The 54,435-nt window shown below is 71.3% G+C and carries 63 protein-coding genes (2 of these 63 cut by a window edge); 24 read left to right on the top strand and 39 right to left on the bottom strand.

What is annotated here, in order from left to right:
• From AB0J40_RS22670 to AB0J40_RS22650, 5 genes are all read right to left on the bottom strand, one after another.
• Positions 1-663, bottom strand: partial view of an ABC transporter ATP-binding protein gene (locus AB0J40_RS22670; RefSeq protein WP_364456131.1) — the 5' portion only. 270 nt of this gene lie to the left of the window's left edge; 663 of the gene's 933 nt are visible here — the first part of the coding sequence; its start codon is at positions 661-663; its stop codon lies beyond the left edge, outside the window.
• A gap of 196 nt (positions 664-859) precedes the next feature.
• Positions 860-2,248, bottom strand: coding sequence for a glycine--tRNA ligase (locus AB0J40_RS22665; RefSeq protein ID WP_364456129.1), 1,389 nt, complete (start codon positions 2,246-2,248; stop codon positions 860-862).
• Between the two features lie 84 nt (positions 2,249-2,332).
• Entirely contained in the window at positions 2,333-2,971 is a 639-nt protein-coding gene (locus AB0J40_RS22660; protein ID WP_364456127.1) for a class F sortase, read from the bottom strand.
• A gap of 76 nt (positions 2,972-3,047) precedes the next feature.
• Positions 3,048-3,686, bottom strand: coding sequence for a class F sortase (locus tag AB0J40_RS22655; protein ID WP_364456125.1), 639 nt, complete (start codon positions 3,684-3,686; stop codon positions 3,048-3,050).
• Entirely contained in the window at positions 3,687-4,775 is a 1,089-nt protein-coding gene (locus AB0J40_RS22650) for a hypothetical protein (RefSeq protein ID WP_364456123.1), read from the bottom strand.
• A gap of 266 nt (positions 4,776-5,041) precedes the next feature.
• Here AB0J40_RS22650 and AB0J40_RS22645 point away from each other — a divergent pair, with 266 nt between their 5' ends.
• Both AB0J40_RS22645 and AB0J40_RS22640 read left to right on the top strand, forming a co-directional pair.
• A complete protein-coding gene (locus AB0J40_RS22645; RefSeq protein ID WP_364456121.1) occupies positions 5,042-5,404 on the top strand; it encodes a metalloregulator ArsR/SmtB family transcription factor in 363 nt (120 codons plus the stop codon).
• Complete coding sequence (locus tag AB0J40_RS22640; RefSeq protein WP_364456119.1) at positions 5,404-5,817, top strand: Fur family transcriptional regulator; 414 nt, start codon at positions 5,404-5,406, stop codon at positions 5,815-5,817. The genes AB0J40_RS22645 and AB0J40_RS22640 overlap by 1 nt, the downstream gene beginning before the upstream one ends.
• Here AB0J40_RS22640 and AB0J40_RS22635 read toward each other — a convergent pair.
• The 19 genes from AB0J40_RS22635 to hrcA all read right to left on the bottom strand — a co-directional run bounded on the left by AB0J40_RS22635 (position 5,814) and on the right by hrcA (position 20,720).
• On the bottom strand, positions 5,814-6,653 hold the full coding sequence (locus AB0J40_RS22635) for a TIGR03943 family protein (protein ID WP_364456118.1): 840 nt from the start codon (positions 6,651-6,653) through the stop codon (positions 5,814-5,816). The two genes, AB0J40_RS22640 and AB0J40_RS22635, sit on opposite strands and share 4 nt — an antisense overlap.
• The gene (locus tag AB0J40_RS22630) at positions 6,650-7,651 is read right to left on the bottom strand and encodes a permease (protein ID WP_364456116.1); all 1,002 of its coding nucleotides are present in this window, start codon (positions 7,649-7,651) and stop codon (positions 6,650-6,652) included. The genes AB0J40_RS22635 and AB0J40_RS22630 overlap by 4 nt, the downstream gene beginning before the upstream one ends.
• Before the next feature lie 118 nt (positions 7,652-7,769).
• A complete protein-coding gene (locus AB0J40_RS22625; RefSeq protein ID WP_364456114.1) occupies positions 7,770-8,195 on the bottom strand; it encodes a YbjN domain-containing protein in 426 nt (141 codons plus the stop codon).
• Positions 8,192-9,007 (bottom strand): isoprenyl transferase, encoded by an 816-nt coding sequence (locus AB0J40_RS22620; RefSeq protein ID WP_364456112.1) that lies wholly within the window; start codon positions 9,005-9,007, stop codon positions 8,192-8,194. Before AB0J40_RS22620 ends, AB0J40_RS22625 begins: the two co-directional genes overlap by 4 nt.
• Before the next feature lie 41 nt (positions 9,008-9,048).
• On the bottom strand, positions 9,049-9,810 hold the full coding sequence (gene recO, locus AB0J40_RS22615) for a DNA repair protein RecO (RefSeq protein ID WP_364456110.1): 762 nt from the start codon (positions 9,808-9,810) through the stop codon (positions 9,049-9,051).
• A 51-nt stretch (positions 9,811-9,861) separates the two neighbouring features.
• The gene (locus AB0J40_RS22610) at positions 9,862-10,302 is read right to left on the bottom strand and encodes a CD225/dispanin family protein (RefSeq protein WP_364456108.1); all 441 of its coding nucleotides are present in this window, start codon (positions 10,300-10,302) and stop codon (positions 9,862-9,864) included.
• Between the two features lie 69 nt (positions 10,303-10,371).
• Positions 10,372-11,409 carry an RDD family protein gene (locus AB0J40_RS22605; RefSeq protein WP_364456107.1) on the bottom strand — a complete coding sequence of 346 codons (1,038 nt, stop codon included), beginning with the start codon at positions 11,407-11,409 and terminating at the stop codon, positions 10,372-10,374.
• Between the two features lie 184 nt (positions 11,410-11,593).
• Positions 11,594-12,043, bottom strand: coding sequence for a DUF2752 domain-containing protein (locus AB0J40_RS22600; protein ID WP_364456105.1), 450 nt, complete (start codon positions 12,041-12,043; stop codon positions 11,594-11,596).
• Entirely contained in the window at positions 12,040-12,363 is a 324-nt protein-coding gene (locus AB0J40_RS22595; protein ID WP_364456104.1) for a CD225/dispanin family protein, read from the bottom strand. Before AB0J40_RS22595 ends, AB0J40_RS22600 begins: the two co-directional genes overlap by 4 nt.
• A gap of 28 nt (positions 12,364-12,391) precedes the next feature.
• The gene (locus AB0J40_RS22590) at positions 12,392-12,697 is read right to left on the bottom strand and encodes a CD225/dispanin family protein (protein ID WP_364456102.1); all 306 of its coding nucleotides are present in this window, start codon (positions 12,695-12,697) and stop codon (positions 12,392-12,394) included.
• A 1-nt stretch (position 12,698) separates the two neighbouring features.
• Positions 12,699-13,595 (bottom strand): GTPase Era, encoded by an 897-nt coding sequence (era, locus tag AB0J40_RS22585; protein WP_364456100.1) that lies wholly within the window; start codon positions 13,593-13,595, stop codon positions 12,699-12,701.
• Positions 13,592-13,930 carry a cytidine deaminase gene (locus AB0J40_RS22580; protein WP_086679058.1) on the bottom strand — a complete coding sequence of 113 codons (339 nt, stop codon included), beginning with the start codon at positions 13,928-13,930 and terminating at the stop codon, positions 13,592-13,594. The genes era and AB0J40_RS22580 overlap by 4 nt, the downstream gene beginning before the upstream one ends.
• Positions 13,923-15,269, bottom strand: a complete 1,347-nt coding sequence (locus tag AB0J40_RS22575) for a hemolysin family protein (RefSeq protein ID WP_364456098.1) — start codon at positions 15,267-15,269, stop codon at positions 13,923-13,925. The genes AB0J40_RS22580 and AB0J40_RS22575 overlap by 8 nt, the downstream gene beginning before the upstream one ends.
• Positions 15,270-15,278: 9 nt before the next feature.
• The gene (gene ybeY / locus AB0J40_RS22570) at positions 15,279-15,839 is read right to left on the bottom strand and encodes an rRNA maturation RNase YbeY (protein WP_364456096.1); all 561 of its coding nucleotides are present in this window, start codon (positions 15,837-15,839) and stop codon (positions 15,279-15,281) included.
• Complete coding sequence (locus tag AB0J40_RS22565) at positions 15,836-16,909, bottom strand: PhoH family protein (protein ID WP_364456094.1); 1,074 nt, start codon at positions 16,907-16,909, stop codon at positions 15,836-15,838. The genes ybeY and AB0J40_RS22565 overlap by 4 nt, the downstream gene beginning before the upstream one ends.
• 86 nt (positions 16,910-16,995) lie before the next feature.
• A complete protein-coding gene (locus AB0J40_RS22560) occupies positions 16,996-17,364 on the bottom strand; it encodes a histidine triad nucleotide-binding protein (RefSeq protein ID WP_364456093.1) in 369 nt (122 codons plus the stop codon).
• 376 nt (positions 17,365-17,740) lie between these two features.
• The gene (locus AB0J40_RS22555) at positions 17,741-18,493 is read right to left on the bottom strand and encodes a 16S rRNA (uracil(1498)-N(3))-methyltransferase (protein WP_364456092.1); all 753 of its coding nucleotides are present in this window, start codon (positions 18,491-18,493) and stop codon (positions 17,741-17,743) included.
• A gap of 3 nt (positions 18,494-18,496) precedes the next feature.
• Positions 18,497-19,663 (bottom strand): molecular chaperone DnaJ, encoded by a 1,167-nt coding sequence (dnaJ, locus tag AB0J40_RS22550; RefSeq protein ID WP_364456091.1) that lies wholly within the window; start codon positions 19,661-19,663, stop codon positions 18,497-18,499.
• A 31-nt stretch (positions 19,664-19,694) separates the two neighbouring features.
• Entirely contained in the window at positions 19,695-20,720 is a 1,026-nt protein-coding gene (gene hrcA, locus AB0J40_RS22545; protein WP_364456089.1) for a heat-inducible transcriptional repressor HrcA, read from the bottom strand.
• Between the two features lie 240 nt (positions 20,721-20,960).
• On the opposite strand from hrcA, the gene AB0J40_RS22540 reads away from it, so the two are divergent.
• From AB0J40_RS22540 to AB0J40_RS22525, 4 genes are read left to right on the top strand one after another with little or no spacing between them, the layout of a single operon-like run.
• Positions 20,961-21,353 (top strand): YbaB/EbfC family nucleoid-associated protein, encoded by a 393-nt coding sequence (locus AB0J40_RS22540; RefSeq protein ID WP_364456087.1) that lies wholly within the window; start codon positions 20,961-20,963, stop codon positions 21,351-21,353.
• The gene (locus AB0J40_RS22535) at positions 21,353-21,670 is read left to right on the top strand and encodes a type VII secretion target (protein WP_364456085.1); all 318 of its coding nucleotides are present in this window, start codon (positions 21,353-21,355) and stop codon (positions 21,668-21,670) included. Before AB0J40_RS22540 ends, AB0J40_RS22535 begins: the two co-directional genes overlap by 1 nt.
• Entirely contained in the window at positions 21,667-22,863 is a 1,197-nt protein-coding gene (locus AB0J40_RS22530; protein ID WP_364456084.1) for a hypothetical protein, read from the top strand. Before AB0J40_RS22535 ends, AB0J40_RS22530 begins: the two co-directional genes overlap by 4 nt.
• Complete coding sequence (locus AB0J40_RS22525) at positions 22,860-23,351, top strand: hypothetical protein (RefSeq protein ID WP_364456083.1); 492 nt, start codon at positions 22,860-22,862, stop codon at positions 23,349-23,351. The genes AB0J40_RS22530 and AB0J40_RS22525 overlap by 4 nt, the downstream gene beginning before the upstream one ends.
• On the opposite strand, the gene AB0J40_RS22520 is transcribed toward AB0J40_RS22525, so the two are convergent.
• Both AB0J40_RS22520 and AB0J40_RS22515 read right to left on the bottom strand, forming a co-directional pair.
• Complete coding sequence (locus AB0J40_RS22520; RefSeq protein ID WP_364456082.1) at positions 23,348-24,199, bottom strand: aldo/keto reductase; 852 nt, start codon at positions 24,197-24,199, stop codon at positions 23,348-23,350. The two genes, AB0J40_RS22525 and AB0J40_RS22520, sit on opposite strands and share 4 nt — an antisense overlap.
• A gap of 75 nt (positions 24,200-24,274) precedes the next feature.
• Positions 24,275-25,765, bottom strand: coding sequence for a CoA-acylating methylmalonate-semialdehyde dehydrogenase (locus AB0J40_RS22515; RefSeq protein ID WP_364456080.1), 1,491 nt, complete (start codon positions 25,763-25,765; stop codon positions 24,275-24,277).
• 134 nt (positions 25,766-25,899) lie between these two features.
• Between AB0J40_RS22515 and AB0J40_RS22510 the strand changes: the two genes are divergently transcribed.
• Positions 25,900-27,534: a PucR family transcriptional regulator ligand-binding domain-containing protein gene (locus tag AB0J40_RS22510; RefSeq protein ID WP_364456078.1), complete on the top strand. Its 1,635-nt coding sequence runs from the start codon at positions 25,900-25,902 to the stop codon at positions 27,532-27,534.
• A gap of 58 nt (positions 27,535-27,592) precedes the next feature.
• Complete coding sequence (locus tag AB0J40_RS22505; protein WP_364456077.1) at positions 27,593-27,925, top strand: SSI family serine proteinase inhibitor; 333 nt, start codon at positions 27,593-27,595, stop codon at positions 27,923-27,925.
• A gap of 130 nt (positions 27,926-28,055) precedes the next feature.
• Here AB0J40_RS22505 and AB0J40_RS22500 read toward each other — a convergent pair whose 3' ends face one another.
• From AB0J40_RS22500 to AB0J40_RS22490, 3 genes are all read right to left on the bottom strand, one after another.
• Positions 28,056-29,570, bottom strand: coding sequence for a DUF4173 domain-containing protein (locus AB0J40_RS22500; RefSeq protein WP_364456294.1), 1,515 nt, complete (start codon positions 29,568-29,570; stop codon positions 28,056-28,058).
• Between the two features lie 246 nt (positions 29,571-29,816).
• A complete protein-coding gene (locus AB0J40_RS22495; RefSeq protein ID WP_364456075.1) occupies positions 29,817-30,797 on the bottom strand; it encodes an ATP-binding protein in 981 nt (326 codons plus the stop codon).
• The gene (locus AB0J40_RS22490) at positions 30,794-31,486 is read right to left on the bottom strand and encodes a response regulator transcription factor (protein WP_364456073.1); all 693 of its coding nucleotides are present in this window, start codon (positions 31,484-31,486) and stop codon (positions 30,794-30,796) included. Before AB0J40_RS22490 ends, AB0J40_RS22495 begins: the two co-directional genes overlap by 4 nt.
• A gap of 220 nt (positions 31,487-31,706) precedes the next feature.
• On the opposite strand from AB0J40_RS22490, the gene AB0J40_RS22485 reads away from it, so the two are divergent.
• From AB0J40_RS22485 to AB0J40_RS22465, 5 genes are all read left to right on the top strand, one after another.
• Positions 31,707-33,266: an NCS1 family nucleobase:cation symporter-1 gene (locus AB0J40_RS22485; protein WP_364456072.1), complete on the top strand. Its 1,560-nt coding sequence runs from the start codon at positions 31,707-31,709 to the stop codon at positions 33,264-33,266.
• Positions 33,267-33,276: 10 nt separating this feature from the next.
• The gene (locus AB0J40_RS22480; protein WP_364456293.1) at positions 33,277-34,059 is read left to right on the top strand and encodes a nitrilase-related carbon-nitrogen hydrolase; all 783 of its coding nucleotides are present in this window, start codon (positions 33,277-33,279) and stop codon (positions 34,057-34,059) included.
• Entirely contained in the window at positions 34,059-35,441 is a 1,383-nt protein-coding gene (gene hydA, locus AB0J40_RS22475) for a dihydropyrimidinase (RefSeq protein WP_364456071.1), read from the top strand. The genes AB0J40_RS22480 and hydA overlap by 1 nt, the downstream gene beginning before the upstream one ends.
• A 9-nt stretch (positions 35,442-35,450) precedes the next feature.
• Positions 35,451-36,449 carry a TIGR03842 family LLM class F420-dependent oxidoreductase gene (locus tag AB0J40_RS22470; RefSeq protein WP_364456070.1) on the top strand — a complete coding sequence of 333 codons (999 nt, stop codon included), beginning with the start codon at positions 35,451-35,453 and terminating at the stop codon, positions 36,447-36,449.
• Between the two features lie 71 nt (positions 36,450-36,520).
• Positions 36,521-37,966: an alpha/beta hydrolase gene (locus AB0J40_RS22465; RefSeq protein WP_364456068.1), complete on the top strand. Its 1,446-nt coding sequence runs from the start codon at positions 36,521-36,523 to the stop codon at positions 37,964-37,966.
• 40 nt (positions 37,967-38,006) lie between these two features.
• Here AB0J40_RS22465 and AB0J40_RS22460 read toward each other — a convergent pair whose 3' ends face one another.
• The 3 genes from AB0J40_RS22460 to AB0J40_RS22450 are packed head-to-tail and all read right to left on the bottom strand — an operon-like array spanning position 38,007 to position 40,953.
• Positions 38,007-38,297, bottom strand: a complete 291-nt coding sequence (locus AB0J40_RS22460; protein ID WP_364456066.1) for a DUF4342 domain-containing protein — start codon at positions 38,295-38,297, stop codon at positions 38,007-38,009.
• Between the two features lie 52 nt (positions 38,298-38,349).
• A complete protein-coding gene (locus AB0J40_RS22455) occupies positions 38,350-39,570 on the bottom strand; it encodes a styrene monooxygenase/indole monooxygenase family protein (protein WP_364456064.1) in 1,221 nt (406 codons plus the stop codon).
• 51 nt (positions 39,571-39,621) lie between these two features.
• Positions 39,622-40,953 (bottom strand): PLP-dependent aminotransferase family protein, encoded by a 1,332-nt coding sequence (locus AB0J40_RS22450; RefSeq protein ID WP_364456062.1) that lies wholly within the window; start codon positions 40,951-40,953, stop codon positions 39,622-39,624.
• Positions 40,954-41,019: 66 nt separating this feature from the next.
• On the opposite strand from AB0J40_RS22450, the gene AB0J40_RS22445 reads away from it, so the two are divergent.
• The 3 genes from AB0J40_RS22445 to AB0J40_RS22435 all read left to right on the top strand — a co-directional run bounded on the left by AB0J40_RS22445 (position 41,020) and on the right by AB0J40_RS22435 (position 43,419).
• On the top strand, positions 41,020-41,634 hold the full coding sequence (locus AB0J40_RS22445; RefSeq protein ID WP_364456060.1) for a DJ-1/PfpI family protein: 615 nt from the start codon (positions 41,020-41,022) through the stop codon (positions 41,632-41,634).
• Positions 41,635-41,638: 4 nt separating this feature from the next.
• Positions 41,639-42,217 (top strand): GNAT family N-acetyltransferase, encoded by a 579-nt coding sequence (locus AB0J40_RS22440; protein ID WP_364456058.1) that lies wholly within the window; start codon positions 41,639-41,641, stop codon positions 42,215-42,217.
• Positions 42,218-42,279: 62 nt separating this feature from the next.
• A complete protein-coding gene (locus AB0J40_RS22435) occupies positions 42,280-43,419 on the top strand; it encodes a type I restriction endonuclease (RefSeq protein WP_364456056.1) in 1,140 nt (379 codons plus the stop codon).
• Here AB0J40_RS22435 and AB0J40_RS22430 read toward each other — a convergent pair.
• The 4 genes from AB0J40_RS22430 to AB0J40_RS22415 form a co-directional block, all read right to left on the bottom strand.
• On the bottom strand, positions 43,398-44,621 hold the full coding sequence (locus AB0J40_RS22430) for a serine hydrolase domain-containing protein (protein WP_364456054.1): 1,224 nt from the start codon (positions 44,619-44,621) through the stop codon (positions 43,398-43,400). The two genes, AB0J40_RS22435 and AB0J40_RS22430, sit on opposite strands and share 22 nt — an antisense overlap.
• Positions 44,622-44,630: 9 nt before the next feature.
• Complete coding sequence (locus tag AB0J40_RS22425) at positions 44,631-45,443, bottom strand: siderophore-interacting protein (protein WP_364456052.1); 813 nt, start codon at positions 45,441-45,443, stop codon at positions 44,631-44,633.
• A gap of 64 nt (positions 45,444-45,507) precedes the next feature.
• On the bottom strand, positions 45,508-45,843 hold the full coding sequence (locus tag AB0J40_RS22420; protein WP_364456050.1) for a hypothetical protein: 336 nt from the start codon (positions 45,841-45,843) through the stop codon (positions 45,508-45,510).
• Entirely contained in the window at positions 45,840-46,250 is a 411-nt protein-coding gene (locus AB0J40_RS22415; protein WP_364456048.1) for an SgcJ/EcaC family oxidoreductase, read from the bottom strand. Before AB0J40_RS22415 ends, AB0J40_RS22420 begins: the two co-directional genes overlap by 4 nt.
• A gap of 81 nt (positions 46,251-46,331) precedes the next feature.
• On the opposite strand from AB0J40_RS22415, the gene AB0J40_RS22410 reads away from it, so the two are divergent.
• Positions 46,332-47,036 (top strand): TetR/AcrR family transcriptional regulator, encoded by a 705-nt coding sequence (locus tag AB0J40_RS22410; RefSeq protein ID WP_364456047.1) that lies wholly within the window; start codon positions 46,332-46,334, stop codon positions 47,034-47,036.
• Here AB0J40_RS22410 and AB0J40_RS22405 read toward each other — a convergent pair.
• The 3 genes from AB0J40_RS22405 to AB0J40_RS22395 are packed head-to-tail and all read right to left on the bottom strand — an operon-like array spanning position 47,033 to position 49,644.
• Positions 47,033-47,953 (bottom strand): NADP-dependent oxidoreductase, encoded by a 921-nt coding sequence (locus AB0J40_RS22405; RefSeq protein ID WP_364456045.1) that lies wholly within the window; start codon positions 47,951-47,953, stop codon positions 47,033-47,035. The two genes, AB0J40_RS22410 and AB0J40_RS22405, sit on opposite strands and share 4 nt — an antisense overlap.
• 60 nt (positions 47,954-48,013) lie before the next feature.
• Entirely contained in the window at positions 48,014-49,213 is a 1,200-nt protein-coding gene (hemW, locus tag AB0J40_RS22400; RefSeq protein WP_364456043.1) for a radical SAM family heme chaperone HemW, read from the bottom strand.
• Between the two features lie 14 nt (positions 49,214-49,227).
• A complete protein-coding gene (locus tag AB0J40_RS22395; RefSeq protein WP_364456041.1) occupies positions 49,228-49,644 on the bottom strand; it encodes a VOC family protein in 417 nt (138 codons plus the stop codon).
• A gap of 78 nt (positions 49,645-49,722) precedes the next feature.
• Between AB0J40_RS22395 and AB0J40_RS22390 the strand changes: the two genes are divergently transcribed.
• The 7 genes from AB0J40_RS22390 to AB0J40_RS22360 all read left to right on the top strand — a co-directional run.
• Complete coding sequence (locus tag AB0J40_RS22390; protein WP_364456039.1) at positions 49,723-50,298, top strand: TetR family transcriptional regulator; 576 nt, start codon at positions 49,723-49,725, stop codon at positions 50,296-50,298.
• Between the two features lie 37 nt (positions 50,299-50,335).
• The gene (locus AB0J40_RS22385; RefSeq protein WP_352252756.1) at positions 50,336-50,446 is read left to right on the top strand and encodes a putative leader peptide; all 111 of its coding nucleotides are present in this window, start codon (positions 50,336-50,338) and stop codon (positions 50,444-50,446) included.
• A 107-nt stretch (positions 50,447-50,553) separates the two neighbouring features.
• A complete protein-coding gene (locus tag AB0J40_RS22380) occupies positions 50,554-52,242 on the top strand; it encodes a nitrite/sulfite reductase (protein ID WP_364456037.1) in 1,689 nt (562 codons plus the stop codon).
• 34 nt (positions 52,243-52,276) lie between these two features.
• Positions 52,277-52,426 carry an Insertion element protein gene (locus AB0J40_RS22375; protein WP_103348823.1) on the top strand — a complete coding sequence of 50 codons (150 nt, stop codon included), beginning with the start codon at positions 52,277-52,279 and terminating at the stop codon, positions 52,424-52,426.
• Positions 52,423-53,118, top strand: a complete 696-nt coding sequence (locus AB0J40_RS22370; protein ID WP_364456036.1) for a phosphoadenylyl-sulfate reductase — start codon at positions 52,423-52,425, stop codon at positions 53,116-53,118. The genes AB0J40_RS22375 and AB0J40_RS22370 overlap by 4 nt, the downstream gene beginning before the upstream one ends.
• Before the next feature lie 11 nt (positions 53,119-53,129).
• On the top strand, positions 53,130-54,050 hold the full coding sequence (gene cysD, locus AB0J40_RS22365; protein ID WP_364456034.1) for a sulfate adenylyltransferase subunit CysD: 921 nt from the start codon (positions 53,130-53,132) through the stop codon (positions 54,048-54,050).
• Positions 54,050-54,435, top strand: the beginning of a protein-coding gene (locus tag AB0J40_RS22360; RefSeq protein ID WP_364456032.1) for a GTP-binding protein. The gene runs 877 nt beyond the window's last position; only the first 386 of its 1,263 coding nucleotides appear in the window; its start codon is at positions 54,050-54,052; the stop codon falls past the right edge of the window. The genes cysD and AB0J40_RS22360 overlap by 1 nt, the downstream gene beginning before the upstream one ends.

Below are 54,435 nucleotides of genomic sequence, written 5' to 3'. Positions count from 1 at the left end.
GCTCCCGTCGGCGACGACCCGGCCGCGGCGCATCAGCACGACCCGGTCGGCGAACTCCTCGGCCTCTTCCAGGTAGTGCGTGGCGAACAGGACCGTGCGGCCGGACTCGGTGAACGCGTACATCGACTGCCAGAACTCGCGGCGCGTGCCGACGTCCATCGCGGCGGTCGGCTCGTCGAGGATCAGCAGGTCGGGGTCGCTGACCAGGGCGACGGCGAAGCGCACGCGCTGCTTCTGCCCGCCGGAGAGCTTGTTCGCGCGGCGGCCGGCCAGCTCCTCGATCCCGGCGGCGCGCAGGGCCTCGGCGACCGGCAGCGGCTTGCGGTGCAGTGCCGCGACCATGCCGACCGTCTCGGCGACGGTCAGGTCGTCCATCAGGGCGCCGCCCTGCAGCATCGCGCCGATCAGGCCGGCGCGGACGGCGTCGATCGGCTTGCGCCCGAACACGCGGACGACGCCGGCGTCGGGCTCGGTCAGCCCGAGGATCATGTCGACGGTGGTGGACTTGCCGGCGCCGTTCGGGCCGAGCAGGGCGACCACCTCGCCCGGGGCGATCGTGAGGTCGACGCCGTCGACCGCGTGCACGTCGCCGTAGTGCTTGCGCAGGCCGGTGAGGTGGACCGCGGCCCCCGCCGCCACCGCCTGGGAGTCTGTTTCTCGCATGCCCCCAGGCTGCCGCGCACGAAGCCCGGGTCCCCAGACCGTGCGTCACGAACTGACCGTGACAGGTGTCAGGGGTACTGCGCCGATCATTGCTGATCCGACCGGCAGCCACGGCGGAAACGGGTCGTTGCAGCGAATCAGCTGCGGTCCGTATCCGCCTGCTTTCGGTCGGATCAGCAAGCCGGCTCCGGGTGGCTCAGCAGCCGATCAGGCGCCCGGCGAGGTACGACTCGAGCTTGTCGATCGCGACGCGCTCCTGCGCCATGCTGTCGCGGTCGCGGACCGTGACGGCGTTGTCCTCGAGGCTGTCGAAGTCGACCGTCACGCAGTACGGCGTGCCGATCTCCTCGTGGCGGCGGTAGCGCTTGCCGATCGAGCCGGCGTCGTCGAAGTCGACGTTCCAGTGCTTGCGCAGCAGCTCGGCGACGGCCTTCGCCTTCGGCGTGAGGTCGGCGTTGCGCGACAGCGGCAGCACCGCGGCCTTGAACGGCGCCAGCCGCGGGTCGAGCTTCAGCACCACGCGCTTGTCGGTGCCGCCCTTGGCGTTCGGCACCTCTTCCTCGTAGTAGGCGTCGATCAGGAACGCCATCATCGACCGCCCGACACCGGCCGCCGGCTCGATGACGAACGGGCGGTACCGCTGCTTCGACGTCGGGTCGAAGTACGACAGGTCCTGACCCGAGTGGTTCGAGTGCGTGGTCAGGTCGAAGTCGGTGCGGTTGGCGATGCCTTCCAGCTCGCCCCACTCCTGGCCCGCGTTGAACGCGAAGCGGTACTCGATGTCGACGGTGCGCTTCGCGTAGTGCGAGAGCTTTTCCTTCGGGTGCTCGAAGTGGCGCAGGTTCTCGGCCTTGATGCCGAGGTCGGTGTACCACTTCGTGCGCTCGTCGATCCAGTACTGGTGCCAGGTCTCGTCCTCGCCCGGCTCGACGAAGAACTCCATCTCCATCTGCTCGAACTCGCGCGTCCGGAAGATGAAGTTGCCCGGTGTGATCTCGTTGCGGAACGACTTGCCGATCTGGCCGATGCCGAACGGCGGCTTCATCCGCGACGTCGTCTGGACGTTCGAGAAGTTCACGAAGATGCCCTGCGCGGTCTCCGGGCGGAGGTAGTGCAGGCCCTCTTCGGACTCCACCGGGCCGAGGTAGGTCTTCAGCATCATGTTGAAGTCCCGCGGCGCGGTGTACTCGCCGCGCGTGCCGCAGTTCGGGCACGGCACGTCGGACAGGTCGTCCTCGGACGTCTGCTTGCCGCTGCGCGCCTCGTACTCCTCGGCGAGCTGGTCGGCGCGGAACCGCTTGTGGCACGAGAGGCACTCGATCAGCGGGTCGGTGAACACGTTGACGTGCCCCGAAGCCACCCACACCTGGCGCGGCAGGATGACCGAGGAGTCGAGGCCGACGACGTCGTCGCGGCCCTGGACCACGGTCTTCCACCACTGGCGCTTGATGTTGTCCTTGAGCTCGACCCCGAGCGGTCCGTAGTCCCAGGCCGAGCGGGTACCGCCGTAGATCTCCCCGCTCGGGAAGACGAAACCACGGCGCTTGCACAGGCTGACTACGGTATCGATGGTGTTCGTGGGCACTCCACGCTCCGGAAAGCTTGCGGGGACGGTTATCGGACTAGAACGTCCAGGGTATCCGCCGGGGCCGAGCCCTTTTCGCGCAGGCTAGGGCCGCGACACCAGCGACGCCGTCACGACCCGGTTGTCCTCGTAGCCCTCGGTGCCGCCGACGTACTCGCCACCGCAGGTGACCAGGAGCAGCTTGTGCGGGCCGTCGGGGTCGAACAGCTGCTCCGAGCGGCCGGCGAGCTCCGACTTGTGGATGGTCTCGGTGGTGTCGACCCGGTACACCCAGGCCCCGCCGACGGCGTCGGTCAGCTTGACCTCCTGCCCCCGTTCGACCTGCCAAAGCTCCATGAAGGGGCCCTTCTTGCCCTTCCAGTTGACGTGCCCGGAGAGCAGGGCGACGCCGTGGTCGGCACCGAGCTTCGCGCCCCACCAGGCAGCTTCGTCGAGCCCTTCGGGGATCTTGAGGGCACCGTTCGCGTCGAGGTCTTCCTGGACGAGCTTCGCGGTGCCGCCGCCGGGGAGGGCGAGGGTCGCGGGCGCGCGGCCGGCGTCCCGGGCGACGGGCTGCTCGGCGGCCGTGGTGGGCGCCGGGGTGCCGTTCGCACCGGCGGGTTCATCCTTTCCGGTGAAGATGAGCAGGGTGGCGACGAGCGCCGCGACGACGAACGCGCCGGTGACCCCCACGATCCACCAGCGGCCGGAGCCGTTCTTCTCCGCCGGGTTCCGCTCCTGCATGCTGCTCCTTCGCTGGTCGTGCCGTTGCGAAGGTGCACATGCGGTGACGGGTGCGGGAGGTTGCACCGGACTCGGCTCAGCCCGCCGGGCGCGTCACCAGCGTGGCCGTGACCAGGCGGTTCTCGTCGTAGCCCTCGGTGCCGCCCACGTAGTCGCCGCCGCAGGTGACCAGGACCAGCCGGTGCGGCCCGGTCTGGCCGAACCACTTCGCGGCCTGCTCCGGCAGCGCCTCCTTCGGCAGCGTCACCACGTCGTCGACCCGGTACACCCAGCGGCCGCCGCGGGCGTCGACCACGCTCACCTCGTCGCCGTCGCGCATGCGCCACAGCTCGTCGAACGGGCCGCGCCGCCCCTCCCAGTTCACGTGCCCGGACAGCAGCGCCGCCCCCTGCGCCGCGCCCAGCTTCGCGCCCCACCAGGCCGCGTCGCCCAGGCCGCGCGGGATCGGCAGGACGCCGCGGTCGGTGAGCTCCGTGCGGACCAGGCGGGCGGTCGCGCCGTCGGGCAGCCGGACCGTGCCCGGGCGCTGCTGCGCGGCCGACTCGCTGTCGGCCGGCAGCACGGCCGGAGCCGCGTTCTCCCCCGGCAGCGAGCCGGGCGGCGGCGCGGCGGCCTGCGTGGTCGTGGGCGGAAGCCAGGTCAGCACGATGACCCCGGCCGCGAACGCCGCCACGGCCAGCGCCGCCGAGACGGCGGCCAGCCCGGTGCGCAGCACCTAGTCCGTCCCGGTCCTGCGCCGCCTGCCGAGCAGCAGCGCGACGGCCGCGAAGAACACCCCGCCGAACAGCAGGCCGATGCCGAGCGGGACGCGCGAGCCGTCACCGCCGGTGTCGGGCGCGGCCGCGCCCAGGTACCCGGCCGGGACCTGCGTCGGCACCGGGGCCTGCGTGGCGCCCGTGCCGCCGCCGGTGCTGCCCGCCGCCTTCGCGACGAAGCCCTTCGGCACCGAGCAGCTGACCCCGCCGAGCACGATGTTCGTCTGCACGTCCTGCAGCGCGGCGCCGGCGGCGTCCTTGACGTGCGTGGTGATCTCGACGCGCCAGCCGGCGACGGCCGTGTAGTCGCCCCCGCGCCAGCCGTCCTGGCGGATCAGCTGGTCGAACGCGGCGACGCGGGTCAGCCGCAGGTCGGAGACGGTCGTGTCCTTGCTGGCGTTCGTGATGTCGCCGGGCGGCCCGAGCCGCAGGTTCTTCAGCTCGAGCCCCGCGTTGCCGCCGGGCATCGGGACGATGCCGAGCCCGCCGCCCTGGCGCACCCACAGCCGGTTCACCACCGACGTGCCGGTGAGCTTGCCCGGCGCGGTGCAGTCCACCGACGTCTTCGCGCCTTCGAGCACCAGCACGGTGTTGTCGGACGCCTTCGCACCGCCCTGCCAGTTGTCGCGCAGGGCATAGTTCGTCTCGGCGACGGCGGTCGGCACGGTGGTCGCCTGCAGCGCGGCGACGACGTTGTGGTCCCGGCTCGCGACGCCCGCCGGGTACGGGTTGCCGCCGGTGTAGCGGCCGAGGTCGATCTGGTAGTGCCCGCCGAAGGTGGCGCGCTCGCCGTCGTCCTTGGGCACCGTGACCCGGTCGGTGCCGAGCTTGGACTGGCCGGGCAGCAGCGGGGAGCGCTGGGTCTCGGTGATCAGGGCGCCGCCGCGCTGGCCCTCGCCGCCGATCCGGACCGACGCGATGTTGGCGAAGGAGACCGGGCCGGTCTTCTCGTCGACGGCCTGGCTCTGCGCCCCGGCGACCCCGGTGCCGGCCAGCGGGAAGAGGACGGCCGCCGCCAGGACGGCTGCTTTCGTCACGAAACGGGTCATGTCTCCCCACTGCGTCTGCTCGGGCGGGTCGCCAGCGTACGAGAAGCGACGAAACGCTCCGCGACCACCTTGCACCGTCGGCCACGACATGCGAAGCCGAAGAGCCAATATCCCACGAACTCACCCGAACGGGGTAGTACAAACCGCCGTAGTCCGCAGGCGAGGTGACGGAACGGGGCCACGTCCGGGGGAACACTAGGATGGGCCGTGCCGTTATCGGCAATGACTACGGAATTCATGTCGTGGCGACGAGGGTGGAGGCGGGTATGGCGACGGTGACCGGGAGTGACGCCGAGCCGGGACTCGCGGAGTGCGCCCCGGCGGCCGCGGCGCCGGCGCACCCCGCCGCGTCGGTCCTGACGGACGCGGGCGACCTGCTGCGCGCGCTGGCGGCGCCGGTCCGGATCGCGATCGTGCTGCAGCTGCGCGCGGCCGACCGGTGCGTGCACGAGCTGGTGGACGCCCTCGACGTCGCCCAGCCGCTGATCAGCCAGCACCTGCGGGTGCTGAAGACGGCCGGCGTGGTCCAGGGCGAGCGTCGCGGCCGCGAGGTCGTCTACCGGCTCGCCGACGACCACCTCGCCCACATCGTCGTCGACGCCGTCGCGCACGTGCAGGAAGGAAAGTGATGAACGCCGCCGCACCGCGCAGCCAGGCCCCCGTGCCCGGCCGCCGATCGACCCGCCAGCGGGCGGCGGTCGTCGAGCTGCTGAGCAGGATCGACGACTTCCGTTCGGCCCAGGAACTGCACGACGAGCTGCGCAAACGCGGCGACGGCATCGGGCTGACGACGGTGTACCGCACGCTGCAGTCGCTGTCGGAGGCCGGCGAGATCGACGTGCTGCGCACGGACTCGGGCGAGGCGATCTACCGCCGCTGCTCGGCGCACCACCACCATCACCTGGTGTGCCGCCTGTGCGGCCGCACGGTGGAGGTCGAGGGGCCGGCGGTGGAGCGCTGGGCGGAGAAGATCGCGGCCGAGCACGGCTTTTCGCAGATCTCCCACACGGTCGAGATCACCGGCACCTGCGCGGAGCACTAGTACTCATACGGGTCCTTCGGCGCCGGGACGGTCGCGATCGACGCCAAGGTGAAGTCCGGCGTGTAGCTGTTGTCCTTCGTGGCCGTGCCCGGGACGACCTGGCCCGTCACCTGGATCCAGGCGTCGCTGGCCAGGTGATCGGCCTCGCCGCCGCGGAGGTGGACCGTCACCGGGAACGCGTCCGCCGCGCAGCAGCTGATCACCAGGCGGGCCAGCAGCGTGGTGCCGCCGGTGTGCACGACGAAGCCGGTCAGCGAGATCGTGCGGCGGTCGAGGGTGCCGGAGGCGTCCCAGCCCGCGCGGCTGACGAACTCGTTGACGCTCAGCGGCACGACGTTCCCGGCCGGCAGGGGCGGGAACGCGGCCGCGTTGGCGGCGGCCGCGCTCGACGGGACCCGCGCTTCGGTGCGGATGACCGAGTCGGCACCCAGTGCCGGCGGGGCGACGAGGAAGACCGCCAGCACCGGCACCAGCAGCAGCCAGGCCGACCGCGCCGAGTGGGAGTGGCCGGCGTGGTCGTGCCCGGCCGCGGCGAGGGCGCCGCGCTCGAGGCCGGCCGACTCTGCGCCGGCGGTGCCGGCCCCGCCGCGATCAAGCGCGGCCGGACCATGGTCGAGGTGCCCGCCCGGCTCCGCGATGGCCGCCGCTTTTGCCCGTGCCGCAAGCAGATCACGCACGATCGCCACCGCGCCGAGCAGGACCATGACCGCTCCGCCCGCGATGACCCACGGCTGCTGCGCCGGCTTCACGTACCGCAGGTAGTCGCCGTTGAGGGCGATCTTCACCAGCGCGCCGCCCAGCAGCACCAGCAGGATGTTCTGCGTCTCGCGCTTCACGCCACCCCCACCACCAGCCCGGCCACCACGGCGCACGCCGCCGCCACCACGAACGTCACCGGGGCGAACCGGACCGCGAACGACTTCCCGAACGTCCCCGCCTGCAACGCGAACAGCTTCACGTCCACCGCCGGCCCCACCACCAGGAACACCAGCTTCGGCAGCAGCGGCAACGCCGTCAGCGAAGCCGCCACGAACGCGTCCGCCTCGCTGCACAGCGCGAGGACCACCGCGAGCACCGCCATCACCACGATGCCCAGCACCAGCTGGTCGCCCAGCACCCCGAACCACCGGGCCGGCACCAGCACGTTCAGCGCCGACGAGATCAGCGCGCCCAGCACCAGGAAGCCGCCCGCCTCGACCAGGTCCGTGCGGGCCGTCTCCGCGAACACCCGCCAGCGCTGCCCGCCGGCGACGTCGGGCAGGCGCCGCAACGCCCGTTCGGTGATCCACTCCAGCTTGCCCCAGCGGGCCCACAGCCAGCCCATCACCATCGCCGTCGCCAGCGAACCGGCGAAGCGCGCCAGCACCATCTCCGGCTTGCCCGGGAACGCCACCGCCGTCGCCACCAGGACCACCGGGTTCACCGCCGGCGCCGCCAGCAGGAACGTCAACGCCGCCGCCGGGGCCACGCCCTGGCCCATCAGCCGGCGCGCCACCGGCACCGACGCGCATTCACACCCCGGCAGCGCGACACCGGCCAGCCCCGCCACGCCGACCGCCGCCCCGGCCCGCCGGGGCAGCACCTTCTCCAGCACCCGGGCCGGCACGAACGCGGCGATGGCCCCGCTGATCAGCACACCCAGCACGAGGAACGGCAGCGCCTGCACGCAGACGGCGACGAACACGGTCGAACCCGTGCGCAGCGCGGGCACGTCGAAGGCCTGCTGCAGCCAGCCCTGGCCGAGGATCGCGACCAGCAGGACCGCACACAGCACCTCGACCGAGCTGATCCGGAACCGGCGGGTGCGCCGGGGCGAATCGGAAACGATGTTCACGACGGCGATGATGCCAGCCGGGTCCGACAGCGAGAGCACCGCACATCCGCGAACGGTGGGAAAAGGCCGGTTTCCGACCGAGATTTACCGTTCGCGGGCCCGAAAAAGCCCGTGTGGGTTACTCGCCGGGCACGATCCCCGGCAGCTCGGTCCTCAGCTGCGAGGCCGTCGACACCACCAACATCAGCAACGTCCCGAGCGCCACCGCGTCGAGGCCCGCCGCCGGGAACGCGTACCGCAGCGTCACGTCGAGCCCGCTGTCCGAATGCCCGACCCCGAGCGTGCCGAAGAGCCCTTGGCCGGCCCGCTCGGCGACCGCGACCGACAGGTCGGGCCGGTCCGGCAGGTCCCAGCCGACCACGCAGGTCAGCGACAGCACGGTGAGCCCCTCGCCGAGTCGGGTCGCCTGGATCACGCAGGGGACGTCGCCGTGGGAGAACGTCAGCGCGCCGTCGTCGTCGACCCGCACCTCGAGGTACCGCTCGAGCGCGTCCTTCGCCTGCGTCAGCAGTTCCGCGGTCTCCGCCGCCTCGGTCGCGCTCACGACGAGGCCGCCTGGTCGACCGCCCCGCCGAAGCGGCGGTCCCGTTTCGCGAACTCCAGGCACGCGCGCCACAGGTGCGTCCGGTCGAAGTCCGGGAACAGCGTGTCCTGGTAGACCATCTCGGCGTAGGCCGACTGCCAGAGCAGGAAGTTCGACGTCCGCTGCTCGCCCGAGGGCCGCAGGAACAGGTCCACGTCCGGCATGTCCGGCTGGTACAGGTACTTGCCGATGGTCTTCTCGCTGATCTTGGCCGGGTCCAGCTTCCCGTCCGCGACGTCCTGCCCGATCCGCCGCATCGCGTCGGCCAGCTCCGCGCGGCCGCCGTAGTTGACGCACATCGTCATGTTCAGCGCCGTGTTGTGCTTGGTCTTCTCCTCGGCCGCCTGCAGCTCCTTGATCACCGACGCCCACAGCTTCGGCCGCCGCCCGGCCCACCGGATGCGCACGCCGATCGAGCCGAGGTAGTCGACCTGGCGGCGGATGGTGTCGCGGTTGAAGCCCATCAGGAACCGCACCTCTTCGGGGCTGCGCTTCCAGTTCTCCGTCGAGAACGCGTACACCGACAGCCACTTGACGCCGATCTCGACCGCGCCGGCGGCGACGTCGATCATCACCGCTTCGCCGCGCTTGTGGCCTTCGATCCGCGGCAGGCCGCGCTGGTTGGCCCAGCGGCCGTTGCCGTCCATGACCAGCGCGACGTGCTTCGGGACCAGCTCGCGCGGGATCTCCGGCGGCTTCGCGCCGGACGGGTGCGGATCCGGGGCCCGCAGCTCGTATCGCGACGCCTTGCTCTCGCGTCCCCTGCGCAGCACTGCGAGCCTCCCTGGATGGGTGAAACCGATCAGGCCCGACCCTACTGCCCGGGCACCACACTCTCCCGGGCGCGTCGCTCGACGAGGGGCAGGGAGCGGAGCTGCCGCTCCAGATGCCACTGCAGGTGCGCCGCGACCAGGCCGCTCGCGTCGCGGCGGGTGCCGGGCAGGGTCGCCTCGGCCATCGTCCACTCGCCGTGCAGCAGGGCCGTGAGCAGGTCCAGGACCTCGGGCGCGGGGTGCACGGAACCCGGGACGCGGCAGTCCTGGCACATCGAGCCGCCGGCGGGGACGCTGAACGCGACGTGCGGGCCGGGCAGGCCGCAGCGGGCACACTCGGTGAGCGCGGGCGCCCAGCCTTCGTAGGACATCGCGCGGAGAAAGAAGGCGTCGAGCACGAGCGACGGGTCGCGTTCCCCGGCGGCGAGCGACCGCAGCGCGCCGCAGACGAGGAGGTAGAGCTTGAGCACCGGCTCGCCCTCTTCGGCCGAGAGCCGGTCCGCGGTTTCGGCGATCGCGCTGGCCGCGGTGTAGCGCTGGTAGTCGGCGACCAGCGGCAGCTGGAACGCGTCCACGGTCTCGACCTGGGTGATGACGTCGAGCGTGCGTCCGGTGTAGAACTGCACGTCCACGTGGCCGAACGGCTCCAGCCGGGCCCCGAACCGCGACGAGGTCCGCCGCACGCCCTTCGCGACGGCGCGGACCTTGCCGTGCCGCCGGGTCAGCAGGGTGACGATCCGGTCGGCCTCACCCAGCTTGTGCGTGCGCAACACCACGCCGGTGTCGCGGTAGAGGTTCACCACCCCGACATCGTCCCACTTCGGGGTGATGCCGGGGTGGAGCGCCCCGCGGAATCAGCAGTAGTAGCCGTAGCAGGTGCTGACGGCCACCGCCGAGATGATGATGGCGACGATCGCCACGACGCAGCCGATGCTGCCCAGGATGGTGGAGATCAGGCAGAGCGTCTTGGTGGTGCGCGACGCCTGCTCCGCCATCATGTAGTTGCCCTGCATCTTGTACGTGCCGACCTCGTTCGACTTCATGATCGCGAAGATGCCGAGGATCAGGCCGCCCAGGAAGAGCGAGGCGATCGCCCAGCCCTTGTAGTCCTTGATGGCGTTGATGTCGCCGCCGCCGGGCATGCCGTAGCCGGGCTGGCCGAAGCCACCCGACGGCGGCTGGCCGTACGGCGCGGGCTGGCCGTAGGGCGCGGGCATCCCGCCCGACGGCGGGCCGTAACCGGGCTGCTGCGGCTGCTGGCCGTAGGGCTGCTGCTGGCCGTAGGGATTGGTCATGAACTGGTACCCCAACTATTCGTGAACGTCCGCCGGGTCACCCCGGCGGTGGTGCGGGAAAGGCGTGCTTCAGTGGTGCGGCGGCTGGTCGGCAGGCGGCTGGCCGAACTGGCCCGGCTGGATCTTCTGGGTCTCCCCGGCGTCGCCCTGGCCTTCCGGGCGCAGCATCTGCGTCCGCTCGGCCTGCTCGTCGAACGCGGATCCGCCGCCCCCGGCGGAATCCGGGCGGAGCATCTGGGTGCGCTCGACCTCGTCGAAAGCGGACCCGCCGCCCGGCGGCGGGGCGAGCGGCTGGCCCGGCTGCTGCCCGAACCCGCCCGGCTGGGGCGGCTGGCCGAACCCGCCGGAAGCCGGCTGCTGCTGCGGGAAACCGCCCGGCGCGGGCTGGCCGAAGCCCCCGGACTGCGGCTGCTGCGGGAACCCGCCGGACGGCGGCTGGCCGAACTGGCCGGGCTGCTGTCCCGCCGGCGGGTACCCGCCGGCGAAGGGCTGCTGCGCGCCGGGCTGCTGCCCGAACGGGGACTGGCCGGGCGCGGCGTCGGCCTGCACCACGACCGTGCTGACGATCTTGTCCGCGAAGGTCTGGCTCTTGTCGTCCCACAGGGGCCACAGGAAGCCGATGTAGCAGGCCGCGCCGTCGGCGATGTGGCACAGGTCGCGCAGGAACGCGGACCCGGCGCCGACCGGCTGCCCGGTCTGCTCGCTGATCAGCTTGATGCCGAGGATCCGCTTGCCCAGCGACTGGCCGGTGTTGCCCTGCTGGATCCAGCGGTTGTAGACGGCCCAGCCGATCCCGGCGAGCGCACCCAGCCCGTACAGGGTTCCGCCGAGCCCGTATGCGCCGGAGACGAAGAGGATGATCGCGAGGAGGTAGATGACGATGACCGGCGCCTGGTCGATCAGCAGGGCACCCGCGCGCTGGCCCCAGTTCGCGTAGTTTTGCGGCGCGCCGAAGGGGGTACCCGGCTGGCCGAACGGCGCCGGCTGCCCGAAGGGCGCGGGCTGCCCGTACGGCGGCGGCGCCTGACCGGGCTGCGGTTGTCCGAACGGTTGCTGGCCGCCGGGCTGCTGCTGCCCGAAGGACGGCTGACCGTAGGGATCGGTCATTGGGTCTCCCCCTCGCTGGTCACTCCACCGCACACTCCGTGCGGAACCGCGCCGGACGTACGGCACTGGTCCGCGGGAGCGTACTCGGTTCACCTGCGGCCGCGCTGCCCAGGCATCCACTGTCCGGGTGAACCCGACCTGCCTCCGACGCGCAGCGTGGCGAAGCGGTTCCCGTCCGTCCGAATCAGACGTGCAGGCTGGTGAACGGGGCGAACGGGAGGTTGCGAATGACGAACCAGACGGCGAACACGACACCGGCGGTCAACGGGGTCCAGCGCCAGTGCAGCCAGCTGTTGACCCAGCGGCCGCGCAGCCGCCCGGCCGTCCAGGCGATGGTGCTCCACACGAAGAGGAGGACGAAGACGAGCGACACCGCGTTGTAGTGCAGGGCCGCGGGAAGGTCGCCGTGCATCAGGCTGTAGGCCATCCGCATGCCGCCGCAGCCGGGGCAGTCGATGCCGAACAGCGCCTTGGTCGGGCAGATCGGGAGCCAGCCGCCGGGGGTGGTGGGGTCGCCGAGCCAGACCGCCACGCAGCACGCGCCGAGCCCGCCCACGACGGCCATCGGGGCGCCGAGGGCGCGCAGCTTCGCTTTGGCGCCGCGGGCCGGGTATCCCGTGTAGACGGTCGTCATGGCAGCAGGCTCCAGAAGGAAACGCCGACGAAGGCGAACATGACCACGATGAACACCAGGTAGAGCGCGATCAGGATGCCGAAGGAGATCGCCGACCACATCGCCCACTTGCGGGCTTCGTCGGCGGCCCGATGCGCTTCGGCGTGGAAGCCCTGGAACCACAGCGTGTTGACCTGGTTCGCCTTCACGATGGCGACGATACCCAACGGCATGCAGCACATCAGCGTCGAGAGGATCGCCCAGACCAGGTTGTTCTCCGGTGGCGGCCCGTAGTTGGGCTGCCAGCCGTAGTGGGGGTACTGCGGGTGGGGGTGGGTCACCGGATCGCCTCCTGCCGCCGAGCCTGCGTCAGTTCGACGCGGTGTCGTCGGTGAGCGTTCCGAAGAGGAGCACGACCGTCACGATCGCCGCGACCCACAGGACGGCGCCGGCGACGGCGGCGACGATCGCCCACCGCCGGGCGTCGCGGGCCGCCTCGTGCGCGGCCTCCGGGTTGCCCTGCGCCCACAGCTTTTCGACCTTCGCGGCCTGGTAGATCGACAGCGCGCCGAACGGCAGGCAGCACAGGATCGCGCTGACGATCCCCCAGACCAGGTGGCTCGCGGGCGGGGGTCCCGGGTTGTAGTCGGCGGGCGGCCGGGGTTGCTCGCTCACGTCAGAACCCGAGCCGGCGCAGCTGGCGGGGGTCGCGCTGCCAGTCCTTGGCCACCTTGACGTGCAGGTCGAGGTAGACCTTCGAACCGAGCAGCCGCTCGATGTGCTTGCGGGCGGTGGCGCCGACCTCGCGCAGCCGCTCCCCCTTGTGCCCGAGGATGATGCCCTTCTGGCTGGGCCGCTCCACGTAGAGGAACGCGTGCACGTCGATGAGGTCGTCGCGGCCTTCGCGGGGCAGCATCTCCTCGACGGTGACGGCGATCGAGTGCGGCAGCTCGTCGCGGACGCCTTCCAGCGCCGCCTCGCGGATCAGCTCGGCGACCAGCGTCTGCTCCGGTTCGTCGGTGAGCTCGCCGCCGGGGTAGAGCTGCGGGCCTTCCGGCAGCCGCTCGACCAGCAGCTTCGCCAGCGTGTCGACCTGGAACCCGTCCACCGCGGACACCGGGACCAGCTCGGCGAAGTCCATCACCTGCTGCAGCGCGAGGAGCTGCTCGGCGACCTGCTGCGGCTGGACGAGGTCGGTCTTGGTGACGATCCCGACGACCGGGGTCCGCTTGGCGATCTTCTGCAGCTCGGCGGCGATGAACTTGTCGCCGGGCCCGATCTTCTCGTTCGCCGGCACGCAGAAGCCGACGACGTCCACTTCGGACCACGTCGTGTGCACGATGTCGTTGAGCCGCTCGCCGAGCAGGGTGCGCGGGCGGTGCAGGCCGGGGGTGTCGATGAGGACGAGCTGGGCGTCCTCGCGGTGCACGATGCCGCGGATCGCGTGGCGCGTGGTCTGCGGCTTGCTCGAGGTGATCGCGACCTTGGTGCCGACGAGGGCGTTGGTGAGCGTCGACTTGCCCGCGTTGGGGCGGCCGACGAAGCAGGCGAAGCCGGAGCGGTGTTCGGTCATCGCTCGAGCACCTCGAGAACCGTGCCGTCCGGGGCGGCGAGGATGATCGGCGCGTACTTCGCGATGTCGCGGACCGCGTGCACGGAAGCGCCCTTGAGCAGGCCTTCTTCGCTGACGACGGCGGCGGCTTCGATGCCTTCGGCGCCGCTGGAGAGCGCGGCGGCGACCGCGGCCTGCAGGGCGGTGAGCTTGAACGACGGCTGGTCGACCGTGCCCGCGGCGTAGGTGCGGCCGTCGGTGTCGCGGACCGCGGCGCCCTCGGGGGCCTGGATGCGGGCGCGCGAGGACCGGGCGAGGACGACCAGCTTCTGGTCCTCCGCCTCGAGGTCAGGCATGTTCGACGCTCCTGTCGCGTTCGTCGGGGTGGGGCAGGCGCGTGCGCCGCCGGCTCGTGCGGTCGGCCGGGTCGGTCATCGCCTCGGCGTCGGCCGGGTGGACGACCACGGTGGTGATCCGCATGCGGCCGCGGCGGTCCTTGCCCCCTTCGGCGAACAGCCGAAGGCCGGCGACCTCGGCTTCGGCCCCCGGCAGCGGGACCCTACCCAGTCGTTCCGCGAGCAGGCCGCCCACGGTCTCCACGTCGTGGTCTTCGAGGTCGATGCCGAAGAGCTCGCCGAGGTCGTCGACGCTCATCCGGGACGAGACGCGGACGGCGCCGTCGGACAGCTCCTCGACCTCGGGGCGCTCGTCGGCGTCGGACTCGTCGGTGATCTCGCCGACGATCTCCTCGAGGACGTCTTCGATGGTGAGCAGGCCGGCGGTGCCGCCGTACTCGTCGACGGCGATCGCCATGTGGTTGTGCGAGCGCTGCATTTCCTTGAGCAGCTCGTCGAGCCGTTTCGAGTCGGGGACGAAGGAGGCTTCGTTCATCAGCGTGCTGACGACGGTGCTCGCGCCGTCCGGGTCCAGGTACCCGGCCATGAGGTCCTTGATGTTGACGACACCGACGATGTCGTCGACGGATTCGTCGATCACCGGGAGCCGGGTGAAGCCGGTGCGCAGGGCCAGCGCCAAGGCCTGGCGGACCGTCTTCGTGCGCTCGATCCAGACGATCTCGGTGCGCGGGACCATGACCTCGCGGGCGACGGTGTCGCCGAGCTCGAACACCGAGTGGATCATCTCGCGCTCGGAGTCCTCGACGACGCCGCGTTCCTGGGCGATGTCGACCAGTTCGCGCAGCTCGACTTCGGAGGTGAACGGGCCTTCGCGGAAGCCCTGGCCGGGGGTGATGGCGTTACCGACGAGGATGAGCAGGCGGGACAGCGGGCCGAGGATCGAGCCGAGGACGCGGACGGGCCCGGCGACGTAGCGGCCGATGCGGTAGGGGTGCTGGCGGCCGAGGGTGCGCGGGCCGACGCCGATGAGGACGTAGCTGACGACGACCATCACGACGGCGGCGACGAGCACGGCGACGCCGAGCGGGGCCAGGCGGGTGCCGACGAACACCGTGACGAGGACGGTGGCGGTGAGTTCGCAGCCGAGGCGCAGCAGGAGGAGCAGGTTGATGTGGCGGCGGCGTTCGGCGACGACGGCGGAGAGCTGGCGGGCGCCGGGCAGCCCGAGCCGGGCGAGGCCGTCGGCCCGGGCTTGCGACACGGTGCTGATGGCGGCGTCGGCCGCGGCGAACACGCCCGCGAGGAGCACGAGCGCGATCGCGAAGAGGAGCTGGACCATGGCCGGCGGCTAGGGCGTTTCCCCGGCGGCTGGTTCGGCCGTGGCGTCCAGCCCGGCGATGCCGAGGACGCGGTCGTCGGTGTTGCGCTGGGCGTTCTGTTTCTCCAGCGCCGCGACGGCGTCCTGGTACTCGCCGAGGATGCGCTTCTGGAGGGCGAACATCTCGCGTTCCTCGGCGGGTTCGGCGTGGTCGTAGCCGAGGAGGTGGAGGCAGCCGTGCACGGTGAGCAGGTGCAGCTCGTCGATCAGGGCGTGGCCCGCGGTCTTGGCCTGGTCCTTGGCGAACGCCGGGCAGAGCACGATGTCGCCGAGCAGCGCCGGGGACGCGTCGGGGGCGTCGGGGCGGCGGCTGGAGTCGAGCTCGTCCATGGGGAAGGCCATGACGTCGGTGGGGCCGGGGAGGTCCATCCAGCGTTCGTGGAGGTCTTCCATGACGTCGAGGGTGACCAGGAGGATGGACAGCTCGGCGAGCGGGCTGACCTCCATCTTGTCGAGGGCGTAGCGGGCGGCCGAGACGATGGAGGTCTCGTCGACGTCGACGCCGGACTCGTTGGCGATCTCGATGCTCACCGCCGGGTGCCCTTCCAGCCGTTGCCCTGCTGTTGCTGCGCGTCCTGCACGGCCTGCCACTTCTCGTAGGCGTCGACGATGTCGCCGACGAGCTTGTGCCGGACGACGTCCTGGCTGGTGAGTTCGGCGAAGTGGAGATCGTCGACGCCGTGGAGGATGTCGCGGACGACGCGGAGGCCGCTGCGCTGGCCGCTGGGCAGGTCGACCTGGGTGATGTCGCCGGTGACGACGATCTTGGAGCCGAAGCCGAGCCGGGTGAGGAACATCTTCATCTGCTCGGGCGTGGTGTTCTGGGCCTCGTCGAGGATGATGAAGGCGTCGTTGAGGGTGCGACCGCGCATGTAGGCCAGCGGCGCGATCTCGATGGTGCCGGCCTGCATGAGCCGCGGGATGGACTCGGGTTCGACCATGTCGTGCAGCGCGTCGTAGAGGGGCCGCAGGTAGGGGTCGATCTTCTCGTTGAGGGTGCCGGGCAGGTAGCCGAGGCGCTCGCCGGCTTCGACGGCGGGGCGGGTCAGCACGATGCGGGTGACCTGCTTGGCCTGGAGGGCCTGGACGGCCTTGGCCATGGCGAGGTAGGTCTTGCCGGTGCCGGCGGGGCCGATGCCGAAGACGACGGTGTGCTTGTCGATGGCGTCGACGTAGCGCTTCTGGTTGAGCGTCTTGGGCCGGATGGTCTTGCCGCGCCGGGAGACGATGTTGAGGCTGAGCACCTCGGCGGGCGAGGCGTCGCCGGTGGACAGCATGCCGACGGTGCGCCGGACGGTGTCGGGGCCGACCTGCTGGCCGCCGCCGGCGAGCTGGACGAGCTCGGCGAAGACGCGTTCGGCGAAGGCGACGTCGGCGGGGGTGCCCGTCAGCGTGACCTCGTTGCCGCGGACGTGCACGTCGGCGGCGAGGAGTTCCTCGGCGACGCGCAGGTTCTCGTCGCGGGAACCGAGCAGGCTGAGCGCGGCGGCGTCGGGAATGGGGAACCGGGACTGCGCAGCCTGGACGGAGGCATCCTCGGTCTTGGCGACGTCCCCGGGGACGTCGGGTCGGGCGGCACCACCCGGTACGGTTCCGGCCACGTGGCCTCAGGCCTGCTTTCTCGGTGAGGGAGAACGGACCCCACCGATGCTACTGGCACCCACCGACAGAACGCAGGCCGGTTTCCCTAGTCCTCGTCCGGAGCCCCGAAGAGCCCCAGCGGCTCCCCACCCAGGACATGGGCGTGAACGTGGAAGACGGTCTGCCCGGCATCGGAGTCGGTGTTGAAGACCACGCGGTACCCGCTCTCGGCGATGCCCTCGAGCTCGGCGACCTTCCGGGCGGTGAGGGCGACATCGGCGAGGAGCTGCGGGTCCCCGGCGGCCAGCTCCCCGAGGTTCCGGTACCGCTTCTTGGGCACGACGAGCACGTGCACCTTCGCCTGAGGCCGGATGTCGCGGAAGGCGAAGGTGGTGTCGTCCTGGTAGACGACGTCAGCGGGGATCTCCCCGGCAATGATCCGCTCGAAGAGAGTTTCAGCCTCACTGTCGCTCATGAGGAGAGACCCTATCGACGAAGGCAAGACGCGGCACACACGGACACCGAGCAAAAGCCGCGGGGGGTCCGGGGGCGAAGCCCCCGGCTGGGGGTCTGGGGGTTTGACCCCCAGAAGACACAACGAACGCGAAGCGGCCCAGGACCGAAGCGAAGCGAGGGAGGGGGCCGCGGAGCGGTAGACCCTGGGGGTCGATCTACCGCGTCCGCGGCGGCCGCCGGACCGAGGGGGGAGGTGCCCGGCGGAGCTTGAAACTTCCCAGTGGCGCGCCAGCCCGGAACGGTGCGTGGTGCGTTAGTAAACGAGAGTAACGGGTCGGAGTGTGATCGCGCCATAACTGGGCGCAAAATCGGGCTTCTTTTTTCCGGTGATCTTTTCACCGCCACCGGGTGGTCAGGGCGCCGAGCGCTCCGAGCGCGACCGCCGCGGCGGTGGACGTGCGCAGCACCGTCGTGCCGAGCCGGACGGCTCTGGCTCCGGCTTCGCGCAGGTTGTGGAGCTCGTCGTCGGTGATGCCGCCTTCGGGGCCGACGACGAGGAGGATGTCGCCGGTGTCGGGGAGGTCGAGGTCGGTGAGGCGGTCGGGGACGTCGGATTCGAGCACGATCGCCAGGGACATGGTGGCGACGAGCCCGGCGAGCTCGCCGGTGCTCACGGGCTCGGTGACGTCGGGGACGTGGGCGCGGCGGGCCTGTTTGGCGGCGGACCGGGCCGTGGCGCGCCAGCGGGCGAGGGCTTTGTCGCCGCGGCCGCCGTCTTCCCACTTGGCGACGCTGCGGGCGGCGCGCCAGGGGACGATCGCGTCGACGCCCGCCTCGGTGGCCAGTTCGACGGCGAGTTCGCCGCGGTCGCCCTTCGCGAGGGCCTGGGCGACGACGACGCGCAGGGCGGGCGGGTCTTCGGTCCAGCTTTCCTCGACCGACAGCGTCAGCGCGGCGTCCCGGCCGGGCTGGACGGTTTCGACGACGCAGCGGGCCATCGCGCCAGCGCCGTCGGACAGGACGAGCCGCTCCCCCGCGCGCAGGCGGCGGACGGTGGCCGCGTGCCGGGCTTCCTCGCCGTCGAGCACCGCGCGCCCGGAGGCGGGCACCGAGGCGGCGAGGAAGACCGGCAGGGTGGTGTCGGGCACGGGTCAGCGGTGGTTCTTGGCGCGCAGCTTGCCGAACAGGCCGCCGTGCTTGGAGCCGTTGGACGACAGTGTCGGGGCTTCCTCGCCGCGTTGCTGGGCCAGCTCGACCAGCAGCTCGCGCTGGGCTTCGTCGAGCTTGGTCGGCACCTGGACGTCGATGTGGACGTGCAGGTCGCCGCGACCGTCGACGCGGCCGGAGGACCGCAGCCGCGGCATGCCCTTGCCGGTGAGGACGAGCTCGGCGTTGGGCTGGGTGCCGGGTTCGATGTCGAGTTCGTAGTCGCCGTCGACGAGCGTCGCGATGGGCACCGTGGCGCCGAGGGCGGCGGTGGTCATCGGGATGCGGAAGTTGCAGTGCAGGTCGTGGCCCTGCCGGACGAAGACCTCGTGCGGGGTCTCGTCGATCTCGACGTAGAGGTCGCCCGCCGGGCCGCCGCCGGGGCCGACCTCGCCCTGGCCGGAGAGGCGGATGCGCATGCCGTCGCCGACGCCCGGCGGGATCTTGGCGGTGACGTTGCGGCGGGCGCGGATGCGGCCGTCGCCGCCGCACTGGCGGCACGGGTCGGGGATGACCTCGCCGAAGCCGCGGCAAACCGGGCACGGGCGGGCGGTGACGACCTGGCCGAGGAACGACCGCTGGACGGACTGGACCTCGCCGGCGCCGCCGCAGGTGTCGCAGGTCTTGACCGAGGTGCCCTCGGCGGTGCCGGCGCCGCGGCAGAGGTCGCAGACGATCGCCGTGTCGACGGCGATCTCCTTGTCGACGCCGGTCGCGCACTCTTCGAGGGTCAGGCCGAGCCGGATCAGCGCGTCGGAGCCGGGCTGGACGCGGCTGCGGGGCCCGCGCCCGCGCCCGCCGCCGCCACCGGCCGCGCCGAAGAAGGCGTCCATGATGTCGCCGAGGCCGCCGAACCCGGCGAACGGGTCGCCGCCGCCACCGCCGCGCGCCCCGTTGTCCATGGGGTCGCCGCCGAGGTCGACGATCTTGCGCTTCTGCGGGTCGGACAGCACCTCGTAGGCCGTCGTGACCTCGGCGAACTTGTGCTGGGCGTCGTCCGACGGGTTGACGTCGGGGTGCAGCTCCCGGGCCAGCTTCCGGTACGCGCGCTTGATCTCCTGATCGCTCGCGTTCTTGGCCACCCCGAGGATGCCGTAGTAGTCCCTCGCCACCGTCTCTGCTTCTCCTTCTGCTCTGCCCGGCTCAGCGGCCGGCCAGGATCTGCCCCACGTAGTTGGCGACCGCGCGCACCGCGGCGATCGTGCCGGGGTAGTCCATCCGGGTCGGGCCGACCACCCCCATGCCGCCGAGCACCACGTCGTCGCGGCCGTAGCCGATCGAGACGACCGAGGTGCTGCGCATCTGCTCGTCCTCATTTTCCTCACCGATGCGCACCGTGATCGCACCGGGGTTGCGCGCGGCGGCCAGCAGCTTGAGCACGACCACCTGCTCCTCGAGAGCTTCGAGGACCTGGCGCAGCGAGCCCGGGAAGTCGGCGACGTTGCGCGTGAGGTTCGCGGTCCCGCCGAGGACCAGGCGTTCTTCCGGGTGCTCGGCCAGCGACTCGACCAGCACGGTCGTGACGCGGATGAGCGCGTCCCGCAGCTCGCCCGGCGCCTGGTCCGGCAGTTCCGCCACGCGCGCGGCGGCGTCGTTGAGCCGCCGTCCGGACATGGCCGTGTTGAGCACGGTCCGCAGCCGGGCGACGTCCTCTTCGGTGACGACGTCGCCGAGGTCGACCGTGCGCTGGTCGACGCGGCCGTTGTCGGTGATCAGCACCAGCATGAGCCGCGCCGGGGTGAGCGGCACCACTTCGAGGTGGCGCACCTTGGCGTTGGTCAGCATCGGGTACTGCACGACGGCGACCTGCCGGGTCAGCTGCGCGAGCAGCCGGACCGACCGGCGCAGGACGTCGTCGAGGTCGGTGCCGCTGTCGAGGAAGGTGGTGATGGCCCGGCGCTCGGCGGCGGAAAGCGGCTTGATCTCCGAGAGCCGGTCGACGAAGAGGCGGTAGCCCTTGTCGGTCGGCACGCGGCCGGCGCTGGTGTGCGGCTGGGTGATGTAGCCCTCTTCTTCGAGGGTGGCCATGTCGTTGCGCACGGTGGCGCTGGACACGCCGAGGTTGTGCCGTTCGACGATCGCCTTGGACCCGACGGGCTCCTGGTTGGACACGTAGTCGGCGACGATCGCGCGCAGGACTTCGAAGCGGCGCTCATCCGCGTTGGCCACCGGTTCCTCACCTACCTCGCTCGCTGCTCACCCCGAGTTTACGGAAGCCTGAGCCGGTCGTGCTCAACCCGGGCCGTCCGCGCCGGGTAAAGGACGGACAAAAGAATTCCCATGCATTGTTCTTTTCCCGAATTCCCGGCTTGTGAGGGGAACCGGAAAGCGGTTTGCTGCCTCTCATCCGCATGCCTTCCCCCGACTTCCGAGGTCGCCGTGAACCGAATTGAACCCGCTTCGGCCGGAATGCCCGAAATCGCCCGGCGCGCGGCCGAGGCCAAAGCGCGGCTCGAGCGCGTCTCGGCGTCCGCCACGAGTGCCGACGGTGCCGTCACGGTGACCGTCGGCACCAGCGGTGCGCTGCAGGAACTCAGCTTCGGCCCACGCGCGGACGAGCTGCCGCGCGCCCGGCTCGCCCAGGCCGTCCTGGCCACCGCCAAACGCGCCCAGCTCGACGCCGCCCGGCAGCTGACCGCCGTCATGGCGCCGGTCATCGGCGCCGACAGCGACGCGATGCAATTCCTGCGGGAACAGATTCCGGAACCCGATGTCCCGGCCGAAGAACCGCACCGGGAACCACGCCGGAATCCACCCGCCGACGACGACTTCGGCGGCCCGATCCTGCGCCGGGACCGGTGATGGCCATGAAGGTCGACTTCGACGTCCTGGGCGGCCACGAGGACGAGATCCGCGAGATCGCCGGCAAGGTGCAGCAGGCCGTCGACGCCGCCGGCAGCGCGCAGGCGCTGGACTTCGACGCCTTCGGGCTGGTCGGGCAGGTGTTCGCGGTGCCGATCCAGGCCTGGGTGGACAGTGCCGACAGCTTCCTGAACGACGCCGTCGCGGCCGGTCACGAGGTCGCCGACCGGGTGAAGACCGCGCACACGGCGTTCCGCGAGCACGAAGACAAGACGAAGTGCCTGATCGAGGGCATCGGCAAGGAGCTGCCGGCATGACGGAGAACTCGCTGGTCGCGACGGCAGAGTCGCCGGGCGGCTTCTGGAGCGGCATGGGCGACGGTTCGAAGGGCGAGCTGGCGAACCTCAACGCCCAGACCGGCGGCGCGGGCATCTTCAGCGACGCCGCGTCGACGCTCACCGACGCCCGCGACGGCGACTGGGGCAACCTCGCCATGGACGTCGGCACCGACGCGCTCGACCTGCTCGGCGCGGCGATGGACCCGCTCGGCACCCTCGCCAGTGCCGGGGTCGGCTGGCTGATCGAGCACATCAGCTTCCTCAAGGACGGCCTCGACAAGCTCGCCGGCAAGCCCGAGGCCGTCACCGCCAAGGCCGTGACCTGGACGAACATCGCCAAATCGCTCACCGATACGGCCGAGAGCTACGAGCGGCAGGCGAAGAAGGTCCAGCAGTCCTTCAGCGACTGCGGCTCGGCGGAGGCCTACCAGCGGACGGCGGAGAGCTACGTCGGCGTCCTGCGCGGTGCGGCGGCGCACGCCGGGGACGCGTCGACGGCGATGAACGTCGGGGCGGCGCTGGTCGGCACGGAGCGCGGGCTGATCCGCGACATGATCTCGTCGTTCGTGGGCGAGCTGATCGTCAAGGCCGTGGCCGCGCTGGCGGCGTCGTGGTGCACCTTCGGCGGCACGGTCGCGGCGTTCATCGCGGACACGGTCGTCGAGGGCGGGGTGCTCGCGGAGAAGATCAGCACGCGCATCGCGAAGGTCGTGGAGAAGCTGGAGAGCCTGGCGAAGGGCGCGGGCAAGTCGAAGGCGGCCCTCGAAGGCGCGGCGAACGCGTTGAAGAAGGCCGGCAAGGGCCTCGACAAGATCGTGGACAAGAGCGTCGACACGGCCGCGGGCATCGAGCGGAAGGCCACCGAGCTGAAGCAGGCCGGCAAGGAAGCGAAGTCGGCGGAGGAGACGGCGAAGGGCTGGAGCGACGCCGCCGAGTCCCATGTCCCGGGCCGCGAGAAGGTCGAAGGCCTCGGCGACAAGTACTCGGAAGACGGCCGCAGCGCGCTCAAGCCGGCGGAGTGGCAGAAGGCCGGCGGCTACCCGGGGTGGAGCACCGCGGACACCGTCGGTGTCGTGACCGAGGGCCGTCGTCAGGAGAACGAACAGATCGACCGCTATCACGAGGCCCGCGAGGCCTACGAGAAGGAACACCCCGAAGGCGAGGCCGAGTGATCGAGCAGGCCGAGGTGGAGCTGGCCAACCGCAACGGCCGGCTCCACCCGTCGCAACGGGGAAAGCTGCTCGACCTCAACTTCTGGGTCGCGGCCGTCCTGGCCGTCGCCGGCCTCGTGGTGGCGGTGCTGCTCGCCGCCGTGGCGGAGACCGCCGCCGAAGTCCTCGGCACCCTCGTCCCGATCCTCGCGATCGCCGCCTGGTTCGCGTTCGTCTGCTGGCGCCGGCTGGCGGACGTGCGAAGCGGTCAGCTGGTCGCGACCACGGGCTGGACCCACGACTTCGGCAGGCAACGGCCCGGCGGCGACGCTCCGATCGCGCTCTCCACCCGGCTCAGCCAGGGGTACAACGAGCACTACTACCTCAAGGCGGGGGGCCGGACCTACCCGCTGGAGCGGAAGCTCCGCGAGCGGATCCGGCCGGACCGGGTCAACACCGTCCTGATCGCGCCGCGGTCCAAGCTGCTGATCAACGTCCTGCCGGCCTAGACCGCCTTGCCGAGGGCGTCGAACTCGGCGTCGGTCAGCTCGATGTCCGCGGCGGCCACGTTGTCCTCGAGGTGCGCCACCGACGAGGTCCCCGGGATCGGCAGCACGACGGGCGAACGCTTGAGCAGCCACGCGAGCGCGAGCTGCGAGGGCGAGGCGTCGTGTTCCTTCGCGAGCACGGTCAGCGGGCTGTCCGGCCCGGCCAGCGCACCGGTGGCCAGCGGGAACCAGGGGATGAACGCGATGCCGTGCTCGGTGGCGTGCTCCAGCAGCGGCTCGGCGTCGCGCTTGGCCAGGTTGAACAGGTTCTGCACCGACACGATCTCGGCCGTCTTCTGCGCTTCCCGCAGCTCGCCGACGCCGACCTCGGACAGGCCGATGTGCCGGATCTTGCCCTCTTCCTGCAGCTTCTTCAGTTCACCGACCTGCTCGGCCACGGGCACCTTCGGGTCGATGCGGTGCAGCTGCAGCAGGTCGATCCGCTCGACGCCGAGGTGGCGCAGGCTCAGCTCGACCTGCTGGCGCAGGTACTCGGGCCGGCCGACGGGAATCCACTGGTTCGGCCCCTGCCGGGTGAAGCCGGCCTTGGTCGCGATGACCAGGTCGTCGGCGTACGGGTGCAACGCCTTCTTGATGAGCAGGTCGGCGACGAAGGGCCCGTAGGCGTCCGCGGTGTCGATCAGGTTGACGCCCAGCTCGACCGCGCGCCGCAGCACGCGGACGGCTTCGTCCGGATCCTTCGGGTCGCCCCACACACCGGGACCGGTGAGCTGCATGGCGCCGTAGCCGAGGCGGGTGACCGGGAGGTCGCCGCCGATGGTGAAAGTGCCGGAGTTCTTCGCGCTCATGTTTCGTCCCATCTTCGTCCGGGGTGCTCCACGGGGATGAACCCGCGGGATACCCCGGACGATTCCCGGGAAGCGTCAGGAGTTGCGCGGGAAGCCCAGGTTCACGCCCGCGTGCGACCGGTCCGGCCACCGCGACGTCACGACCTTCGTCCGGGTGAAGAAGTGGAACCCCTCCGGCCCGTAGGCGTGGCTGTCCCCGAACAGCGAGTCCTTCCAGCCGCCGAACGAGTAGTACCCCACCGGCACCGGGATCGGCACGTTCACCCCGACCATCCCGACCTCGACCTCGTTCTGGAACCGCCGCGCCGACGACCCGTCGCCGGTGAAGATCGCCACGCCGTTGCCGTACGGGTTCGCGTTGATCAGTTCCAAAGCGTCGTCGTAGGAAGCCGTGCGCGCGACCGACAGCACCGGGCCGAAGATCTCGTCGGTGTAGATCGACATGTCCGTGCGGACGTGGTCGAACAGCGTCGGGCCCAGCCAGAAGCCGTCACCCGGCACGTCGATCCCCCGGCCGTCCACGACCAGGGACGCGCCCTCGGAAACCCCCGCGTCCACATAGGACGCCACCCGCGCGTGGTGCGCCTTCGTGACCAGCGGCCCCATCTCGGATTCGGGGTCGCGGCCGTCGCCGACGCGCAGGCGGGACATCCGCTCGGTGATCTTCTGCACGAGCGCGTCGCCGATCGGGTCGACCGCGACGACCACCGACACCGCCATGCAGCGCTCCCCCGCCGAGCCGAAACCCGCCGACACCGCGGCGTCGGCGGCCAGGTCGAGGTCCGCGTCCGGCAGCACGACCATGTGGTTCTTCGCCCCGCCGAGAGCCTGGACGCGCTTGCCGTGCCGGGTCCCGGTTTCGTAGACGTACCGCGCGATCGGCGTCGACCCGACGAACGAGATCGCCTTGACGTCGTCGTGTTCGAGGAGCCCGTCGACCGCCGCCTTGTCGCCGTGCAGCACGTTGAGCGCGCCCGCGGGCAGCCCGGCCTCGGCGAACAGCTCGGCGATGAACACCGCCGCCGACGGGTCCTTCTCACTCGGCTTGAGCACGACGGTGTTCCCGCAGGCCAGCGCGTTCGGGACGAACCACAGCGGCACCATGGCCGGGAAGTTGAACGGCGAGATCACGCCGACCACGCCGAGCGGCTGCGCGATCGAGTAGACGTCGACCCCGGTCGAGGCGTTCTCGCTGAACCCACCCTTGAGCAGCTGGGCCGCACCGCACGCGTACTCGACGTTCTCGATCGCCCGCGCGACCTCGCCCGCGGCGTCGGACTCGACCTTGCCGTGCTCGCTCGTGACGATCTTCGCCAGCTCGTGCTTGCGGGCCGACAGCAGCTCGCGGAAGGCGAACAGCACCCGCGTCCGGCCGGCCAGGGACGTCCCGCGCCAGCCCGGCAGCGCCGCCTTGGCCGCGGCGACGGCGGCTTCGACCTCGGCGTCGCCCGCGAAGTCGACGTGGGCCCTGACCTGCCCGGTGGCGGGGTCGAACACCTCGCCCGAGCGCTCGGCGGTCCCGGTGAACGGCTTGCCGTCGATCCAGTGGGTGATGCGGTCGGTCACGGCGGGCGCTCCTTCGCTCGGGGACGTCTCCTGCGAGTCTCCGGGCGGGCGCCACACCGACGCCATCGACAACGTGTACGGACTCACCGTCCCGGCCGTACAGTCTGTCCCTGCCGATCAGACCGCGAGGAGCCATGTACCCGACCGTCGCCGAGGTGCTCGCGCTGCCGGTGCTGCGCCAGGGCCGCCCGCACGTCGTCGCCGGCACGGCCGGGCTCGACGCCCCGGTGCGCTGGGCGCACGTCGCCGAGGTCGCCGACATCGCGCACCTGCTGCGCGGCGGCGAGCTGGTGCTGACGACCGGCGTCGCGCTGCCCGACGACGGCCCGTCGCTCGCCCGCTACGTCGCCGACCTGGCCGGGGTCGGCGCCGCCGGCCTGGTGATCGAGCTGGTCCGGCACTGGAGCGACAAGCTGCCCGCGGCGCTGGTCGAGGCGGCCGAGAAGCACGGCCTGCCGCTGGTGACGCTCTCGCGCGAGACGCGGTACGTGAGCGTCACCGAAGCGGTCAACGGCCAGATCGTCGACGCCCAGGTCGCCGAGCTGCGTGCCGCCGAGCGCGTCCACGAGACGTTCACCGCGCTGACGGTCGCGGGCGCCGAACCCGGCGTCGTCCTGGGCGAGGTCGCGCGGCTGACCGAGCAGCCGGTGGTGCTGGAGACGCTGTCGCACGAGGTCCTCGCCTACGACGCGGCCGGCACCGACCCGGCCGAGCTGCTCACCGGCTGGCCGTCGCGGTCGCGGGTGGTGCAGCTCGGCGAGCGGACCGGCTACCACCCCGGTTCGGGCTGGCTGGTGACGGTCGTCGGCGCGCGCGGGCACGACTGGGGACGGCTCGTCGTCGTCTGCACCGACCAGCCGCCGCACCGCCACCGGGTGGTCGCCGAGCGGGCCGCGTCCGCGCTGGCCGTGCACCGGCTGGTCGCCAAGGACTCCGACGGCCTGGAGCGCCAGGCCCACCGCGCGGTGCTCAACGAGCTGCTCGCTTCGCCGGCGCCGTCGGCGGAGCTGCTGGCGCGGGCCTCGGCACTGGCCGTGCCGCTGACCGGGCGGCAGCTGGTCGGGCTGGCGGTCCGGCCCCGGCTGGCCGGCAACCGGCCCGCGCTGTCGACGCCGCCGGTGCTGCGCGAACTGGCCGAAGCGACGGTACTGGCGGCGCGCCGCGCGAAGGTGTCGGCGCTGGTCGCGACCGACGAACTGGGCGTGCGGGCGCTGATCGCGCTGTCGCCGGAGGCCAACGCCGACACCGTGCTGCACCGGCTCGCGACCGACGTCCACGAGGCCCGCAGCAGCGCGCCGGGCGTGCTCGCGGTCGGCACGACGGTGTTTTCGCCCGCCGAGGCGGGCCGGACGCTGCGGGAAGCCGGGCAGGTCGCGGCGGCCGCGCTGGGCGCCGGCACGGACCGGGTCCTGCACCGGCTGTCCGACGTGCGGTTGCGCGGCCTGCTGCACCTGCTGTCGGGCGACGAGCGCGTGACGGCGTTCGCCCAGCGGGAACTGGGCCCGCTGCTGCAGCGCGACGCCGCGACGGGCAGCCGGCTGGTGCAGGCGTTGCGGCACTACTGCGAGCAGGGCGGCAACAAGTCGGCGGCAGCCGCGGCGGCGCACACCTCACGGACGGCGTACTACCAGCAGCTCGCCCGGATCGAGCAGGTGCTGGGCGTCCGGCTGGAGGATCCCGAGTCGATGCTCTCGCTGTACGTGGCATTGCTGGCGGCGGACCTCACCCGGTCGAGCGAAGAAGACTCACCCGGACGTGGAGCACAGTGATCGACGCCTGGCTGCCGATGGAACCGATATGGCCCTAATCCCCTTCGCAGCCTGCTTGATGAGCTTGAGCTGCCTCGCGCCCGCGCAGCCGCCGGCGTCGACGCTGCAGCTCACCACCCACGACACGGCCGGCCGGATCGCCTCGGTGGTCCTGACGTGCGACCCGGCCGGGGGCACGCACCCCAAGCACGACAAGGCATGCGCGGTGCTGCAGAGCGCCGGCGGCGACTTTTCGCGGATCCAGTCGCGCCACCAGATGTGCACGCTGATCTACGCCCCGGTGGACGTCACGGCGGTCGGCACGTGGCGCGGCAAGCCGGTGTCGTTCCGGACGACGTACGCGAACCACTGTGAAGCGGATCGGGATTCGGACGACGTCTTCGCGTTCTGACACTGTTCCGCTACCGGAGGTCGCGACCGGCGACAGCCGCCTTGGCGCGCGGAAGCCGCCGGGTCGCCCCCACGACGGCCCGGTGGCTTCCGCGCATTGTTCTTAACCACGCACCGCGGGCGCCGGTGGTTCAGCAGGTGCCCAGCGTCACTTCGCGGGCACTCGCGCGGCTGAGGTTCCACGCCGGCCAGCCGTCCGGGGTGTCGCCCGCGAGGACCTGGCGCAGGACGCACGTCCGCAGCGGCTCCGGCAGCCGGGCCGACACCACCGGGACCACGTCGGTCGAGAACCCCGCCAGGTACTGGTGGTCCAGGGGCTTGCCGGCGGCGGCGCGGTCGAGGTTGTTGTCGGCAATCAGCCGTTCGGGGTCGAGAACGGCCAGGGCCAGCAGTGCGCCGGCCGCGGTGCCGATCGCCGCACGGGGCAGCCACGTCGAGCGGAGCCTGACCAGGGACGCGCACACCAGCACGAACACCGCGCCGAACCACAGTTCGCAGACCTCGACGAGCAGCCGCAGCACCGTGAAGCCGTACGCCTCCTGGTACGTCCACATGCGACTCAACGCCGACCCGACGAGCACCAGGCTGAGCGCGCTCAGCGCCCCGAGCAGCACGCGCTGCCGGAGCCGGTCGGCTTGGGTGGCGTTCGGCGCCCACCGCAGCGCCGCGGCGACGATGCCCAGCGTCAGCACCGTGACGGCGCACAGCTGCCAGAAGCCGCCGCGCGCGTACTCGGCGGACGTCAGGTTGCTCGTGCGCAGGACGTACTCGGTGCCCCCGAAGAGCACGACCAGCCGGACGCCGACGAAGACGCTGAACAACACGACCAGAACGGTCAGCGGGACCGTCCACTCCAGACCGTACCGAGTCCGGTGTGGACGGTCTTCGGCCGCGCGGTGCGGTGGCGCGGCGAGGAAGTAGCAGGCTCCGGCCACGAGCAAGGTGACGACGGCGAAGACGCAGCACCACCGCACGAGCACGTCGACGCTGAGATCGGGGACGACGGCGCCGACCACGGCGGCGAAGGCGGCATCGGCACTGGCGAGCAGCGGGACGAAGACGGCGACGAGCGCGGCCGCGGCGAGCACGGCGAGGGCGATCCGCCGCGCGACGCCGTCGCGCCGGGCGGCGAAGCGTCCCACGCCGCGGCCGGCCCACGGGATCGCTTTCAGGGCTTCGAGCGGGACGGCGAGCATGTCGTAGAAGACGGAGTTGACGGTCCGCTTCCCCACGACGGCCAGCGACCCGGCGACGGCGGCGCCGAGCACGCAGAGGACGAACAGCCACCCGGACGCCCGCACGGCCCCCATCCCGAGCAGGGCAAGGGCGAGGACGGCCCACCCGGCGCTGCCCCGGGTGAAGGAGCCGGAGCCTTTGGAGGACCGCCGATCGGCGACGAAGACGGCGGCGGCCACGGCCAGGCCGGCGAGCAGCCACCCGACCCCGGGCCGGTCGACGGGCAGGACGAGAGCAGCACCGGCCCCGGCGAGGCAGGCAGCCGGGAGAACAGCGGGCGGCAGCGGGACGACGGCGGATTTCGGCGGTGGAAGCGGCTGCAGGAGGACGGGCGGAGCAGCAACAGCAACGCCACCACCCGAGAAGGCGGCTTCCGCGGCAGCCGAACCCTCTCCATCACCCGAGGCCATCCCCGCCCCCGCCGAACCCCACGCCGCCCGCTTACCCCGCGGCGCGGGCTTCTGCCCGCCCGGCTCACCGATCCTGCTCTTCGGCATCTTCCCCACTCTCGTTCGCGTTAGCAAATGTCTGCGCCTGTGTCGCCCGACTCGCCGGCGCCGAGGTCGCGAACCACCCATCCGAGACCCCCGGCACCGGGAATGAGTCATTCGTGACCTGGGGCGCCCGCCCGACCCGGCACCGCCACCCCCGGGCACCTACCCCGTAGGCAAGGTCACCCGGATCCGGCTCCCGGCCCCCACGGCCTCGATCGTCCCCCCGTGCAACTCGACCGCCCACCGGGCGATCGCCAACCCCAGCCCGGTTCCCCCGCCGGTCGACCGCTCCCCCCGCGTGAACCGCTCGAACACCCGCACCCGGTCGGCCGGCGCGATGCCCGGCCCCTCGTCGCACACGTCGATGCGCACTTCGCCCGGCCGGACCTCGGCCAGCACCTCGACCGACCCACCGGCCGGGCCGTGGCGGGCCGCGTTCTCCAGCAGGTTCGCCACCACCTGGAACAGCCGCCCGCGATCGGCCACCACGACCGCGTCCGGTGGCGAGACCGACACCGAGAACGTCACCCCGCGCACCAAAGCCGCCTCGGAGACCGCCGACGAAAGCAGCGACGCGAGCGAGAACGACGTCTTGTGCAGCGGGATCGCCCCCGCGTCGAGCCGCGACAGATCGAGCAGCTCGTCCACCAGCGTCGCCAAGCGCTCGGTCTGCTGCAGCGCCGTCTTCAACGTGGCCGGGTCGGGATCTTCGACCCCGTCGACCAGGTTCTCCAGCACCCCGCTCAACGCCGTGATCGGCGTCCGCAGCTCGTGGGACACATTCGCGATCAGCTCGCGCCGCTGCCGGTCGGCGTCCCCGAGGTCCCCCGCCATCTGGTTGAACGCGGACGCCAGCGAGCCCACCTCGTCCCGCGTGGTCGCGCGGATCCGGCGCGTGTAGTCGCCCTTCGCCATCGCCCGCGCCGCCGCCGTCATCTCGCGCAGCGGCCGGGTCATCCCGTGGGCCAGCACCTGCGACAACACGAGCGCGAGCACCATCGCGGTGATCGTCGTCTTCGGCGGCAGCCAGCCGATCTGCCAGTTGAAGAACGCGAACGCGATGCCGCCGGAGGCGACCATCAGGATCGCCAGCTTCAGCTTGATCGACCGGATCCGGTCGAGCGGCCGCGGAATGAAGTTCACGCTCCCGCCTCCAATGCGTACCCGACGCCGTGCACGGTCCGGATCAGGTCCGCGCCGAGCTTCCGCCGCAGCGCCTTGATGTGGCTGTCCACCGCCCGCGTCCCCGCCGACGTGCCGTGGACGTCCCAGTCCCACACCTCCGACAGCAGCCGTTCCCGCGGCTGCACCACCCGCGGCCGCCGCGCGAAGTGCACCAGCAGGTCGAACTCGATCGGCGTCAGCTGCGCCGCGACGCCGGCCCGCGCGACGCGCCGCTGGTCGACGTCGATCTCGAGGTCGCCGAGCACGATCCGCGTGCCCACCACCGACGACGAGCGCTCGACCCGCCGCAGCAGCGCGTGCACCCGCGCGGTCAGCACCCGCATCGAGAACGGCTTCGTGAGGTAGTCGTCGGCGCCGACCCCCAGCCCGACCAGCATGTCCGTCTCGTCGGCGCGCGCGGTCAGCATGAGCACCGGCACCGGGCGGCGGCCCTGGATCCGGCGGCAGACCTCCAGGCCGTCGAACCCCGGCAGCATCACGTCCAGCACGACGAGGTCCGGTTCGCCGGACGCCTCGGCGGAGACCGCCGCCGGCCCGTCGTGGGCGACGTCGACGGTGAAGCCCTCGGCCCGCAGCCGGGCCGCGATCGACGCGGCGATCGTGACGTCGTCCTCGACGACCAGCACCCGCCGCACTCCCGGTTCCATGGCCACGACCTTAAGCACCCCCGGTGGAGACGGTTCGCGCGAACTGTGAAGATCCTGTGGAGACGTTTCACCCGCTTTGCCGGTTCGTTGCGCCCAGATGTGTGACGCAGGTCATGCACTCCGACGCCCGTTCGCGCAATCGACAGACTGCACTCCTGATCAGCGAAGAGTGAACAGACTGCCGTTGCCCCGGCCCTGACCAGGCGCGCAGGATTCCGCAATGGCGCCGACACCCGCAGACCAGCGCGTGCACGACGACGGCCGGGTCGAGCTCGACCCCGCCGACGTCCGGTCTCTCGAAGGCAGCCGGTTCTTCAACTCCGAACTGGCCCCCGTCGCGATCGAAAAGCGAACCTGGACCACCTACAACTACTTCGCGCTCTGGATGGGGATGGCGCACAACATCCCCAGCTACGCCCTGGCCGCGTCGCTCATCGCGCTCGGCATGAACTGGGTGCAGGCGCTGATCACCATCACCATCGGCAACCTGATCGTGCTCGTCCCGATGCTGCTCAACAGCCACGCCGGCACCAAGTACGGCATCCCCTTCCCGGTGTTCGCCCGCGCGTTCTACGGCCTGCGCGGCGCCAACCTCGCCGCGCTGCTGCGCGCGTTCATCGCGTGCGGCTGGTTCGGCATCCAGACGTGGGTCGGCGGCGAGGCCATCTACGTCATCCTCGGGCGCCTGCTCGGCTCGTGGTGGCGCGACTCCGCCGTCGTCGCCGGCCAGCACTGGACGCTCTGGCTGTCCTTCGTGGTCTTCTGGATCGGCCAGATGCTGATCATCTGGCGCGGCATGGAGGCGGTCCGCCGGTTCGAGAACTGGACGGCGCCGCTGGTGTCCGTCGGCTTCCTGATCATGCTCGGGTACGTGCTGGTCAAGGCGGGCGGGCTCGGCCCGATCCTGTCCGACGGCGGCAAGCTCGGCTGGGGCCCGGACTTCTGGAAGGTGTTCGCGCCGTCCCTGATGGCGATGATCGCGTTCTGGTCGACGCTGTCGCTCAACATGCCGGACTTCACCCGCTTCGGCGGCAGCCAGCGCAAGCAGGTCCGCGGCCAGATCCTCGGCCTGCCGACGACGATGACGTTCATCGCGATCGTGGCCATCCTGACCACGTCGGGCGGGCACGTGCTCTACGGCCAGGACATCTGGGACCCGGCGCAGCTGGCGGACAAGTTCTCCAGCCCGGTCGTGGTCGTCGTCGCACTGGTCGCGCTGGTGCTCGCCACCATCTCGGCGAACCTGGCGGCCAACGTCGTCAGCCCGTCCTACGACTTCTCCAACGCCTTCCCGAAGCGGATCACCTTCGCGATCGGCGGCGGGATCACCGGCGTCATCGGCATCCTGATCCAGCCGTGGCGGCTGTACTCCGACCCGAACATCTACATCTTCGCCTGGCTCGGCTTCTACGGCGGCCTGCTCGGCGCGGTCGCCGGGGTGCTCGTCGCCGGCTACTGGGTCATCAACCGCACGAAGCTGCGGCTGAAGGACCTCTACACACCCGATGGGGTGTATTGGTTCAGCGGCGGCTGGAACTGGCGCGCGCTGGTCGCGACGCTGGTGGGAGCCGTACTAGCAGTTGGCGGCGCGTACGGCGGGCCGTTCCCCGCGGACGGGCTGATCCCGTTCCTCAAGCCGCTTTACGACTACAACTGGGTGGTCGGCCTGGTCGGCGCGTTCGTCGTCTTCGCCGCCCTCTCGATGCCCTTGTCCACGACGAAGGAGGAAATCAGTGAGCGTGGTTCGAGCCGGCCTGATCCAGCAGCGGTGGACGGGTGACAAGGAGTCCATGATCAAGGCGGCGGTCGACCACATCGCCACCGCCGCTTCCCAGGGCGCCCAGGTCGTGTGCCTCCAGGAACTGTTCTACGGGCCGTACTTCTGCCAGGTGCAGGACGCCGACTACTACTCCTACACCGAGGCCATCCCCGACGGCCCGACGACGCAGCTCATGCGGGAGGTGGCGCAGCGCCACGGCGTCGTGCTGATCGTGCCGATGTACGAGGTCGAGCAGCCCGGCGTCTACTACAACACCGCCGCGGTGATCGACGCCGACGGCACCTACCTCGGCAAGTACCGCAAGAACCACATCCCGCAGGTGAAGGGGTTCTGGGAGAAGTTCTACTTCCGCCCCGGCAACCTCGGCTACCCGGTGTTCGACACGGCGGTGGGCCGCATCGGCGTCTACATCTGCTACGAGCGGCACTTCCCCGAGGGCTGGCGCGCGCTCGGCCTGGCCGGGGCGAAGATCGTGTTCAACCCGTCGGCGACCAGCCGCAGCCTGTCGCAGTACCTGTGGAAGCTGGAGCAGCCGGCGGCCGCGGTGGCGAACGAGTACTTCGTCGGCGCGATCAACCGGGTCGGCGTGGAACCGCTGGGCGACAACGACTTCTACGGCCAGACGTACTTCGTCGACCCGCGCGGGCAGCTGGTCGGCGACGCCGCGTCCGACACCGAAGACGAGGTGGTGGTGCGCGACCTCGACCTGTCGCTGCTCGAGGAGGTCCGGAACACCTGGGCGTTCTACCGCGACCGCCGCCCGGACACCTACGGCCCGCTCGCGGAGGCCTGATGACCACGCTCATCCAGGGCGGTCAGGTCGTCTCGCCGTCGGGTGCGCTCCTGGCGGACGTCCTCGTCGACGGCGAGACCATCGCCGCCGTCGGGGCGCCCGGGACGCTGACCGGCGACGAGACGATCGACGCCACCGGCAAGTACGTGCTGCCCGGCGGCATCGACGCGCACACGCACATGGAGATGCCGTTCGGCGGCACCCACTCGGTCGACACGTTCTCGACCGGGACGACGGCGGCGGCGTGGGGCGGCACGACGACGATCATCGACTTCGCCGTGCAGGCCAAGGGCACCTCCCTGTTGTCCACTTTGGACAAGTGGCACGCCAAGGCGGACGGCAACTGCGCGATCGACTACGGCTTCCACATGATCGTCTCCGACGTCAACGACCAGTCGCTGAAGGAGATGGAAGCCTGCGTCGACGGCGGTGTCGGCAGCTTCAAGATGTTCATGGCGTACCCGGGGGTGTTCTACTCCACGGACGGGGAAATCCTGCTCGCGATGCAGAAAGCGCGCGAGATCGGCGCTACGATCATGATGCACGCGGAAAACGGCATCGCGATCGACCAGCTGGCGGCGCAGGCGTTCGCCGCGGGCAACATCGACCCCGTGCAGCACGGCCTCACCCGGCCGCCGGAACTGGAAGGAGAGGCGACATCGCGGGCGATCCAGCTCGCCAAGGTGACCGGTTCGCCCCTGTACATCGTGCACCTGTCGGCGTCGCAAGCGCTTGCGGCGGTGGCGGAGGCGCGTAACGACGGTCAGAACGTCTTCGCGGAGACCTGCCCGCAGTACCTGTACCTGTCCATTGAGGACCTCGCCAAACCGGACTTCGAGGGGGCCAAGTACGTCGCTTCACCACCGCTGCGGGAAAAGTCGCACCAGGCCGACCTGTGGCGCGGACTGCGGACCAACGACCTGTCCGTCGTGTCGACCGACCACTGTCCCTTCTGCTTCAAGGACCAGAAGGAGCTGGGGCGCGGGGACTTCCGGGCCATCCCCAACGGGATGCCGGGTGTCGAGCACCGGATGGACCTGCTGCACCAGGGCGTCGTCGCCGGCGAGCTGACGCTCGGGCGCTGGGTCGAGACGTGCTCGGCGACGCCGGCGCGGATGTTCGGGCTGTACCCGCGCAAGGGCGTCATCGCGGCGGGTTCGGACGCGGACATCGTGATCTACGATCCCACGGCGACGCAGACGTTGTCCGCCGAGACGCACCACATGAACGTCGACTACTCCGCGTACGAGGGGTTCGAGATCACCGGCCGGGTGCACACGGTGCTGTCCCGTGGGCGGGTCGTCGTCTCGCCGGACGGCTTCACCGGTTCGACGTCGCACGGCAAGTTCCTGTCCCGCTCGCTGAACCAGTACCTGAACTAGGAGCGGGCGATGGATTTCGGAATCGTGCTGCAGACGGATCCGCCCGCGCGGGATGTCGTGCGGCTGATGAAGGACGCCGAAGACTGCGGGTTCCGGTACGGCTGGACGTTCGACTCCTGCGTGCTGTGGCAGGAACCGTTCGTCATCTACTCGGCCGTGCTCGCGGCGACGTCGTCGCTCGTGGTGGGGCCGATGGTGACCAGCCCGGGGACGCGGGACTGGTCGGTGATGGCGTCCACCTTCGCCACGCTCAACGACATGTACGGCAACCGGACGGTCTGCGGCATCGGCCGCGGCGACTCCGCACACCGGGTCGTCGGGAAGGCACCGTCCACTTTGGCCACCGTGCGCGACTGCATGCGCGTGGTCAAGGACCTCGCCGAGGGCCGCGCGGTGACGATGAACGACAAGACCGTGCAGATCCCGTGGATCCGCAACGGCCGCCTCGAGATGTGGATGGCCGGGTACGGGCCGAAGGCCCTGCAGACGGTCGGCGAGCACGCCGACGGCTTCATCCTGCAGTGCGCGGACCCGGCGATCGCGCGCTGGACGATCGGCGCGGTCCGCGACGCCGCGCGAGCGGCCGGCCGCGACCCGGGCGGCATCACCATCTGCGTCGCGGCACCGGCGTACGTCGGCGACGACCTGCCGCACCAGCGGGAACAGCTGCGCTGGTTCGGCGGCATGGTCGGCAACCACGTCGCCGACCTCGTGGCGCGGTACGGCTCGTCGGGTGCGGTGCCGCGCGAGCTGACCGACTACATCCGTGAACGGGAGGGCTACGACTACAGCCACCACGGCAAGGCGGGCAACCCGTCGACGGAGTTCGTACCGGACGAGATCGTCGACCGGTTCTGCCTGCTGGGGCCGGCTTCCGCCCACGTCGAGCGGCTGCAGGAACTGGCGGAACTGGGCGTCGACCAGTTCTCGCTGTACCTGATGCACGACGACCGTGAGGCGACGCTGGCGTCCTACGGGGCACAGATCATCCCGAAGCTCACCGCGTAGGGCCCGCCCTACCCCGGTTCCGGGGGTGCGCACCAGCGCGCCCCCGGTCCCGGTGACGAGAGCATCGAGGCATGAATTCTCCGAAACTCCGTGCTGCGCTGGCTTTGGGGGCCGTCGCGACCGCGGTCGCGGTGAGCGCGCCCGCGGCCGCGGCGAGCCCCGCCGGAATCGTCTGGGAAAACACCTGCGCCGCCGGGTACCAGTGCGGCCACCTCGACGTTCCCCTGTCCTATCAGGACTCTGCCGCGGGCAGCGTGTCCATCGCGGTCGGCCGATTGCCCGCCACCGACCAGGCCCACAAGCTGGGCACCATCTTCTACAACCCGGGTGGCCCGGGCTCGTCCGGCCGGTTCGCGCCCGCGTTGACGCCTTTCCTGCACGAGCGCTTCGACATCGTCGGCTTCGACCCGCGCGGCGTCGGCGCCAGCTCGAAGATCCACTGCTTCACCGACCCCGCGCAGCTCGAGGTGCTGCAGCGCGCCCTCGGCACGTTCCCGCTGACCCGCGATGCCGAACAGCGGCAGATCGCGGACACCCGCACGATCACCGACCTCTGCGAGCAGAACGCCGGCCCGCTGGCGAACCACCTCTCGACCGGGACGATCGCGCGTGACCTCGACCGGCTGCGGGCGGCGTTCGGCGAGCCGAAACTGCGGTACTACGGGAAGTCGTACGGCACCTACCTCGGCGAAACCTACGCCAACCTGTTCCCCGGCCGGGTGGGTTCGCTGGCTCTCGACGCCGTCGACGACCCGGTGCGGTGGTCGACCGGGCCCGGCCCGATGAGCTACCGCCTGCGCGGCTACGAAGACGGTCCACGGGCCCTGGAGTCCTTTTTGGACGCCTGCGGTTCCCGGTGCGCCTTCGGCTACGACGCGATCCTGGATCGGCTGGAGTCGGGCCCGATCACGGTGACGGACACGACCGGCAAGCAGGTCGTCGTCACCTACCAGAGCGCGATCGCCCGGATCCACGACTACCTGACCAACGCCCAAGCCGCCCCGCAACTCGCCGCTTTCCTGACGGCGCTGGCGGATCCGGCGTCGCGCGCACCGGCGTCGGCGGGCGGCCCGCCGGACGTCGACTCCCTGCTGGGTGGCGGCGCGACCCTGTGCTCCGACGCGGCGAACCCGCACGATCCGGCGGTCTGGTGGGATTACGCCCACCGCGCCGACCAGGTCGGCCGCGGCTTCGGCCCCTACGACGTCTACAAGACGCTTCCGTGCGCCACGTGGGACGTCTCGGACGCCGGCCGGTACGCGGGTCCGTGGAACCGGCCGACGGCGCCGATCCTGCTCCTCGCCAACCGCCAGGGCGACCTGGAGACGCCGTACGCCGGGGCCCAGCGAACCGAGAAGCTGCTGGCCAACGCGCACCTGCTGAGCCTCGACACGTACGGCCACGGCTCCCGCGGCAAGAGCGCGTGGGTGGACGCGTGGCTCGACCGCTACTACGGCACCGGTTCCGTCCCCGGCCGAGGCACGGTCTGTGCCCCGGACCGGGGCCCCTTCGACTGACGGACCGCGGTGGCCGGGGACGGACCCGGCCACCGTCCGGTCAGTCGCCCGTGCCCTCTTCGGGTTCCTTCCCGGGAGCCGCCCGGTGGTCGACCTCGATGGTCCATTCCTTGGCCAGCGCGGCGATCGCACCGACCGCGGTGACCACCGGGGCGGCGATCACGGCCACGACACCGGCCGTGACCGGGATCTCCAGCACCGTGTGGCCGTCGTCGTTCTTGATCCGGATTCGCCGCACGTTGCCCTGGTGGATGAGTTCCTTGACCCGCGCGACCAACGCCTGGCCGCGGAACCGTTCGGCGCGCTTCGGCGTCGGGCTGTCGACCGCCATGTTCGTTCCTCCTCGGAATGGGCTGCTCCCCGATTCTGCCCGGGGCCGGAAGTCACCGCGGAGCCGTCGCGTGCAGGTAGGCCATCGCCGCTTCCGGGTCGCCCAGCCAGCCTTCGTAGTCGGCCGGGTTCTCGAAGAGGTGCGCGAACCGGTGCGCCACCCCGCGACTCTGCTGTGCGGCGGCCAACGTGGCCAGAACGTGCTCCGGCGGCGGGGCCAGGAGGTCGTTGTTGAAGCGCGTCGCGTGCCGGGCGTGGTGCCAGTAGCGGGCGAAGGCGTCGTGCATGAACTCTTCGTCGAACGGCCGGTCGCCGCGGTCGACGATGGCCTCCTGGTACGCCCGGGCCGCGCGGGCGGCCATGTTGGCGCCCTGGCCGCCGACCGGGTCGTTGGTCACCGCGGTGTCGCCCATCGCGAGGACCTTCGCCCCGGACGGCAGCGTGCCCACCGGGTGCCGCACGATCGGCGTGATCCGGCCGTGCAGCATTTCGGTCGGCGCCACGGGACTCGCGTTGTCCAGCAACGTCGCCTGCCACGGGTAGTGCGTGCGCAGCAGCTTCCGGGCGGTCTCGTAGTGCTGGTCGACGTCGGCGACGTCGTCCCAGACGTCCATCGGGCCGCCGGGCAGGCCGAAGAAGCCGATGCCGTGCACCGGGCCGTGCACCGAAAGCACCGGGAGCAGGAAGAATTCGCCGACCGGCGCCATGCCGAAGGTGAGGCCCGGTACGGCGTCGAGCGTGCCCGCGACGTAGAGGATGCCGATCGCCCGCTGCGGTTCGCGGTAGGGCGAGCGGTCGTCGTCGCGCGCGAAGAGCGCGTCGAACTGCGGCCCGCGGCCGGCCGCGACGATGAGCAACTCGAACTCGCGGGCGCATTCGTCGAGGTCGGCCGGGGTGACCCGGCGGATGCGGAGGTCGCCGCCGAGGCGTGCGAACTCCGTCATCCAGTCGGCGACCTTGACGCGCTGGTCGACCGACTGGGCCGGCCGGTCGAGGCCGACGCGCCAGGAAATGGCGGGTTCGGCGCCCTCGCCCGCGGCCGCGAAGGCGACTTCGCGAATCGGCGGCGCTTCGGCGTCCCAGAAGTTGATGCCGAGTTCCCGTTCGCGCCGCAGGGCCGGGGCGAACAAGCACTGGTTGGAGACGAGCCGCCCGGCCCGCACCTCCGCCGCGGGCCGTTCGGCGAACACCGTGACGTCGTAACCCCGTTGCCGCAACCCGATGGCGAGGACCAATCCCGCTTGCCCCGCTCCGACGATCCCGATCCGCCGCATGGCCGCTCCTCCCCCGGAAACCCTTGATTCCCAACGTACTCGGGACCGGCGTCAGCGGAACGCGTCGTCGCCCGCTTCCTGCCGGACGGCCTCCAGTGCGTCGCGCAGCTCGGCGAGCCCGACGGAGCCGAGCGCCAGCCGGAGGGCGTGCGGCACGGTGGGCGTCGTCGCGAACGGTTCAGCGGTGGCGACCGCGACCCGCCGCCGCGCCAGCGCCGCCGCGATCCGGTCCGCGCGCGCATCCGGGGCCAGGGGCAGCCACAGGAAGTACGACGACGGGTGCGCGGCCACCGGTAGCCCGGCGAGCACCTCGGCGGCGACGGCCTGACGGCGTCGGGCGTCTTCGCGCTTTTGCGCCTCGAGGCGGTCGACCGTGCCGTCGTCGAGCCAGCGGCGGGCGATTTCCGCGATCAGCGCGGGGGTGTTCCAGGTGGTGGCCCGGACGGCGCGCTCGAGCGACGGCACGAGCGCGGCGGGTGCGGCGACGAACCCGAAGCGCAGGCCGGTCGCGACGTTCTTGGACAGCCCCGAAACGTACACCGTGGCCTCGGGCGCGAGCGTCGCCAGCGGAGGCGGTGCGTCCTCGGCGAGGTAGGCGTAGGACGCGTCTTCGATGAGCGTCAACCCGTGCGCACGGGCGATCGAGACCAGGCGCGCGCGGTGGGCGTCGTCGAGCACCCAGCCCAGCGGGTTGTGCAGCGTCGGCATCGAGTACACCGCGCGGACGTCGCGGCGGCGGCACAGCCGGTCGAGGGCGTCGAGGTCGGGCCCGGCGGCGGTCACCGGCAGCGGCGCGAGGTCCAGGGCGAGCGTGCGCGCGAGCGCCCGGAACCCGGGGTAGGTCAAGGCGTCCACCGCGACGACGTCGCCGGGCCGGAACAAGGTCATGGCGGTCACGGCGAGGCCGTGCTGGGCGCCGTCGACGATCAGCACGCGCTCGCGGCCGGCGTCGAGCCCGCGCCGGCGCAGGTGCCGGGCGACGGCGGCCCGATCGTGGGCGCGCCCGCGGTGGGGCTGGTAGCGCAGCAGCGCGTCGAGGTCGCCGGCGGTGGCGAGGTCGCGCAAGGCCCGGCGCAGCAGATCGGCCTGCCCGGGCACGGCCGGGTAGTTGAAACTCAGGTCGAGGGCGTCGGCGGCCACCGACCGCTCGTCGGTCGCGTCGCCGGGCGCGCCGGCGGGGTCGCGCACGAACGTGCCCCGGCCCTGTTCGCAGCTGACCAGCCCCATCGCTTCGAGCTCGGCGTACACGCGGGACGCGGTGACCACGGCGATGCCCTCGTCCGCGGCCAGGCGGCGGTGCGTGGGCAGCTTCGTCCCGGCCGGCAGGCGTCCGCTCCGGATCTGCGCCGCGAAGGCGTCGACGACCCCCTTGTACTTGGGCACGCATGCCCGGATTGTAGGCAGGACAATTCTTGGACTGTCCTGGATCGACGGGCCTAGCGTGCCGGCATGCACATCGCGATCCTGACCTTCGACGGCTACAACGAACTCGACTCCCTGATCGCCCTCGGCGTCCTCAACCGCGTCCGCGAACCCGGCTGGCGGGTGTCCATCGCGAGCCCGGCACCGCGGGTGCGCTCGATGAACGGCGTCACGATCGAAGCGATGGCGGACCTCGAGCAGGCCTGCGACGCCGACGCCGTGATCGTCGGCAGCGGCGCCCGGACCCGCGAAGTGGTGGCGGACCCGGCGATCATGCGGGTGCTGGGCCGCCTCGACCCCGCGCGGCAGCTGCTGGCGGCCCAGTGCTCGGGCACGCTGGTGCTGGCGAAGCTGGGATTGCTGACCGACGTGCCCGCGTGCACGGACCTCAGCACCAAGCCGTGGGTCGTCGCGGCCGGCGTCGAAGTCCTCGACCAGCCGTTCTTCGCCCGCGGCCCGCTCGCCACGGCGGGCGGCTGCCTGGCGTCGGCATACCTGGCGACGTGGACGATCGCCCGGCTCCACAGCCTGGCGGCGGCGGAGGAGGCCATGCACTACGTCGCGCCCGTCGGGGAAAAGGCGGAGTACGTCGCGCAGGCGATGCGAAACGTCACCCCGTACTTGGCACCTGCCCTAAAGTGACCGGGTGACGAGACCCCCGCAGGGATTCGACCGCACACTCCTCCTCCGCGACGGCCGCCGGGTGCGAGTCCGCCCGCTCACCCCACAGGACGCTCCGGAGCTGGGCGAAGCGATCCGCACGGCAGACCCGGAAACCCTGCGGCGCCGCTTCTGCGGCTCGGCTCCGCGGATGACGCCCCGCTTGCTGGAGCGCTTGACGGTGCTGGACTACGAGCGCCGGTTCGCGTTGGTGGCCCGGAGCATGGAGGGCCCGGGAGTGGCGATCGCCCGCTACGAGGCGACGGGCCGCCGGATGGCGGAGGTGGCGATAGCGGTGGCACCGGCATGGCGCCGGGTGGGGCTGGCATCGGCATTGCTGCACATGCTGGGGTTGGCGGCGCTGGAGCGCGGGTTCGACCGTTTCACGGCGGTGTATTCGGCGGACAACCGGCCGGTGGCGGAACTACTGGACTACGCCCGCGGGCGCAAGGTCATCGCGGAAGGGGTCGCCGAGGCGGAGGTCCGGCTTCGGGACCATCCCGAGGCACCTCCCGAGGCCGTGCTGGCGGAGCGGAGTTTTTCCTTTTTCAGGCCGAATCCGTAACAGACCGGCCGAGCTCACCGATCCAGGCCGCGCACCTCGTTCCCGCACAGAACGGCACCGGCATGGACATCGCCGAGCGCGCGCAAGCCCTCGCACTGAAGATCCGCAAGCACAAGGACGCCATCGAGACCGAAGAGGCGACCAAGAACGCCTTCGTCATGCCGTTCATCAGCACGGTCCTCGGCTACGACGTGTTCAACCCGGCCGAGGTGATCCCCGAGTTCACCGCCGACGTCGGCACGAAGCGGGGCGAGAAGATCGACTACGCCATCGTGCACGACGGCCAGGTGCAGGTGCTCGTCGAAGCCAAGAAGATCAACGATCCGCTCCGGCTCGAGCACGCTTCCCAGCTCTTCCGCTACTTCGCCGTCACGAACGCCCGGATCGCCGTGCTGACGAACGGTCAGGTGTACGAGTTCTACACCGACCTCGACGCGCCGAACCGGATGGACGCCAAGCCGTTCCTCGTCCTGGACTTCGCCGACATCGACGACACCCTGCTGCCCGAACTGGCCAAGCTGACGAAGGAGTCGTTCGACCTCGACTCGGTCATCAGCGCCGCCGGTGAGCTGAAGTACATCGGGCAGCTGAAGCGCATCCTCGCCGCCCAGTTCAAGGAACCCGAAGACGAATGGGTCAAGTTCCTCACGACCCGGGTGTACGAAGGAGCGTTCACGCAGAAGGTCCGCGAGCAGTTCGGCCCGCTGGTGGCCAAGGCGGCGGGGCAGTTCCTGAACGAGCAGGTCAACGACCGGCTGAAGAACGCACTCGGCGGCCCCGACTCCTACGTCAGCGTGTCGGGCGGCAGCACCACGCAACCCGAGCAGCCGCAGCCCCAGCCGGCCGTCGAGGCGGACGACGCCGAGCGCGTGGTCACGACCGAGGAGGAACTCGAGGGCTTCCGGATCGTCCGCGCGATCGTCTGCGCGGAGGTGCCCGCCGCCCGGATCGCCGCGAGGGACACGCAGACCTACTTCGGCGTCCTCCTGGACGACAACAACCGCAAGCCGATCGCCCGGCTGTGGTTCAACCGCTCGAAGAAGTACCTCGGCGTGTTCGACGAGAACAAGGTCGAAACCCGGCTGCCGATCACCACGGTGGAAGACATCTACCAGCACGCGGACCACCTGCGACGCACGGTGGCGAGGTACCTCACCACCGTGCGGCCACCGGAACCCGCTCAGTCCACCAGCGCCTGGTAAACCAGCTGCCGCAACTGGGAACGCAGCCGATAAGTGCTCGACGGCAACAGCTGCGTATAAAACCCCACCGTCAAATCCTCGTCGGGATCCACCCAGAACGCCGTCGAAGCCGCCCCGCCCCCGGCGAACTCTCCCGCCGATGACAGCGTTCGGGCCTTCACCGGGTCCTCCAGCACCGAAAACCCCAGCCCGAACCCATGTCCGTCGAACGGCATCTCCGCGAACAACGGGCGCCCGTACTCTTCCAGGTCCACGTGGCCCGGCAAGTGGTTCGAAGCCATCAGCGACACCGTTCGCGGGGACAGCAGCCGGACGTCGTCCAAGGCTCCTCCGCGCAGCAGCATCTCCGTGAACCGCCAATAGTCCGCCGCCGACGACACCAGGCCGCCGCCTCCGGACAGGCAGTCCGGGCGGGATGTCCCCAGCCGGCCGAACGCGTCGTTCCGCGCCAGACCGTTCGCCGACGGCACGTACAACGCCGCCAACCGAGAAGGAGACGAAGCCACGAACCCCGTGTCCGTCATGCCCAACGGCGTGAAGATCCGCGACGCGAAGAACTCGTCCAGCGCAAGCCCGGAAACCACCTCGACGAGCCGGCCCAGGACGTCCGTCGCCACCGAGTAGTTCCACTCCGCTCCCGGCTGGAACACCAGCGGCAACGACGCCCACTCCGCACAGCACGCCGCCAGGTCCAGCCCCGGCGGCGTCCCCCACTCGAACCCCGCCGAGCGGTAGATCGCGTCCACGGGATGACCGTGGTGGAAGCCGTACGTCAGGCCCGCCGTGTGCGTCAGCAGGTGCCACACGCGGATCGGCTCGCGGGCCGGCTCGGTCAGGGGCGCCAGCGCCGACCCCTTGACGTACACCCGCGGCGACGCGAACTCCGGCAGCCACCGCGAGATCGGGTCGTCCAGTTCCAGCAGGCCCTCTTCGGCGAGCATCATCGCCGCGACCGACGTGATCGGCTTCGTCATCGAGAAGATCCGCCACAGTGTGTCGGTCTCCACCGGGGTGCCCGCTTCGACGTCGCTGTACCCGCCGCTGCCGACGTGCACGATCCGGCCGTGCCTGCTCACCACCGCGAGCCAGCCCGGCAACCGGCCGTTCTCGACGTACCGGTCGAAGTGCTTGTCGATGCGGGACAGCCGGGCCGCGTCGAACCCGGCTTCGGCCGGGTCGACGTCCACCTTGAGGTTCGCCATGCGGCGAGGTTACTTCTCGCGGGCCCGCTCGGCCGCCTTCTCCTCACGCCAGGCTTCGTCGTTCTTGCCCTCGCGCCAGTACCCCGAAATCGACAGCAGCTCGCGCTGCACCCGGCGCTCGTCGAGCAGGTAGCGCCGCAGGTCGCGGACGAACCCCGCCTCGCCGTGCACGAACGCCTGGACGACGCCGTCGCGCCACGGCAGCGAGCGCACCGCCGCGGCGACGTCCCCGCCCGCGGACCGGTGCAGCCACGTGATCTGCGCGTCCGCCTTCGTGACCAGCGGCTGCTCTTCGCCGGCGTCCTCGACCAGGATCACGGCGTGCGCCGGGACGCCCGCCGGGAGCGCCTCCAGGGACGCCGCGATGGCCGGCAACGCGCTTTCGTCGCCGGCCAGCAGGTGCCAGTCGGCCTCGTCGCCCGGCGCGTACCCGCCACCGGGGCCGGAGAGCAGCAGTTCGTCCCCGGCCTGGGCCGACGCCGCCCACGGGCCGGCGATGCCCTCGTCACCGTGGTGGACGAAGTCGAGGACCAGCTCGCCGGCCTGCGGGTCGAACGCCCGGACCGTGTACGACCGCATCCGCGGCCAGTGCTCGCGCGGCAGCGTCGCCCGGCACTCCTGGACGTCGAACGGCTCGGGGTACTCGACGCCGGGCACCTTGAACAGCACCTTGACGTAGGCGTCGGTGAACGCGTTGGGCGAGAAGTCGGCGATGCCCTCGCCGCCCGCGACGATCCGGATCATGTGCGGGGTGAGCCGCTCGGTGCGCAGCACGCGCAGCCGCACCGCGGGACGCCCGGACCGCCGGGGTGCTTCAGCCATCGACAACTCCTCGCGAGAACTAAGGGTTACCTAAGCAACCGTACGCGCCGGAGCCGCCGCTTGCCTACTCGGATGTGGCCAGATCTTCGAGCATCCGGGCAAAAGCGACAGACGTCCGCGTGCGGAACCCCAGGAAGAAGCGGTTGGCCGGCGGGACGCCCCAGCGCCCCCACCTCGCCGCGTTGACCACCCGGTGCTCGACGCGCGCGCCGCCGGGAGCGGGCGTCACGCGGTATTCGCCGCGGTACCACCAGCCGCCCTGGACCGCGAGGAACCCGCGCTCGCGGTCGACCTCGGTCCGCATCGGGTAGCCGCCCCCGGTCACCCGTTTCAAAACCGCCTCGAACACCTCCGACGGCGGGCGCGCTACCACCCCCGCGGCCTCCGCCAGCGTTTTCACCCGCGCGGATCCGAGACGCGCGTGTTCTGGAAGGCCGTGATCAGCCATTCGCCGTCCTCCTCGACGAGCACGAAGCTCACGGTCGACTCGCGCCCCTCGTCGGTGGTGTCCGCGCCGGTCAGGGACGAGCCACCGCCGACGACGACCACGGCGACGTCGGGCCGGACGAACCGCACCTTCGCCGCCTCGCCGAGCCGCCCGGTCAGCTTCGAGCCCTTCAGCGGCCCCTCGAACAGCGCGCGGTGCGAGCTCTCGATCGCCTCGCGGCCGGGGAAGTTGAGGCCGAAGAACGTCACGTAGTCGGCGTCTTCGGTGAAGAGCCGGCCGTACGCGGTCGCGTCGCCGGCGTTCCAGGCTTCGGTGAGGCGGCCGAGCACGGCCCGGACTTCGGTTTCCGCGGTGGTCATGGCATCCCCTTTACGAACGTCGTTCGTTCTACGAACACCGTTCTACATACGAACGCTGTTCGCGTCAAGTACAGTGTTCGCGTGACCGTTCCCCCGCCCCCGTGGCGCAGCCCGCCCCGCCGCCGCGCCGCGAAACCCGCGCTCTCCCAGGAGCTCGTCGTGCGGACGGCGCTGGAAGTCCTGGCCAAGGAGGGCCTCGACGCGGTCACCATGCGACGGGTCGCCCAGGAGCTGGAGACGGGACCGGCGTCGCTCTACGCGCACGTGGCCAACAAGGACGAACTGGCGGAGCTGATGCTCGACGCCGTGCTCGCCGAAGCGCCGATCCCCGACCCGGACCCGGCGCGCTGGGACGAGCAGGTCAAGGAACTCGTCCGCGGCCAGATCCGGGTGATGGTCGCGCACCCCGGGATCGCCCGGGTGGCGTGGGACATCGCGGTGCCGGTCACGCCGAGTTCGCTGCGGCAGGGCGAGGCGATGCTGGCCCTGCTGCGCGCGGGCGGCCTGACGCTCAAGCAGGCGACCTTCGCCGGCGACGCCCTGGCGCTCTACGCCAAGGCATACGCGTACGAAGCGAGCAGCTGGACCTGGGGAGACATCGACGAGGCCGAGACCGCGAAACGCGGCGAGCAGATGGTCGCGTACATGCGCTCACTGCCCGCCGACGCGTTCCCGAATATGTTGCGGATCGGCGAGTTCTTGTCCGCCGAGACGGCCGCCGAACGCCTGGAGTTCGCGCTCGACGCCTACCTCGCCGGCTTGAAAGTGCTGGCGGCGAAGAACTAGGGCCGCAGGACGATCTTGCCGCGGGTGTGGCGCTGCTCCAGCTCGCGGTAGGCCTCGCGCACCTCGTCCAACGGGTAGACGCGCGCGATCGGGACCTCCAGCAGTCCCTTGCCCGCCAGCAGGCTCAGCTCGCGCAGCACCTCGGCCGACGCACCCGCCATGTTGCCGTCGGTCTTCACGTTGTACTTCGCGGCCGCTTCGTAGTCGATGATCGTGTCGATCCGTCCCGGGTGGATTCCCAGGTGCAGTGCCAGCTCGACGTAGCCGGAGCCGTACGTGTCGACGAACGCGTGCACGCCGTCGGGCGCGGCTTCCCCGATCCGCTCGAGCACGCCGTCGCCGTAGGCCACCGGGATGGCACCCAGCTCGCGCAGCCAGTCGTGGTTCGCGGGACCGGCCAGGCCGACCACCTTGGCGCCGGCGAGCAGCGCCAGCTGGACGGCCAGCGAGCCGACGCCGCCGGCCGCGCCCGAGACGACGACCGTTTCGCCCTCGCGCGGGCACACCGCGGCCGTCGCCGCGTAGGCGGTGGTACCCGCGACGAACAGCGCGCCGGCGACCTCCCACGACACGCTGTCCGGCTTCGGCGTGAGGTCCGAAGCCTCCGCCACGACGTAGTCCGCGTGGCTCGACCGCGTGTGCACGAAGCCGATCACCTCGTCGCCGACGGCGATCTCCTCGACGCCGTCGCCGAGTTCCGCGACGACGCCCGCGAAGTCGCTGCCCTGCCCGGACGGGAACGTCGCCGGCCAGCGCTCGTGCAGGAGCCCCCGGCGGATGTAGCCCTCGCCCGGGTTGATCCCGGCCGCGCGGACCTCGACGAGCACCTGCCCCGGTCCCGGTGCCGGCCGCGGCACGTCCTCGACCCGGAGGACCTCCACGTCGCCGTACTCGTCGAACCTGATCGCGCGCGCCATGGGGCCTCCTAAGTCGTTGCTCGATACAAGCAACGACCGGGCGGCCGGTATTCATTCCCGTCAGCCGGCAAGACGCCGGACGACGCCGTCGGCCAGCAGCCGGCCGCGGTCGGTCAGGACCGCGCGGCCCCGGGAGTCCAAAGCGGACGGATCGAGCAGCCCCTCGGCCGCGGCCGCCCGCGCTTCGGCGAGCCCGGGCTCGTCGAGCACGTCCAGCGGAAGCCCCTCCGCGACGCGCAGTTCGAGCATGATCCGCTCGAGGTGCTGGTCGTCGTCGGTGAGCACCTCGAGGCCGCCCGCGGGCGAGTCGCCGGCGGCCAGCAGCGCCGCGTAGCGCGCCGGGTGCTTGACGTTCCACCAGCGCACCCCGCCGACGTGGCTGTGCGCGCCCGGGCCGGCGCCCCACCAGTCGTCGCCGCGCCAGTAGCCGAGGTTGTGGCGGCAGCGGGCGGCGTCGGACGCCGCCCAGTTCGACACCTCGTACCAGCGCAACCCGGCCGCCGACAGCGTCGCGTCGATCATCTCGTAGTCCGCGGCCAGCACGTCGTCGTCCGGGGCGGGCAGCTCGCCGCGGCGAACGCGGCGGGCCAGCGCGGTGCCCTCTTCTACGATCAGCGCGTACGCCGACACGTGGTCGACGCCCGCCGCGAGCACGGCGTCGAGCGTGGCGAGGAGGTCGTCGGGGCGCTCGCCGGGCGTGCCGTAGATCACGTCGAGGTTGACGTGCTCGAACCCGGCCGCGCGGGCCTCGGCGGCGGCCTGGCCCGGCCGGCCCGGGGTGTGCACGCGGTCGAGGATCTTGAGCACGTGCGGCGCGGCCGACTGCATGCCGAGCGAGACGCGCGTGTAGCCGGCTTCGCGGATGCCGGCGAAGAACTCCGGCGACGTCGACTCGGGGTTGGACTCGGTCGTCACTTCGGCACCCGGCGCGAGCCCGAAGACGTCGCGGACGGCGTCGAGCACCGACGCGAGACCGTCGGCGCCGAGCAGCGACGGCGTGCCGCCGCCGACGAACACCGTTTCGGCGGCGGGCGGCGCGACCAGCACCCGCGCGGCGAGCTCCAGCTCGCGCCGCAGCCCGTCGAGCCAGGACTGCGGCGACGAACCGGAATCGAGCTCGCCCGCGGTGTAGGTGTTGAAGTCGCAGTAGCCGCAGCGCGTCGCGCAGAACGGGACGTGCACGTAGACCCCGAACGGCCGGCTGCCGACGCCCTTCAGGGCGTTCTCGGGCAGCGTGAGGTCGGTCGGGGATTCGGGCATTCCCCGATTGTCCCCTACGAAGCCGGGGTGTTCGCCGCCGCCCACTCCGGGTCGCTCGGGATCATCTCGATGACGTCCACCAGCACGCCGTTCGGATCGGCGACGTAGAAGTGCCGCTGCCCGTAGACCTCGTCGACGACCGGCGTGACCAGTTCCACACCCGCTTCTTCCAGCCGCTTCGCCTCCGCCGCGGCGTCTTCGACGACGAGCCCGAACATCACCCCGGCCGTTTCCGCGGCCCGGTAGCCCGCGGGCACCGACTCGTGGCCGCGCTGGACGAAGCTGATCTCGTAGCCGGGCGCGCCGGCGTTGACGCTGGCGAACCAGTCCAGCTCGACGGTGACCGCCAACCCGATCACGTCCGCGTAGAAGCGGGTGGTCGCGACGACGTCGTCGACCAGGTACCCCGCCCCGAAACCCTTGACCTGCATCACCGGTTCCTCTCGTTCAAACCACTGTACTTGTAGTACTCTAACCGTAGTGGTTTGAATCGGGCAAGGAGGATTTCCGTGCGGCAGAACACCGAACGGCGGACAGCCCTGACCGACGCGGCCATCGAGGTATTGGCCCGCGACGGCGCGAGAGGGCTCACCTACCGGGCGGTGGACACCGAGGCCGGCGTGCCGCCGGGCACGACGTCGAACTACTTCCGCAGCCGTGACCAGCTGCTGGCCGAGGCCGGCGACCGCGTGCACGTCCGGCTGTCCGCACCGGCGGAGGTCATGGCCGACCCGCGGGCCGAAGAGCCGTCGACCGGGCGGGTCGCCGCGCTGCTCGGCGACCTGATGACCCGGCTGACCACCCGCCGCAGTTCCTACCTCGCCCTGCTCGAACTGCGGCTGGAGGCGAACCGGCGGCCCGAGCTGGCGGCGGCGCTGACCGCGACCGTGAAGGAGAGCTTCGACCTCAGCGTGGGCTTCCACGAAGCCGCCGGCCTGCCGGGCGGACGCGACGAAGTCCTGCTGCTCTACTTGGCCCTGACGGGCCTGACCGTTGAGCGGTTGACATTGCCCGAAGCGTTCTCCGGGTACTCGGACGCGCAGGTCGTACGCCTGCTGGTCGACCGCATTCTCCCAGGCGAGTGACCCTTCTCCCACCATTCGGGCGGGCCTGGACCACATTGTGGACGCGTGGCACGCTGACGCCGTGACTCATGCCGGTGTTCTCCTCGTGGCCCGCCGCCACGTCGATCTCCTGCGGGTCGCCAGCGCCCTCTGCGTACCCGTTCGCTGACTCCCCGACCGCCACCACCTGCCACGAAACTCGGACAGCCGGCGCCGGAGGCCACCCGCGAGCCGGTGTCCTCCGCTGCCACGAAAAGCCTCTCGGAGGACGCCGCCATGGCCACGCCCCAGACCCCCGCCCGCCCCGCGCGCGTCAAGCAGAAGCGCGGCGAAGGGCAGTGGGCGCTCGGATACCGGGAGCCGCTGAACCCCAACGAGCGGTCCAAGAAGGACGACCACCCGCTGAACGTGCGGGCGCGGATCGAGAACATCTACGCCCACCGCGGGTTCGACGCGATCGACCCGGGCGACCTGCGCGGCCGGTTCCGCTGGTTCGGCCTCTACACCCAGCGCAAGCCGGGGATCGACGGCGGCCGCACCGCGACGCTGGAGCCCGAAGAGCTCGACGACCGCTACTTCATGCTGCGGGTCCGGCTCGACGGCGGCGCGCTGACCACCGGCCAGCTCACCGTGCTCGGGGAGATCTCCCAGCAGTACGCGCGCGACACGGCCGACATCACCGACCGGCAGAACATCCAGTACCACTGGATCCGGATCGAGGACGTGCCGACGATCTGGGCCAAGCTGGAGAACGCGGGCATGACGACGATGGAGGCGTGCGGCGACAGCCCGCGCGTCATCCTCGGCTCGCCGGTCGCGGGCATCGCCGCCGACGAGGTGATCGACGGCACCCCGGCGATCGAGGAGATCAAGCGCCGGTACATCGGCAAGCCGGAGTTCGCCAACCTGCCGCGCAAGTTCAAGACCGCCGTCTCGGGCCAGCCCGACGTGGCGCACGAGATCCACGACGTCGCGTTCGTCGGCGTCGACCACCCGGAGCACGGGCCCGGCTTCGACGTCTGGGTCGGCGGCGGCCTGTCCACCAACCCGATGCTCGGGCAGCGCCTGGGCGCCTGGGTGCCGCTGGACGAGGTGCCGGACGTCTGGGAAGGCGTCATCTCGATCTTCCGCGACTACGGCTACCGCCGGCTGCGCTCCCGGGCGCGGATCAAGTTCCTGGTCAAGGACTGGGGTGCGGAGAAGTTCCGGCAGGTGCTGCAGGACGAGTACCTCAAGCGCGAGCTGATCGACGGCCCGCCGCCGGTCGACCCCGCCGTCCCGATCGACCACGTCGGCGTGCACAAGCAGGTCGACGGCAAGTTCTACGTCGGCGCCGCCCCGGTCGCGGGCCGCTCGTCCGGCGGCACGCTCGTCGCCGTCGCCAAGGCCGCCGAGCGCGCGGGCTCGACCCGCGTGCGGCTCACCCCGCAGCAGAAGGTCGTCGTGCTCGACGTCCCCGAGGCGCAGGTCGACGCGCTCGCCGCGGAGCTGGCCGAGATCGGGCTGGAGACGAAGCCGTCGCCGTGGCGGCGCGGTGTGATGGCCTGCACCGGGCTGGAGTTCTGCAAGCTCGCCATCGTCGAGACGAAGGCCCGCGCGCAGCAGCTCGTCGCGGACCTGGAGAAGTCCCTCGCCGACATCCAGGACGGCCTGGACACCCCGGTCACCGTGCACCTCAACGGCTGCCCCAACTCCTGCGCGCGGATCCAGACCGCCGACATCGGCCTCAAGGGCCAGATCGTCACCGACGCCGACGGCAACCAGGTCGAGGGCTTCCAGGTGCACCTCGGCGGCGGGCTCGGCCTCGACGCCGGGTTCGGCCGGAAGCTGCGTGGCCACAAGGTGACGTCGGGTGAGCTGACCGGGTACGTCGAGCGGGTCGTGCGCAACTACGTCGCCGGCCGCGAGGACGGCGAGCGGTTCGCGCAGTGGGCCGCCCGCGCCGACGAAAGTGCTCTCCAGTGACAGCGCCGACGTACTCCCTCCCGCGGAGGCGCCGATGACAGAGCGCGCGACGCCGTTCTACTGCCCCTATTGCGGCGACGAGGATCTGCGGCCGGAAGAGAACGGCGGCTGGCTGTGTTCGGCCTGTCGCCGGGTTTTCTCGGTCAAGTTCCTCGGACTGTCCCTTCCGGAGGTGTCCCGATGACCGCCACTGCCGACTACAAGACCCTCGCCGAGCGCGCTTCTCGCGAACTCGCCGACGCCACCGCCGACGAGGCGATCCGCTGGACCGTCGAGACGTTCGGCGACGACTTCATCGTCGCGTCCAACATGCAGGACGCCGTCCTGATCGACCTCGCCACCAAGGTGAAGTCCGATGTGGACGTTCTCTTCCTGGAGACCGGCTACCACTTCCCGGAGACGATCGGCACGCGCGACGCCGTCCAGACGGTCTATCCGGACGTGAAGATCGTCAACGCGCAGGCCGAGCAGAGCGTCGCCGAGCAGGACGCGGAGTACGGCGCGAAGCTGCACGACCGCGACGCCACGCTGTGCTGCAACCTGCGCAAGGTCGTACCGCTGCGCAAGACCCTGGCGAACTACTCGGCGTGGGTGACCGGCGTCCGCCGCGTCGACGCGCCGACCCGCGCGAACACCCCGATCGTCACGTGGGACGACCGCAACGGGCTCGTCAAGGTCAACCCGATCGCGGCGTGGACCGACGACGAGTTCAACGGCTACATCCGCGAGCACGGGATTCTCGAGAACCCGCTGGTGTCGATCGGCTACCTGTCGATCGGCTGCGCGCCCTGCACGGCCCGCGTGGAGCCGGGCGCCGACCCGCGCAGCGGCCGGTGGGCGGGCCAGGCGAAGACCGAGTGCGGACTGCACGGCTGAGGAAGGGACGCATGACGACCTTGGAGCCCGCAACTGATGCGGCACAGGACAATCTCGCCGCACTGGAATCCGAAGCGATCCACATCTTCCGGGAGGTGGCGGGCGAGTTCGACCGGCCGGTGATCCTGTTCTCCGGCGGCAAGGACTCGACGCTGCTGCTGCACCTGGCGATCAAGGCGTTCTGGCCGGCGCCGGTGCCGTTCCCGCTGCTGCACGTGGACACCGGGCACAACTTCGACGAGGTCATCGAGTTCCGCGACCGCGTCGTGGAGCGCCACGGGCTGCGCCTGGTCGTTGCGAAGGTCCAGGACTGGATCGACGACGGGCGCCTGGAGGAGCGCGCCGACGGGATGCGCAACCCGCTGCAGACCACACCGCTGCTCGACACGATCGCGGAGCACAAGTTCGACGCGGTGTTCGGCGGCGGCCGCCGCGACGAGGAGCGGGCCCGGGCGAAGGAGCGGATCTTCAGCCTCCGCAACGCCTTCGGCCAGTGGGAGCCGCGCCGGCAGCGGCCCGAGCTGTGGAACCTCTACAACGGACGGCACCGCCCGGGCGAGCAGGTCCGCGTCTTCCCGCTGTCCAACTGGACCGAGGCCGACGTCTGGAACTACATCGCCCGCGAGAAGGTCGAGCTGCCGTCGATCTACTACGCCCACCGGCGCGAGGTCTACCTGCGCGACGGGATGCTGCTGGCCGAAGGCCCGTGGGGCGGCCCGCGGCCGGGTGAAGAGGTCCGCGAGCTGACCGTCCGCTACCGGACCGTCGGCGACGGCTCGTGCACCGGCGCGATCGAATCCACCGCGACCACCGTGGAAGACGTCATCGCCGAGGTGTCGGCGTCGCGGCTGACCGAACGCGGCGCCACCCGCGCCGACGACCGGATGTCCGAGGCGGCCATGGAAGACCGCAAGCGTGAGGGGTACTTCTGATGAGCTCGCTTCTCCGGCTGGCCACGGCCGGCAGCGTCGACGACGGCAAGTCCACCTTGGTCGGCCGGCTGCTGTACGACACGAAGTCGGTGCTCGCCGACCAGCTCGACGCCGTCACGCGCGCGTCCGTCGACAAGGGACTGTCCACTCCGGACCTTTCGCTGCTCGTGGACGGCTTGCGCTCGGAGCGCGAGCAGGGCATCACCATCGACGTCGCGTACCGGTACTTCGCCACGCCGAAGCGGTCGTTCGTGCTGGCCGACACGCCGGGGCACGTGCAGTACACGCGCAACACGGTGACCGGCGCGTCCACCGCGCAGCTGGCCGTGCTGCTGGTCGACGCGCGCAAGGGCGTCATCGAGCAGACCCGGCGGCACGCGGCCGT

The sequence above is a fragment of the Amycolatopsis sp. NPDC049691 genome, assembly GCF_040675005.1.
Classification (GTDB): Bacteria; Actinomycetota; Actinomycetes; order Mycobacteriales; family Pseudonocardiaceae; genus Amycolatopsis.
Note: the sequence above shows the minus strand (reverse complement) of the source record. Positions and strands in the feature narration are given on the sequence as shown.

Excerpts from the sequence above, each read along its gene's own strand:
- AB0J40_RS22660 (WP_364456127.1), bottom strand. The coding sequence starts at position 2,971 with ATGCAGGAGCGGAACCCGGCGGAGAAGAACGGCTCCGGCCGCTGGTGG.
- AB0J40_RS22650 (WP_364456123.1), bottom strand. The coding sequence starts at position 4,775 with ATGACCCGTTTCGTGACGAAAGCAGCCGTCCTGGCGGCGGCCGTCCTC.
- AB0J40_RS22645 (WP_364456121.1), top strand. The coding sequence starts at position 5,042 with ATGGCGACGGTGACCGGGAGTGACGCCGAGCCGGGACTCGCGGAGTGC.
- AB0J40_RS22640 (WP_364456119.1), top strand. The coding sequence starts at position 5,404 with ATGAACGCCGCCGCACCGCGCAGCCAGGCCCCCGTGCCCGGCCGCCGA.
- AB0J40_RS22610 (WP_364456108.1), bottom strand. The coding sequence starts at position 10,302 with ATGACCAATCCCTACGGCCAGCAGCAGCCCTACGGCCAGCAGCCGCAG.
- AB0J40_RS22605 (WP_364456107.1), bottom strand. The coding sequence starts at position 11,409 with ATGACCGATCCCTACGGTCAGCCGTCCTTCGGGCAGCAGCAGCCCGGC.
- AB0J40_RS22600 (WP_364456105.1), bottom strand. The coding sequence starts at position 12,043 with ATGACGACCGTCTACACGGGATACCCGGCCCGCGGCGCCAAAGCGAAG.
- era (WP_364456100.1), bottom strand. The coding sequence starts at position 13,595 with ATGACCGAACACCGCTCCGGCTTCGCCTGCTTCGTCGGCCGCCCCAAC.
- AB0J40_RS22580 (WP_086679058.1), bottom strand. The coding sequence starts at position 13,930 with ATGCCTGACCTCGAGGCGGAGGACCAGAAGCTGGTCGTCCTCGCCCGG.
- AB0J40_RS22575 (WP_364456098.1), bottom strand. The coding sequence starts at position 15,269 with ATGGTCCAGCTCCTCTTCGCGATCGCGCTCGTGCTCCTCGCGGGCGTG.
- AB0J40_RS22560 (WP_364456093.1), bottom strand. The coding sequence starts at position 17,364 with ATGAGCGACAGTGAGGCTGAAACTCTCTTCGAGCGGATCATTGCCGGG.
- AB0J40_RS22540 (WP_364456087.1), top strand. The coding sequence starts at position 20,961 with ATGCCCGAAATCGCCCGGCGCGCGGCCGAGGCCAAAGCGCGGCTCGAG.
- AB0J40_RS22535 (WP_364456085.1), top strand. The coding sequence starts at position 21,353 with ATGGCCATGAAGGTCGACTTCGACGTCCTGGGCGGCCACGAGGACGAG.
- AB0J40_RS22530 (WP_364456084.1), top strand. The coding sequence starts at position 21,667 with ATGACGGAGAACTCGCTGGTCGCGACGGCAGAGTCGCCGGGCGGCTTC.
- AB0J40_RS22520 (WP_364456082.1), bottom strand. The coding sequence starts at position 24,199 with ATGAGCGCGAAGAACTCCGGCACTTTCACCATCGGCGGCGACCTCCCG.
- AB0J40_RS22510 (WP_364456078.1), top strand. The coding sequence starts at position 25,900 with ATGTACCCGACCGTCGCCGAGGTGCTCGCGCTGCCGGTGCTGCGCCAG.
- AB0J40_RS22505 (WP_364456077.1), top strand. The coding sequence starts at position 27,593 with ATGAGCTTGAGCTGCCTCGCGCCCGCGCAGCCGCCGGCGTCGACGCTG.
- AB0J40_RS22500 (WP_364456294.1), bottom strand. The coding sequence starts at position 29,570 with ATGGCCTCGGGTGATGGAGAGGGTTCGGCTGCCGCGGAAGCCGCCTTC.
- AB0J40_RS22490 (WP_364456073.1), bottom strand. The coding sequence starts at position 31,486 with ATGGAACCGGGAGTGCGGCGGGTGCTGGTCGTCGAGGACGACGTCACG.
- AB0J40_RS22485 (WP_364456072.1), top strand. The coding sequence starts at position 31,707 with ATGGCGCCGACACCCGCAGACCAGCGCGTGCACGACGACGGCCGGGTC.
- AB0J40_RS22480 (WP_364456293.1), top strand. The coding sequence starts at position 33,277 with ATGATCAAGGCGGCGGTCGACCACATCGCCACCGCCGCTTCCCAGGGC.
- hydA (WP_364456071.1), top strand. The coding sequence starts at position 34,059 with ATGACCACGCTCATCCAGGGCGGTCAGGTCGTCTCGCCGTCGGGTGCG.
- AB0J40_RS22470 (WP_364456070.1), top strand. The coding sequence starts at position 35,451 with ATGGATTTCGGAATCGTGCTGCAGACGGATCCGCCCGCGCGGGATGTC.
- AB0J40_RS22465 (WP_364456068.1), top strand. The coding sequence starts at position 36,521 with ATGAATTCTCCGAAACTCCGTGCTGCGCTGGCTTTGGGGGCCGTCGCG.
- AB0J40_RS22460 (WP_364456066.1), bottom strand. The coding sequence starts at position 38,297 with ATGGCGGTCGACAGCCCGACGCCGAAGCGCGCCGAACGGTTCCGCGGC.
- AB0J40_RS22455 (WP_364456064.1), bottom strand. The coding sequence starts at position 39,570 with ATGCGGCGGATCGGGATCGTCGGAGCGGGGCAAGCGGGATTGGTCCTC.
- AB0J40_RS22445 (WP_364456060.1), top strand. The coding sequence starts at position 41,020 with ATGCACATCGCGATCCTGACCTTCGACGGCTACAACGAACTCGACTCC.
- AB0J40_RS22435 (WP_364456056.1), top strand. The coding sequence starts at position 42,280 with ATGGACATCGCCGAGCGCGCGCAAGCCCTCGCACTGAAGATCCGCAAG.
- AB0J40_RS22430 (WP_364456054.1), bottom strand. The coding sequence starts at position 44,621 with ATGGCGAACCTCAAGGTGGACGTCGACCCGGCCGAAGCCGGGTTCGAC.
- AB0J40_RS22425 (WP_364456052.1), bottom strand. The coding sequence starts at position 45,443 with ATGGCTGAAGCACCCCGGCGGTCCGGGCGTCCCGCGGTGCGGCTGCGC.
- AB0J40_RS22415 (WP_364456048.1), bottom strand. The coding sequence starts at position 46,250 with ATGACCACCGCGGAAACCGAAGTCCGGGCCGTGCTCGGCCGCCTCACC.
- AB0J40_RS22405 (WP_364456045.1), bottom strand. The coding sequence starts at position 47,953 with ATGGCGCGCGCGATCAGGTTCGACGAGTACGGCGACGTGGAGGTCCTC.
- hemW (WP_364456043.1), bottom strand. The coding sequence starts at position 49,213 with ATGCCCGAATCCCCGACCGACCTCACGCTGCCCGAGAACGCCCTGAAG.
- AB0J40_RS22395 (WP_364456041.1), bottom strand. The coding sequence starts at position 49,644 with ATGCAGGTCAAGGGTTTCGGGGCGGGGTACCTGGTCGACGACGTCGTC.
- AB0J40_RS22380 (WP_364456037.1), top strand. The coding sequence starts at position 50,554 with ATGGCCACGCCCCAGACCCCCGCCCGCCCCGCGCGCGTCAAGCAGAAG.
- AB0J40_RS22375 (WP_103348823.1), top strand. The coding sequence starts at position 52,277 with ATGACAGAGCGCGCGACGCCGTTCTACTGCCCCTATTGCGGCGACGAG.
- AB0J40_RS22370 (WP_364456036.1), top strand. The coding sequence starts at position 52,423 with ATGACCGCCACTGCCGACTACAAGACCCTCGCCGAGCGCGCTTCTCGC.
- cysD (WP_364456034.1), top strand. The coding sequence starts at position 53,130 with ATGACGACCTTGGAGCCCGCAACTGATGCGGCACAGGACAATCTCGCC.